This window comes from Bifidobacterium platyrrhinorum, assembly GCF_010667645.1.
Classification (GTDB): Bacteria; Actinomycetota; Actinomycetes; order Actinomycetales; family Bifidobacteriaceae; genus Bifidobacterium; species Bifidobacterium platyrrhinorum.
Genome location: NZ_WHZV01000001.1, coordinates 732,866 through 778,732 on the forward strand (window position 1 = coordinate 732,866; position 45,867 = coordinate 778,732).

Annotated in this window: 34 protein-coding genes and 1 pseudogene; 2 read left to right on the forward strand and 33 right to left on the reverse strand. The window is 62.6% G+C overall.

What is annotated here, in order from left to right; translation table 11 throughout:
* Window positions 1-353: 353 nt before the first annotated feature.
* Window positions 354-722 (forward strand): hypothetical protein, encoded by a 369-nt coding sequence (locus tag GFD21_RS03225; RefSeq protein WP_318643719.1) that lies wholly within the window; start codon window positions 354-356, stop codon window positions 720-722.
* A 107-nt stretch (window positions 723-829) separates the two neighbouring features.
* On the opposite strand, the gene tsaD is transcribed toward GFD21_RS03225, so the two are convergent.
* The 5 genes from tsaD to holA all read right to left on the reverse strand — a co-directional run bounded on the left by tsaD (window position 830) and on the right by holA (window position 4,992).
* Window positions 830-1,873, reverse strand: a complete 1,044-nt coding sequence (tsaD, locus tag GFD21_RS03230) for a tRNA (adenosine(37)-N6)-threonylcarbamoyltransferase complex transferase subunit TsaD (RefSeq protein ID WP_163196460.1) — start codon at window positions 1,871-1,873, stop codon at window positions 830-832.
* Window positions 1,870-2,517, reverse strand: coding sequence for a GNAT family N-acetyltransferase (locus GFD21_RS03235; RefSeq protein WP_163196461.1), 648 nt, complete (start codon window positions 2,515-2,517; stop codon window positions 1,870-1,872). Before GFD21_RS03235 ends, tsaD begins: the two co-directional genes overlap by 4 nt.
* Complete coding sequence (tsaB, locus tag GFD21_RS03240) at window positions 2,517-3,344, reverse strand: tRNA (adenosine(37)-N6)-threonylcarbamoyltransferase complex dimerization subunit type 1 TsaB (RefSeq protein WP_163196462.1); 828 nt, start codon at window positions 3,342-3,344, stop codon at window positions 2,517-2,519. Before tsaB ends, GFD21_RS03235 begins: the two co-directional genes overlap by 1 nt.
* Before the next feature lie 79 nt (window positions 3,345-3,423).
* A complete protein-coding gene (gene tsaE / locus GFD21_RS03245) occupies window positions 3,424-4,020 on the reverse strand; it encodes a tRNA (adenosine(37)-N6)-threonylcarbamoyltransferase complex ATPase subunit type 1 TsaE (protein ID WP_163196463.1) in 597 nt (198 codons plus the stop codon).
* A gap of 3 nt (window positions 4,021-4,023) precedes the next feature.
* The gene (gene holA / locus GFD21_RS03250; RefSeq protein ID WP_163196464.1) at window positions 4,024-4,992 is read right to left on the reverse strand and encodes a DNA polymerase III subunit delta; all 969 of its coding nucleotides are present in this window, start codon (window positions 4,990-4,992) and stop codon (window positions 4,024-4,026) included.
* Between the two features lie 173 nt (window positions 4,993-5,165).
* On the opposite strand from holA, the gene GFD21_RS03255 reads away from it, so the two are divergent.
* Window positions 5,166-6,038 (forward strand): D-hexose-6-phosphate mutarotase, encoded by an 873-nt coding sequence (locus GFD21_RS03255; protein ID WP_163196465.1) that lies wholly within the window; start codon window positions 5,166-5,168, stop codon window positions 6,036-6,038.
* A 165-nt stretch (window positions 6,039-6,203) separates the two neighbouring features.
* Here the strand turns inward: GFD21_RS03255 and GFD21_RS03260 are convergent, their stop codons facing one another.
* The 28 genes and pseudogenes from GFD21_RS03260 to GFD21_RS03395 form a co-directional block, all read right to left on the reverse strand.
* On the reverse strand, window positions 6,204-7,331 hold the full coding sequence (locus GFD21_RS03260; protein WP_163196466.1) for a zinc-dependent alcohol dehydrogenase: 1,128 nt from the start codon (window positions 7,329-7,331) through the stop codon (window positions 6,204-6,206).
* Between the two features lie 251 nt (window positions 7,332-7,582).
* Complete coding sequence (locus GFD21_RS03265) at window positions 7,583-8,377, reverse strand: 3-oxoacyl-ACP reductase (RefSeq protein ID WP_163196467.1); 795 nt, start codon at window positions 8,375-8,377, stop codon at window positions 7,583-7,585.
* A 320-nt stretch (window positions 8,378-8,697) separates the two neighbouring features.
* Window positions 8,698-10,509, reverse strand: a complete 1,812-nt coding sequence (locus GFD21_RS03270) for a ComEC/Rec2 family competence protein (protein WP_163196468.1) — start codon at window positions 10,507-10,509, stop codon at window positions 8,698-8,700.
* Window positions 10,509-11,180: a ComEA family DNA-binding protein gene (locus GFD21_RS03275; RefSeq protein WP_225431556.1), complete on the reverse strand. Its 672-nt coding sequence runs from the start codon at window positions 11,178-11,180 to the stop codon at window positions 10,509-10,511. Before GFD21_RS03275 ends, GFD21_RS03270 begins: the two co-directional genes overlap by 1 nt.
* Before the next feature lie 233 nt (window positions 11,181-11,413).
* Entirely contained in the window at window positions 11,414-14,356 is a 2,943-nt protein-coding gene (leuS, locus tag GFD21_RS03280; protein WP_163196469.1) for a leucine--tRNA ligase, read from the reverse strand.
* 82 nt (window positions 14,357-14,438) lie between these two features.
* On the reverse strand, window positions 14,439-16,637 hold the full coding sequence (brxL, locus tag GFD21_RS03285) for a BREX system Lon protease-like protein BrxL (protein ID WP_163196470.1): 2,199 nt from the start codon (window positions 16,635-16,637) through the stop codon (window positions 14,439-14,441).
* 28 nt (window positions 16,638-16,665) lie between these two features.
* Window positions 16,666-19,302 (reverse strand): BREX-1 system phosphatase PglZ type A, encoded by a 2,637-nt coding sequence (gene pglZ / locus GFD21_RS03290; RefSeq protein ID WP_163196471.1) that lies wholly within the window; start codon window positions 19,300-19,302, stop codon window positions 16,666-16,668.
* On the reverse strand, window positions 19,299-20,834 hold the full coding sequence (locus GFD21_RS03295) for an ATP-binding protein (RefSeq protein WP_163196472.1): 1,536 nt from the start codon (window positions 20,832-20,834) through the stop codon (window positions 19,299-19,301). Before GFD21_RS03295 ends, pglZ begins: the two co-directional genes overlap by 4 nt.
* A gap of 36 nt (window positions 20,835-20,870) precedes the next feature.
* Window positions 20,871-21,533 (reverse strand): hypothetical protein, encoded by a 663-nt coding sequence (locus GFD21_RS03300; RefSeq protein WP_163196473.1) that lies wholly within the window; start codon window positions 21,531-21,533, stop codon window positions 20,871-20,873.
* 82 nt (window positions 21,534-21,615) lie between these two features.
* Window positions 21,616-25,086 carry a BREX-1 system adenine-specific DNA-methyltransferase PglX gene (gene pglX / locus GFD21_RS03305; protein ID WP_163196474.1) on the reverse strand — a complete coding sequence of 1,157 codons (3,471 nt, stop codon included), beginning with the start codon at window positions 25,084-25,086 and terminating at the stop codon, window positions 21,616-21,618.
* Window positions 25,083-28,829, reverse strand: coding sequence for a BREX system P-loop protein BrxC (brxC, locus tag GFD21_RS03310; RefSeq protein WP_163196475.1), 3,747 nt, complete (start codon window positions 28,827-28,829; stop codon window positions 25,083-25,085). Before brxC ends, pglX begins: the two co-directional genes overlap by 4 nt.
* Window positions 28,826-29,530 (reverse strand): DUF1788 domain-containing protein, encoded by a 705-nt coding sequence (locus GFD21_RS03315; RefSeq protein WP_163196476.1) that lies wholly within the window; start codon window positions 29,528-29,530, stop codon window positions 28,826-28,828. The genes brxC and GFD21_RS03315 overlap by 4 nt, the downstream gene beginning before the upstream one ends.
* Before the next feature lie 77 nt (window positions 29,531-29,607).
* A complete protein-coding gene (locus GFD21_RS03320) occupies window positions 29,608-30,282 on the reverse strand; it encodes a DUF1819 family protein (RefSeq protein WP_163196477.1) in 675 nt (224 codons plus the stop codon).
* Between the two features lie 67 nt (window positions 30,283-30,349).
* Window positions 30,350-31,201 carry an ABC transporter ATP-binding protein gene (locus GFD21_RS03325; RefSeq protein ID WP_163196478.1) on the reverse strand — a complete coding sequence of 284 codons (852 nt, stop codon included), beginning with the start codon at window positions 31,199-31,201 and terminating at the stop codon, window positions 30,350-30,352.
* A 159-nt stretch (window positions 31,202-31,360) separates the two neighbouring features.
* On the reverse strand, window positions 31,361-32,608 hold the full coding sequence (gene glgA, locus GFD21_RS03330) for a glycogen synthase (RefSeq protein ID WP_163196479.1): 1,248 nt from the start codon (window positions 32,606-32,608) through the stop codon (window positions 31,361-31,363).
* 169 nt (window positions 32,609-32,777) lie between these two features.
* The gene (locus tag GFD21_RS03335; RefSeq protein ID WP_163196480.1) at window positions 32,778-33,242 is read right to left on the reverse strand and encodes a tripartite tricarboxylate transporter TctB family protein; all 465 of its coding nucleotides are present in this window, start codon (window positions 33,240-33,242) and stop codon (window positions 32,778-32,780) included.
* 79 nt (window positions 33,243-33,321) lie between these two features.
* On the reverse strand, window positions 33,322-33,675 hold the full coding sequence (cas2e, locus tag GFD21_RS03340; RefSeq protein ID WP_163196481.1) for a type I-E CRISPR-associated endoribonuclease Cas2e: 354 nt from the start codon (window positions 33,673-33,675) through the stop codon (window positions 33,322-33,324).
* Window positions 33,676-33,696: 21 nt separating this feature from the next.
* Window positions 33,697-34,677: a type I-E CRISPR-associated endonuclease Cas1e gene (cas1e, locus tag GFD21_RS03345; RefSeq protein ID WP_163196482.1), complete on the reverse strand. Its 981-nt coding sequence runs from the start codon at window positions 34,675-34,677 to the stop codon at window positions 33,697-33,699.
* Window positions 34,674-35,351 (reverse strand): type I-E CRISPR-associated protein Cas6/Cse3/CasE, encoded by a 678-nt coding sequence (gene cas6e, locus GFD21_RS03350; protein WP_404801545.1) that lies wholly within the window; start codon window positions 35,349-35,351, stop codon window positions 34,674-34,676. Before cas6e ends, cas1e begins: the two co-directional genes overlap by 4 nt.
* A 39-nt stretch (window positions 35,352-35,390) precedes the next feature.
* Window positions 35,391-36,152 (reverse strand): type I-E CRISPR-associated protein Cas5/CasD, encoded by a 762-nt coding sequence (gene cas5e / locus GFD21_RS03355; RefSeq protein ID WP_163196484.1) that lies wholly within the window; start codon window positions 36,150-36,152, stop codon window positions 35,391-35,393.
* Window positions 36,153-36,154: 2 nt separating this feature from the next.
* Complete coding sequence (gene cas7e, locus GFD21_RS03360; protein WP_225431557.1) at window positions 36,155-37,309, reverse strand: type I-E CRISPR-associated protein Cas7/Cse4/CasC; 1,155 nt, start codon at window positions 37,307-37,309, stop codon at window positions 36,155-36,157.
* Window positions 37,310-37,386: 77 nt separating this feature from the next.
* Entirely contained in the window at window positions 37,387-38,022 is a 636-nt protein-coding gene (casB, locus tag GFD21_RS03365) for a type I-E CRISPR-associated protein Cse2/CasB (RefSeq protein WP_225431559.1), read from the reverse strand.
* The gene (casA, locus tag GFD21_RS03370; protein WP_225431561.1) at window positions 38,019-39,719 is read right to left on the reverse strand and encodes a type I-E CRISPR-associated protein Cse1/CasA; all 1,701 of its coding nucleotides are present in this window, start codon (window positions 39,717-39,719) and stop codon (window positions 38,019-38,021) included. The genes casB and casA overlap by 4 nt, the downstream gene beginning before the upstream one ends.
* Window positions 39,720-39,934: 215 nt before the next feature.
* Complete coding sequence (locus GFD21_RS03375) at window positions 39,935-43,141, reverse strand: CRISPR-associated endonuclease Cas3'' (protein WP_163196485.1); 3,207 nt, start codon at window positions 43,139-43,141, stop codon at window positions 39,935-39,937.
* On the reverse strand, window positions 43,134-44,492 hold the full coding sequence (locus tag GFD21_RS03380) for an SWIM zinc finger family protein (RefSeq protein ID WP_163196486.1): 1,359 nt from the start codon (window positions 44,490-44,492) through the stop codon (window positions 43,134-43,136). The genes GFD21_RS03375 and GFD21_RS03380 overlap by 8 nt, the downstream gene beginning before the upstream one ends.
* A 101-nt stretch (window positions 44,493-44,593) precedes the next feature.
* The gene (locus tag GFD21_RS03385) at window positions 44,594-44,893 is read right to left on the reverse strand and encodes a hypothetical protein (RefSeq protein ID WP_163196487.1); all 300 of its coding nucleotides are present in this window, start codon (window positions 44,891-44,893) and stop codon (window positions 44,594-44,596) included.
* Between the two features lie 494 nt (window positions 44,894-45,387).
* Window positions 45,388-45,621 (reverse strand): hypothetical protein, encoded by a 234-nt coding sequence (locus GFD21_RS03390; RefSeq protein ID WP_163196488.1) that lies wholly within the window; start codon window positions 45,619-45,621, stop codon window positions 45,388-45,390.
* Between the two features lie 30 nt (window positions 45,622-45,651).
* Window positions 45,652-45,867, reverse strand: a pseudogene (locus tag GFD21_RS03395) (IS256 family transposase); the annotation flags it as partial.

Here is a 45,867-nt window from a genome sequence, read left to right on the forward strand (position 1 = left end):
ATTCAATTATCACCGCCGGTGCACGCCGAGACGTCCATCGAAGTGAAGCCGCAAACCGCGGGTTTGCAACGGTTGGCTACAATACGCGTCATGCCCGTATCTCGCAAACCGGCGTGTCGCGATGGGGCGGGAGCCGTCTTCCGCGACTCGTCCCCGCACGCGCGCGCCGTCCACGCCCGGTCGGAAACTGGGCCCATGGACGGAACAACGTTGTCGAATCGAATGGACGGCCCGGAGCCGCTCGGTCCCCTCGTCCCATCGCATGGGCAGCACCGCAACGGGGATGCGGCCGCGGCGCGCACGGCGAATGGCGGATACCGCGGCATGGGGGACCGATGAAGGGGGCCGTGCGCGTGACGTTCCGGTTCGACGACGGCACCGCCGCACGCGAATGGCTGGCCATGCTGGACAAGATCGGCATGCCGCATCCCGAACCGCTGGTGGAGGACGCCCGCCCGAGCGGCGTGAAGCGCAACGGCCCGGAGCTGGCGGCGTGGCTGGACACGCATCCCGGCTGGCACAAGGTCTCGGATGCGGCGAACCGGTCGGCCGCGATGAAGGCGGCGTACAAGATCAACAAACGGGAACGCCGCGGATTCGAGAACGGCGGCTATGAGGCGAGGGTCGTGCTCAAGGATTCGGGGTGGCTGGTGGAGGCGAGACGCACGCCGGCGCCGAAACGCAAAGGCCTGTCCACGGAGGGCATGAACCCCCTGTGGTGACTGATCCGGCGGGAGGCCGGGTGACCGAGACGGACGTCCAGCGGACGCCCAACGGCCGTCCAACGGCGACGGCCGCAACCACCCGACGGCTTCCCGCCGCGGCAAGGCTACATCGACACCTTGGTCAACGGCATGGCCGAATCGATGGCGAAATCGGGCGCGCTGGGCGCGACGCCCGCCTCGACGAGGTTCACGCCGAGCATGGCGACCATCGCGCCGTTGTCGGTGCACAGTCTGAGTTCCGGAATGCGCACCTCGACGCCGTTGGAGCGCCCGAATTCGAGCAGTTTCGCCCTGAGCTGCGAGTTCGCGGAGAATCCGCCTCCCACGATGAGCGTATCGGAATCATACTGGCGGCAGCCGCGCATCGCTTTCTTCGCGAGCACGGTGGCCACCGAGTCGGCGAGCGAGGCGCACACGTCGTCTACGGGGATCTCGCGTCCCGCGGCCCGCTCCCCCTCCACCCAACGGGCGACGGCGGTCTTCACGCCGGAGAAGCTGAAGTCATACGGATGCTTCGCGCCGGCCTTGCCCTGCGTGAGCCCCTGGGGCACGCGGATCGCATGCGGGTCGCCGTGCTGCGCGTGCCTGTCGATGTGCGGGCCTCCCGGGTAGGGGAAGCCGAGCAGTCGCGCCACCTTGTCGAAGCACTCCCCCGCCGCGTCGTCCAATGTGGTGCCGACCACATCGATGTGACGTGCCACGTCCCCGACGTGCAGCAGCGACGTGTGCCCGCCCGAGACGATGAGCGCGAGCGTGTCCTTGGGGAACGGCCCGAACTGCAGTTGGGTGACGGCGATGTGGCCGATCACATGGTTGATGCCGTACAGCGGCTTGCCGCTCGCCCATGCGAGGGCCTTCGCGCCGGAGACGCCGACGGCGAGGCACCCGGCGAGTCCGGGGCCTGCGGACACGGCTATCGCGTCCACGTCGGACAGTTCGAGGCCGGCGTCGGCCAGCGCCTTGGATACGCACGGCACGAACGCCTCGGCGTGCGCGCGCGAGGCGATCTCGGGGATGACGCCGCCGTAGCGTGCGTGCTCCTCCATCGAGGAGGCGACCACGTTGGATCTCAGCGTGCGCCCCTGGACGACGGCGGCCGCCGTTTCGTCGCAGGTCGATTCGATGCCCAGTACGATCGGTTCGCTCATCGCGTCTCCTCCGTTCCCTCGTGCGCGACGGCCTTCTGCGGGCCGCCCATGCCGACCTCGCCGTTCGCGACGCCCGCGTCATCCGTTCCGTCTTCTTCCCCGGCGGCGGCGAACCCGACGACCCGCGGCTCCAGTTCCAGGGCCATCACGTACGCGTCGATGCCTTCCGGCTGGTAGTACCGTTTGCGCAACCCGATGCGTTCGAACCCGAACCGCCGGTACAACGCGATGGCGGGATCGTTGTCCACGGCGACTTCGAGCAGCATGCGGCGGGCGCCTTGTTCCCGCGCATGGCCGATCAGCCAGGCGAGCATGCGCGCGGCGAGTCCGCGACGCTGATAGCGGCGCGAAACGCCGATGTCCATGATCTCCGCGTCCTCGCCGTCATACCAGTATCCGGCGAATCCGCGCACGATGCCGGGCACGCAGCCGTCCGGCCCCGGCACGTGGCCATCATCTCCGGTTCCATGTCCCCCGTCGCCTTGCTCGCGCTCACAGTCGAACACGTAGACGCGTGCGGGCGCGTCGAGCTCCTGCCTCACGGCGTTTTCGCTCCACGCGTGGTTGCCGAACAGCTCGACCTCCATCGCACGCACGGCGGCGACCGCGGTCTCGCGGCCGAGGTCGTCCAACGAAACGAGCATCAGGCCTTCCTCCCCGCGCCTTCGTGCCCGAGCACGTGCTTGAGCGGCGCCGGCACTTCGGCGTCCGGCCTGCGCAGGTACAACGGTTCGACGGGCGCCTGGGGGTCGCGTTCGTGCGCAAGCGCCGCATCGGCCGCGAAGATGTCGACGCCCTGCCGCCCCTGATCGAGCACGGACGCGTCGGCCACGTCGCTGAGACACTCGATGCCGTGCAGCGCGTCGGCGTATTTCGTCGCGCCATGGCCGATGACGTCGACGACGGTCTCGCCGTCGACCGTCGCCGCGTAGTCATGCACGGCGGCGTTCACGCGGTCGGCGATCGACGAAGGATAGTCGATGTCCATGGCGATGAGCGGTCGGGGAACGGCTTTGGCGTTCCCGTCGTCGCCGGCATCCCCGGCGCCGGCGTCGAGCGGGCTCGCGTACAGCGCGAAGTACAGTTGCTTGCGACGCGCGTCGTTCACGGCGAGCGTGAGGACGTGTCGCGTCTTCGGATCGCCGAGCGTGCCGGCCTTGCCGCGCCGAACGAGGTTCCACCGCACCTGCGGTTCGAGCACGTTGTGTCCGATGAGTTCCGCGCCGGTGGCGAACGCCAGCGCCTTGGCGGCGACGATGCCGGCGCGCAGCCCGGTGAACGGCGCGGGACCGGTGCCCACGATGACGGTGTCGATGTCGCGCGGCGTGCATCCGGCCTCCTTGACGGCACGGGCGATATTCACCTGCAACCGTTCGACGTGGGTGCGCGAATCGGTTTCGACGATCGGCTCATGCCCCGCGACGCCCACGGTGGAACCGTATGACGTGTCGATCACCAATGTGCAGCCCATGCATCCTCCCCGGAATGTCCCTGTCGAAAGGCCCTGTCGAGCCTATGGCCTGTAGAGAGTGTACACCGCGCGCGGCGGCCTACAGCGCGAACCCGTTCCAGCGCGCGCCCACCGGCACGAGCGTGACGACGCGTGTGCCGTCGCCGGTGAGTTCGATGCCGGGGTCGACGGCGGCGTCCGCCGCGTCGATGTCCAGAGGCCGGTCGATGTGGATCTCGAGGCGTTCCGGCGCGAGCGCGGCGACCATCTGCTCGCCCCATTCCATGAGCACGACCGTGTCGTCGCCGGTGTCCTCGAGTTCCTCGTCGAGCCCCAACGATTCGAGCTCGTCCAGCAGCCGGTTCACGGCCGCCTGGCCGGGCGCGTAGTCGGAACCGCCCAACCGGTAGGCGTCCACGTGCACGAGGTGCGCGGGGGACCCGTCCGCGAACCGCCCGTTCAGTTCGCGTGCGATGGTGAACGTGGGCGACACGATCGGCTCCGTGATGCCGAGGCCTTCACCGAATCCCTGCGCCAGCGTGGTCTTGCCCGCCCCCAGCGGCCCGGACAGCAGCAGCACGTCGCCGCCGTGCACACGTGCGGCGATGCGACGCCCCAATTCGCGCATGTCCTCGCCGGTGGGCACCTCGAGCGTCACCGCCCCGTTTCGTCCGTTCCATTCATCGTTCGATGCCATTGCTCATCCCCGTCCCTTCGTCGCTATCGTCTCGATGCTGCGTTCCAGCGCGTACATGGGATCTCCCCCGTTGGTCTTGCATTCCTCATCCGCCCAGGCGAGCGTGCGGATGCACGCCGCCATGCCGGCCGACGTCCAGCCGCCGAGCCGCACGTACTTGCGCGCCCACGGCGACATGCCGAGTTCGGCGGCGCTGATGGTTCCGGCGTTGTAGGCGGACACCTTTGCCACGTTCCGCAGTTTCATGGCCAGCGCGCCGATGAGCGCGATGGGTTCGACGCCCTGTTCCACGGCGGAGCGCATCTTGACGATCGCGTCGGCGGTGTCGCCGGCCATGGCCGTGTCCGCCACGTTGAATCCGGTGACCTGGGCGTTGGCGGTCAGGTACTGGTTGACGCGGTCCAATCCGATGGGATCGTCGTCGAAGTCGAAGCACAACTGCCCGCACATGGCGGTGAGTTCCCCGATGCTGCCGCCGAGCACGTCGACGAGCTGCTGGGCGGCGAGCGGTTCGACCCTGCGCCCTTGTCGTTCGAAGCATTGCAGCACGTAGTTGAGCTTCGCGTCCGGTTTTTTGAGGTCGGAGACCTCCACTTTGCGCGCACCGGCGCGGACCAGCCGGTCGAGCAGACGCTTGCCTTTGTTGCCGCCTTCATGCCGGCAGATCACGATGCTGTTCGAGGCGGGGTCCTTGGACGCCTGCTTGCAGTAGTCGACGATGCTGTCGCCGAGTTTCTCGTCGGCGGATTGCAGATCGTCGACGCGTACGACGGACACGTCGGCGAGCAGGGACGGGCTGACCGCCTCGTCGAACGCGTACCGGTCGGCCGTGGCGGCGTCCAATTCGACGTATTCCGCGTCCGGACGGCGCTGCATCGCCTCGTCGCACAGTTCCCGTGCGGTCCTTTCGTTCAGGTACGGGTCGCCTCCGTATACGACGCGCACCGCCGCGTCCCCTGCCTGTCTTGCCATGCCCTCCATCACCCCACACGCGCTGGACAACGGCTCGCACGCGATATGACGTCGACGCGGCCCCGGATCGGTGGCGACGCGACCGCGGCACGGCCCCGCGGTTCTCACGGCCGGACCGGCATGGGCTGGCATAATGGGAGCGTCCCATCGTCATCTGTCGGTTTGGAGGAATCATGGGTTCATCGGCATCGTTCGCGATCCGCGATCTCGTCAATGGGGACGGTTCGGTATCGGTCAGCGATTACGGCGCGCACGTGCTGCGTTGGGCGCCGCAAGGCCAGCCCGACGTGGTCTGGCGCCCGAAGACGGTTTATCTCAAGGAAGGCAAGGCGATCCGCGGCGGCATCCCGGTCATCTTCCCCTGGTTCAACTCCGGATTCGATCCGGACTCGCCGGCGGCGAAGACCCCGAAGCACGGCTTCGCCCGATCGAGTTTCTGGCATCCCGACGACGGTTCGCTCACGGACCGTCATGCACGCTACACGCTCGACTCGGGCGAAATCGACGACGCGACGCTCGCGCAGTTCGTCGGCAACGACGCGCCACGGTTCCACGCGGCGTACGAGGTCACGGCGGGCCGCGAGCTGACGGTCGAGCTCACCGTGACGAACGACGGGGACAGGCCGTTCTCGTACGAGGCGGCGCTGCACACGTATCTCAAGGTGGGCGACGTGACGCGCGCCCGGGTCGAGGGACTGGACGGTTCGGAGTATCTCGACACCACGCGCGACGGGTTCCCGGTGTGCGTGCAGTCCGGTCCGGTGGCGTTCGACGGCGGCATGGTCGACCGCATCTATCTGGCGAACGGCACGCTCGAACTGCATGACGACATGCTGGGCCGCACGGTCGCCGTCTCCTCCCGGGGCGCCACCGCCACGGTCGTGTGGAATCCCGTCGAAACCGCCGGCAACGCGATCGGCGATCTCGACGAAGGCGAGTGGAGGGGTTTCGTCTGCGTGGAGGCGGCCGCGAACCGCGAACGCATGATCACGCTCGCCCCGGGTGAATCGCATACGCTGGGACAGACGCTGGCCGTGAAGGCGTAACACACGGCAGCGGCGCTTCCGAAACGTGAACGCATGGGATGGGCTGCGGTGCGAATGGCAGTATATCCTCATTCGCACCGCAGCCCATCCCATGCGTATGCCCGATTTGTCACGTCATGCCGTGGACGATAACGGGCCGCACGGCGTCGCCACGGACCCGGCGCATCACAGTTCGGGGACGACCTCGATCTTGAGGCCCTGCATGCTCAACGCGTATTCCATGGCCTCGTTGATCCGGTCGAGCGGGAACACGTTGGTGACCAGATCCATGACGGGCAGACCGCGGTCCTTGGCCTCCTTGAGGAACTCCTGCGCCTCGAGCCAGTCGCCGGCCTGGTAGGTCCACGAGCCGGTGAGCTTGATCTCCTTCTGGCATACGTCCAGATGCGGGTTGTAGGTGGCGTCGCCGGTGTTGGTGAAGAAGCCGACCTCGCAGTAGGAGCCGCCCCGGCGGATGTACTTGAACAGGGCGGCCGCGGCGGCGGGCGATCCGGTGCACTGGAAGCCCATCTCCGCGCCGAGTCCCTCGGTCACATTGCGCACGGCTTCGGCGGCCGCGTCCACGGAATCGTAGTCGGAGAAGTTCACGGTGGCGGTGGCGCCGAGCTTCTTGGCCATCTCAAGTCGGGCCTCCTTGGCGTCCACGGCCACGATGTTGCGGATACCGTAGGTCTTGAGCAGCGCGACCAGCAGCAGGCCGATCGGGCCGCATCCCTGGACGAGCACGTGGGAGCCGTGCTTGAAGTCGTAGATCTTCTTGGCCTCCTCCACGGCGTGCACGATCACGGCGGCCGGTTCGATGAGGATGCGCAGGTCGCGGTCGGGCATGTCGTTGACGTTGAAGATCACCGCGCCCGGATTGCACTTCATGTAGTCGGAGTACCAGCCGTTGAAGAAGTGGTCCTCGCCGGGCATGAGGCCGTGGATCTCGCCGTTCTCGCACAGGTGGATCATGTCGGCGCGGCGCTTGCAGATGGCGCAGTGGCCGCACGGGCGCAGACCGGTGACGATCTTGTCCCCCACCTTGAGCGGTTTGCCGGAGTAATCCGTGGTGACGTTCCCGCCGATCTTCACGACTTCGCCGGTGGCCTCGTGACCGAGCACGATGGGCGCGAACCCGAACGGGTCGGCACGGTATTCGGACTGGTCGGTGCCGCAGATGCCGCATCCTTCGACGCGGACGAGCACCTCGTCATCGTTGATTTCGGGCAATGGCAGGGTGCGCACGTCGATGTGCCTCGGTTCGGTCAGTACGGCGACACGGCCTTCGGCGGGGATGGTTGGTTCGGACATTGTCATGACTCCTTTGTGATGAGGGAATGCCTTCACCGCCCACGATACAACGCCGGTCCCGGGGACACGGCAACGACACCGTCGAGGGGCGCGCAGGGCACCGGCCACGGCGTGGGACTGGGCCGGGACAATCGACAAAACCGATACCCATACGCGTGCGCGGCGGACGCCCGCATGACGCCTATGACGCCCGTATATGCGACGGGGGCCGGTTCGGTTGCGAACCGCCCCCGTGACCGACCTGCCGCGGCTCAGCCCTTGACGTAGCCGCAGTCGACGATGAGGTCCTGACCGGAGACCGCACGGGAGAGCGGGGACAGGAAGAACAGGGCGGCGTCGGCGAGCTCCTGGGGCGTGGTGACGTGGCCCAGCGGCGTGGACTGGGCGATGATGTCGAACACGGCGTCGGGCGTGGCGCTGCTCGCGTCGGTGGTGCGCAGCAGACCGCCGGAGACCATGTTGACGGTCACGTTCTTCGGGCCGAGCTCCTGGGCGAACGTGCGCGTGAGGGCGAGCAGGGCGCCCTTGGCGGCCGTGTAATCGTGGTAGGGCACCACCGGGTTCTGGAACAGGTTGGTGCCGATGTTCAGCACGCGGCCGTAGCCGGCCTCCTCGAAGCCGGGCAGCGCCTGCTGGATGACGGTGACGGAGCCCTTGACCGCGCCGAGGAGCTGATGCTCGAAGTCCTGCCAGGTGATGGTGTCGGCCTTGGGACGGTCGTCGCCGTTGAACGAGAAGCTGACCAGCGCGTTGTTGACCACGCCGGTGATCGGCGTGCCGAGCGCGGCCTTCGCGTCCGCGAACAGGCGCTTGACGTCGTTCTCGTCGGTCACGTCGGCCTGGATGGCGGTGACATGGCCGGGGTATTCCTTTTCCAGCGCCTTGGCGCGCTCTTCGCTGTGCAGGTAGTCGACGACCACGTGGGCGCCGGCCTGCACGGCGGCGCGCGTGATGGCCTCGCCCAGTCCGCGGGCGCCGCCCGTCACGAGGATGGTCTCGCCCTTCAGGAATCCGTCGATTGCGCTGCTGGTGTTCTGGTCGGTCATGATTATCCCCTCCAATGGTCCGGTCTCCGGTCGGATTTCGCCGGATCGTGTTTGTCCGTGTACTCCGGTTTCCGGTTATCCTCGGTTTGTTCGGTTTGACTCCGACTGGAGGAGGATTCTCCCGTGACGGCCCGCGAGCGCCGTTGCGTCGTGTATGGATGTGCTTCCCTACGCGAGCATTGCCTCACAGGTTCGAAGGGTCCCGACGAATCGGTCTCAGCGGATGAATCGCTCCCCCAGCCGTGGTCCAGTCTATCGGAGGAAAGGCCCGAACGGAAGAGTGCGGCGAATGGAAAACCATCCGTCGGAACCAGCGGCCTTCAGTTCGGTCCCGGATCCGTGTCCAATTCGGACAGCATGCGGAGGGTGTCCGTCCACCAGATGCGGATACGGTTGCGTGGGTTGCGGGTGAACGGTCGCCCCGGTAATGCGTGATCGGCCGACGATGGAACAAACCAACGGCGGATCAGCAGGGCCATGGCGATGCCCGCCGCTTCCACTGTGGCGAGCGCCAATGCTCCGGCCGCGCCTCCGGCCCACGGCATCGTGGCGTGTTCCCTGCCACCCAGCCACATGGCCACCCGTTCCATGACCTGTGTGCCCAGCGACGCCGACCATGCGCACCACGAGCCCACGTCCACATTCACCCATGCCACGGCGAGTCCCGCCAATCCGGCCATCGTGGCGAACGCGACGACGGGCGCCACGAGGATGTTCGCAGGAACGGACCAGACCGGCAGTCGCGGTTCCATAAGCACCTGGATCGGCAAGGTGGACAGTTGGGCCGCGACGGTCATGGCGAGCGTGTCGGCGAGCATGTCCGGCAACAGCAACGACATAACGTCGCCCATCGGATGGGACATGAGGATGATGCCGAGCACGGCCGCGCAGGACAGGGCGAAGCCGAAACTCCATGCCATGGAAGGTTTCACCAGCAGGGTACCGATCGCCGTGCAGCATAGCGCGCTCAACGCCTGCGGCCGTCGACCGAGGAACAATGCGGCGGCAGCCATCCAGCTCATCACCAACGCCCTGGTCACGCTGTCTCCCGGCGCCATCATCGCCGCCATCAATGTCATGGTTCCCGCCGTGAGGATCGCCGTCACTTGCCGTGGCAATAGGAGACGCGCGGCGAATCGGCGTATCAGGTCGGCGACAATGACGAAATGACCGCCGGACACCGCCATGAGGTGCATGATGCCGGCGCGCCGGAACCGTTCCTCCAATTGGTCGGCATAGGTTCCGTCGACAGGCCGGGACGTGTCCATATGATCCTGGCCGAGGAGTCCCATGGTCAGTCCGGGTACGAGTACGCGTCCCTGATCGGACAATCCTTCGGTGGCCGTGAAGAACGATTCCTGGATGCGTTCCCGCCACCGTTCGAACCATGGCCGCTCTTGCAAAGCGGTCAGGCTTCCGCTCCTTCCATCATCATCGCCGTCGCCGTCATCCAGGGTCAGCCAGAGCGGCGTCGACCCTATTTCGGCCTCGCCTAACGTGCCGGTCATGCGGTAGACGGCGCCACGGTGCAGTCGCATGCAATCCGCTCCGGAGGCGAATACCCTCACTTGCGCGTTCGAGCGTGCAAACACTTTGCCGTCGCCTACCGCGGCGAGTTCGGCCTCCACCTGACAGTCCGCTTCACGCCGTGATGACGCCATGACGGGTTCGACGAGTCGGGCCGCGACGGTCACGCTTCCGGGCCCGTCCCTCGCCCGCACCGCAGCCGCATCGAACCATTCCCTCGCCTCCGACGCCCATGTGGCGACGGATCCCAGCAGTGCGGCCGCGACACAGACCATGACGACGATTCGTCCGATGCCGCGGCGTTCGCATATCCCCCCGATGCGCCACGCCAACCCGATTACGATCATCATGATCAACATGGCACCGGACAGGATGACGATTCCCGACGGAACGAAAACGTCCCGCCCTTCTGCGGTCACGACGGTGATACGGTTTCCCGTTTCCGCCGTACCCTCACCTGGCACCGGTCGATTCGCCGACGATCGTTCCGCGACGACCCTGCCCGACCACCACACGAAGACGCCGTGTACGGCCAGACACGACATCCACAGCACGATGGCCACGGGCAACAGACGACGATCGCGACTCCCCTGTTCGATGCGCATCAGACCCTCACCTCCGGTCTGATCTTCTCCAGGGTCTTCGCGCCGATGCCGGGAACGTCAAGCAGCTGGTCGACGCTGGTGAACCGTCCTATCGCCGCGCGATGGTCGAGTATCCGTTGCGCGATGACCGGCCCGATGCCTTTGATGGCGTCAAGTTGTTCGAGTGTGGCCGTGTTCAGGTCGAGTCGCGTATCTGCCGGCTGGGCGGGCGCCTCGGATGCATCGGCGCCAACGGTCTGATCACCGGCATCGTTCGCGGTGCCGGCGGCACCGGATGACCTGTTCCCCGATCCGCCACCGTCGACGCCATCGGCGCCGTCGGGTCCGTCACCCGGCGAGACGTCGTCTTCCCCACCTCCGTCCGAACCGGAAACGATGATGCCGGACGTCGTAGCATCCGTAAGCATCGTGTGGTTCATCGACTGCAGCACCAGCAGCGTGAGGCTTGCGCAGGTGACCATCACCATGAGCAGTATCGCCGCCAACGCATGTTTCGCTCCGAACCGCAACCGCGGACGGCCGTGACGGGCCCGTGCCGAGAACCGCTCGTCCATGTCCCTGTCACGTACGCCGGACAGCGCCGCCAAGGTGACCACCGGCGATGAACCGTCCGGCAACGGAACCGGCGACGACGCGGCGCCGCGCCCCTCGGGCATGGGAATGGGAGGCATGTCCTCCATGCCATGCCCGACATACGATTCCGACACGATGGCGGCATCTCTGCCGTCATCGATGATTCTGCGACTTCCACTACGACGAACGCCCATGCATCCCACTGTGCGGGGTGCATGGGCGTAACGTCCAGTCTCACCGGGGTATGTGTACAGAGCTCCTTCCGAAGTCCTTCACAATTCCCGGAGCGGGCGTCCTGTCATCGGGACACCACAGTGCAATGCGTCGCCAATCACTCGGCGGGGACGATCGAGACGATCTTCGGGGCCTTGACGATCACCTTGCGCGGTTCCTTGCCGCCGAGACGGGCGGCGACGGCTTCGAGCGCGAGCTTCTCCAGCTCGGCCGGGTCGATGTCCGGGGAGACCTCGAGCTTGGCGCGCACCTTGCCCTTGATCTGCACGACCGCGGTGACCGTGTCCTGACCGACGTACTTGTCGTCGGCGACCGGCCACGGCGCGGCGGACAGGGACTCGGCGTGGCCGAGACGCTGCCACATTTCCTCGCAGATGTGCGGGGCGATCGGCGCGAGCATGAGGATCAGCGGCTCGACGGCGGCGCGCGGCACGGCCTTGAGGGAGGTCAGGTGGTTGTTGAGCACGATGAGCTTGGCGATGGCCGTGTTCGGACGCATGTTCTCCATCTCCACGGTCACCTCGGCGATCGTGTTGTTGAGGAGCTTCAAGGTCTTCACGTCCGGCGCGTCCTCGCTCACATGCGCCTCGCCGGTGGTCTCGTCGACCACGTTGCGCCACAGGCGCTGCAGGAAGCGCATGCCGCCGACCACGTTGCGCGTGTTCCACGGGCGGGATTCGTCCAGCGGGCCCATGCTCATCTCGTACAGGCGGAACGTGTCCGCGCCGTAGTTCTCGTACATGTAGTCCGGGGTGATGATGTTCTTGAGGCTCTTGCCCATCTTGCCGAACTCGCGGTTCGCGTGCTCGCCGTTCCAGGTGAACGTGGGTTCGCCGTTCTCGTCGGCCGGGCCTTCCACGACCTCGTCGGCCGGCACGTACTGGCCGCGGTCGTCGGTGTAGGCGTACGCCTGGATCATGCCCTGGTTGAACAGCTTGTGGAACGGTTCGGCCGAATCCACGTAGCCGAGGTCGAAGAGGATCTTGTGCCAGAAGCGCGAGTACAGCAGGTGGAGCACCGCATGCTCGACGCCGCCGATGTACAGGTCCACGCCGCCTTCGTCGCCCGAGTACTTGTTGTGGTTCGGTCCCATCCAGTAGTCGAACTCGTCCTTCTCGACCATGTGGGCCGTATCGGTCGGGTCGATGTAGCGCATGTAGTACCAGCAGGAGCCGGCCCAGTTCGGCATCGTGTTCGTGTCACGGTAGTAGGTCTTCACACCATCGCCCAGATCGAGCTCGACCTTCACCCAGTCCTCGTTGCGGCTCAGCGGCGCCTCGGGGTTAGATTCGGCGTCCATCGGGTCGAAGGTGCGCGGCTGGTAGTCGGGCACGTCCGGCAGGTTGATGGGCAGCGCGGAATCGGGCAGCAGGTGCGGGGTGCCGTCCTCGCCGTAGACGATCGGGAACGGCTCGCCCCAATAGCGCTGGCGGGAGAACAGCCAGTCGCGCAGACGGTAGGAGACGGTGCCCTTGCCGACGCCCGCGGATTCCAGCCACGCGTTCACCTTGGCGATGGCGTCGTCGACGCGCAGTCCGTCGAGCGTCAGTGCATCGCCCTTCGCCTTGGTCGCCTCGACGGAAGAGTTGATGACGATGCCGTCGTGGGAGACGAACGGCGCCTTACCCTCGTAGTTCGCGAGGTCGTCGCCGGATTCCGGCAGCGGCTTGACGGTGTAGATGACCGGCAGGCCGAACTTGACGGCGAAATCGTAGTCGCGCTGGTCGCCGCCCGGCACGGCCATGATCGCGCCGGTGCCGTAGTCCATGAGCACATAGTCGGCGGTGAACAGCGGCAGCTTCGCGCCGGTGATCGGGTTGACGGCGTACAGGCCGGTGAACAGGCCGGTCTTCTCGCCGGCCTCGTCGACGCGGTCCTTCGCGGTCTTCGATTCGGCGGCGAGACGGTACGCCTTCACGGCCTCGACCGGGGTGGCGTAGCCGCCCTTCCAATCCTCGGGGGTTTCGGCCGGCCATTCGGCGGGCACGTCCTCGAGCAGGTGGTGCTCCGGGGAGACGACGGCGAACGTGGTGCCGAACAGGGTGTCCGGACGCGTGGTGTAGATCTCCATGTCGCGCGTGCCGTTCGGGGTCTCGACCTGGAAGTGCACGGAGGCGCCGTGGCTTTCGCCGATCCAGTTGCGCTGCATGAGCTTGACCTTCTCCGGCCAGTCGATGCCGTCGAGGTCCTCGATGAGGCGGTGGCCGTACTTGGTGATGCGCATCGACCACTGGCGCAGCTCACGCTGGAAGACCGGGAAGTTGCCGCGCTCGGACTTGCCTTCGGCGGTGACCTCCTCGTTGGCGAGCACGGTGCCCAGGCCCGGGCACCAGTTCACCGGGGACTTGGAGATGTAGGCGAGGCGGAAGTCGTTGAGGATGTCCTGCTGCTCGGCCTCGGTGAGGTCGCCCCACGCCTTGCCGTCCGTCTCGTGGCCCGGGATGGCCTTCTCGCCGTTCTCGAACTTGGCGACGAGCTCGGAAATCGGGCGGGCGGATCCCTTCGTGCCGGACGGGTTGGTGGCGTCCTCGTCGTACCAGGAGTCGTAGATGCGCGAGAAGATCCACTGGGTCCAGCGCACGTAGCCGGGGTCGATGGTCGCGAAGGTGCGGCGGTCGTCGAAGCTCAGGCCCATGCGGTGCAGCTGGCGCGACATGTTCGCGATGTTCTGCTCGGTGGTGATGCGCGGATGCTGACCGGTCTGGACGGCGTACTGCTCGGCGGGCAGGCCGAAGGCGTCGTAGCCCATGGCATGCAGCACGTTCTCGCCCTTCATGCGGTGGTAGCGGGACACCACGTCGGAGGCGAGGTAGCCGAGCGGGTGGCCCACGTGCAGGCCCTTGCCGGACGGGTAGGGGAACATGTCCATCGCGAAGTAGGAGGGGCGTCCCTCGGCGTTGCGGCCCTTGCCGTCCTTCAGGTCGCCGGAGACGTTGGCGGCCCAGAAGGTGCCCTCCTCATCCCACTTCTTCTGCCATTTGTTTTCGATGTCCTGCGCCAGAGCGGCGTTGTAGCGGAACTTCGGTTCGGTCTCACTCATAGAGCACGATGATACACGCGGGGACGCCAATCCTAGGACGTAGGTCGTGTATGGCGGGACAGTACGGCCGCCATACACGCCGCTATTCGCCCACGTGACGATAATCGACGCTGAATTCCTTGATTTGACGAAGGTTCTGCCGTCTCAGCTGCGGATTCAGCCAGTTCTTATCGTCGTACCGCTGGTAGATATCCAATCCTCTGCCGAGGGAGATTCGCCAGCCGGTGTCGGTCACGATGAAACGGTCGTGCGCCGTCGTGCTGAACTCGTAGGTGAGGATGATGCCCATCGGCCCGAACGTGGTCTTCAACTGGTCGAGGTTGTCGATCTGCTGGTCGATAAGCTGGTCGTCGGCTTGTCCGACGATCAGATGCACCTGCACTTCGTCGGCCCGGTTCGTGTAGTCGTACACGGTTTCGAGGAATTCGGCGAGATTACGCGCCTGATATGAGTATCGGATGTACGGGTCCTGGAGCGTGATGCGTTTCGCCCCTGCCACATAGGCTCCGAACAATCTGTTGTAGCTGACTCCGGAACGGCCTTCCGAAAAGTCGAGGTGCCCGGCCTTCGCCGCCGCGGCGGCCCGTTCGATGCGGGACAAGGCCGGTTTCGCGGATTCCATGGGTTTCGCAGGTTCGGAGGGTTTCGTGGGCTGTGATGACCCGGAACCGGAGGAGGACCCCGCCGCCGGAACCGGAGGGGCCGGCTGCTTCACCGCATCGTTTCCGACGCTTCCGGCGGAGACGCTCCTCCCCCGCCAGTACAGGTCCGGGTAGTCGTCCTCTTCCACCGTGTGTACGGCGATGGGGTCGGGAGAACCGGCGCGCGTGTATGAGAAGTCGACTTCGGTCATGGTGGAATCGATGCGGCACAGCTGGTCCTTGACGCGTTTGCGTCCTTCGATGGCGCAGCGCAGCAACGGTTCCATCTCCTCCATCGTCGCTTCGCCGGACGGGTAGATGAGTTTCATGAGCCCGGAGAACGTCTTGCGCACGCCGTCCTTGTCTCGCGTGGAGAGCGTGGGCGAGAGCGCGAAGTATTTCTCGTACTTCGACGCGTAGTCCACGTCGCGCAGATTGTGGAGGATCTCGGCGAGATAGTCGACGACGAACCCGTAGCCGCTGGTGAACATCTCGGAACGGATCTGTTCGAACTCCCAGCCGGGCACGTAGTAATGGATGCGGTCGAGGAACGCGGGATCGTGGTATTGCTTCGGCAGTTCCTCGAACAGGTCGGTGTTCTTGAGCATGTACGGCACGTTGTGGGAGGTGTTGCCGATGAACGCCATGGACGCTTCGGCCTGCATGGTGTTGCGGCCGCGTGAGAACGACTTGTTCGCCATGTAGTTCTTCATGATGTCGACGAGCGCCCGGTCGGCTTTCTTGGTCTTTCCGGCGAATTCGTCGAACGCGACCGTGTCCCAATAGCCAACGAGGCCGATCTGTCCGCTGGAGTTGTTGACGAACAGTTTCGCCGCGGTCACCTCGCCGCCGGAGATGAGCATGCCGTGCGGTGAGAATTCGGAGTAGATGTGCGATTTGCCGGTGCCTTTGGGGCCGAGTTCGATGAGGTTGTAGTTGCGTTCGACGAACGGAATCATGCGTACCAGATGGAGGAGTTTGGCGCGTTCGAAGAACAATGCAGGCTCGAATCCGACCGACTGCATGAGCAGGTCGACCCATTCACCGGCGGTGAACCGCGAGCGCATCGCGAGATAGTTCTCCCGGTCGTCGTGCGACATCTGCACGGGCATGAGCCGGTGCAGCCTCCACGGAACGTCCTTGGGATCTCCTGAATATGCGTAGACCAGCGTGCACATGCACCAGATGCCGGTGACCAGCAGTTTCGGGTTCTTCTTGACCGTGGCGGAGTCCACGACCACCCGGCTGATGCCGAGATTTTCGAACGTGGCTTCGTATTGGTCGAGCTTCTCGTTGAGCGTCACCTGCACTTTGTCGATGACCTGATACCGACCTTTCTCACGGATCTTCGACTGAATGAGGTTGGCTTCCTCACGGTGCACGTAGTTGTCCGCGAGGATGGCCCGCACACGCTCCACCCCGGCCCGTACGCTTTCCCAATCGGTGGTGGTCACGTATTTGCCAAGCAGGTATTCGAGCACGTACGAGGGTACGAGCGCGTTGCCTTTGACTTTGCCGACCAGATCCTTGCGCACCGTGTAGCCGGAGAATTCACCGGTCACTTTGCGATCGAGGTCGTTCATCGCCGGAACGTCGTCCGGTCCGGTCACTGTCGTGTCGGTCTGCTCGTTGTCTGCCATAGTCCCACCTTACGCGTGATGATCCGTTTCAGAAGTCGAATCCGTCGTCGAACGCGAGCCCGCGTTGGAGCCGGTATTCCGCCGTGGCATCGAGCCGGCGCATCTGGCTGGAGCCTTCGATTCGTTCACTGAGCCTCAGCTCGATGACGGTGTTGTTGAAGCGTGCGGCGTCCATGGTCAGCAGGAACGTGGCAGGCACATGCCGGTCGGCCAGATCCTTGGATGTGGAGGCGAAGGCGAGCGGTACCTCGTTGGAGATGAGCGTGGCGTGTCCGTCCGGTTCCACGCCCCATAGTCCGGCGAGTATGTTGCGTTCGGAAATCTTGCCGCCGACGGGCTCGGTCTGCAGGAAGTCGACGGTGATCTGCCCGGTGGTGATGCGGTCGGTGTTCTGCAGAATGCGGAATTCCACCCGGCGCGCGTCGCCCGAAGCGGAGCGTCCCTTGTTGATGTGGACGACCGGCACGACGATTTCAGGCAGCGTCGCGCCGCCGTGCACGTAGCGTACGCCGTAGCCTTGGAGACGCATCCGGTGCAGGCCGTTGGCGATTTGGATGGTCACGCGTTCGTCGTTCGGATCGGACAGGCCGACCTGCGTGGCCGTGAACGTGGTGAACGCGGGTTTGCGGGCGAGGTCGACGCCGATGACGAAGCGGCGTTTCCTCTGCCAGATCGCGTCGCCGGAGGGTTTGTCACTCAGCCATTCGGCGCTGGTCACGTCGTGGTCCTGGTAGAGGAATCCGTGGTCGGCGGTGACAATCATGTTGGTCACGTTCGCGTTGGCGAGTCGTTTGACGATGGAGTCCAGTTCGTTCAATGTGCGTTCGCATGCGTCGAACACGTTAGACTCGTTCGCCGCCTTGTCGCCGGTCGCGTCGATGACGTTGTGGTAGACGTAGAGCACGCTGCAGGATTTCACCAGGTCGCGGTATTCGTCGCGTTTCATATCGAGCAGGTCATCCGCGTCGACGGCTTTGCCGTCCACCGCGGAGAGAATCGCGGCTCGCGCCTCCATGCCCGCGGTGGCTCTTCCGTCCGCCAGCACACAGTAATGGTCGGTCGGGTTCAACGCGAGAATCGCGTTCGGCAATAGCGCGGCCATGCCGAGCTGCGTGTAGGAGGGCAGCACGCCCAGCTGCGCTTCGATGGTTGCGTTCCACCGGCTTTGCGCGACCAGACGCTCACGGAACTCCGCGGCGACCTCGTAACGCAGCGCGTCGGAGATGATGACGGCGATCTTCCTGCCGGCGTCAGTCACTTTCTTCACGTTGCGCGCGTAGAAGTCGGTTTGCGCGGGGAAAGCGTCGATCGTCCAGGCGTTCATCGCGTCGATCTGCTTCTGCCATGCGACGCTCAGATCGTTCTGATATCGGGCGTATTCGCGTTCCAGATCCTCCGCGATCGGTCGGCCGGGAAGCGGCCGGCCGCCTTCCTTCCATGCGGCGATGAAACGGCGGTAGCAGCCATCGACCCGATACAATTCATCGGCGTAGAGGCGGAATCCGTCCTCGGGAGATGCAATGGACTCGATAAGGGGACGTGCCGCACGCAGCTGGGCTCTCAACGCGCTGGCGGCGGCGATGATCGCGTAATCCTTGGCGAAGTCGTCATGCCATAGGCCGTAGCGTCGGGAGGCGATGACGCGCTGCACGTCGCCGTCCGCGATGCTCTCGTTGCCGAGTCCCTCATACAGCAACGCCACGAGGTGGTCGTCGACTTCGCGGAAGATGTCGTGTGACGCCAGTTCCTCGGCTCCCATGGCCGTGACTTCGGATTCGAGGTTGAGTTCGGAGAACGCGTCTTCGGCAAGGGTGCGCATGGTCGTCGCGAATCGCGGGTCGTTGCGCCACATGTCGAAGTCGCGTCGGATGTTCGCGTAGTAGTCGGCGCCGTGGTCGGCGTCGGTGAATCCGTTCCATGCCAGTCGGAACAGCCAGAGGACGAAGTCCTTGACCGTGGGCCGTTCCAGTTCGTGTGCGGCGTCGAACCGGTAGATGGTTCGGGTTCCGGCCCAATGGTAGTTGGCGAGTCCCGTCGCCGTGATGCGTTCGATGCCTGTTGCGTCGCCGTCCGCGTATTGTGCGAGCAGCGCGCGCCAGATCGATTGGAGGCTGCGCTCCCCCGCCGGCAGATTGAGAAGCGTGGCGACCATGTTCGCCTGGAAGTCGAGTTCGTCGTCATCCGCGTGCACGCGTCGGGACAACGCTTCAACGAGCGCGTCGTCGTCGAAGAACGGTTTGGTGCGCCGCATGATGGCGAGCCACGTGTCGCGCGTGGATGAGGAGGCCTCGTGCGGGAACAGTTCGTTGACGATCATCGACAGCCGGTCGGCGGTGAATATCGGGCCGTACGCCAGTTCGAGGTCCAGCAGCCAGTTGTCCTTGTCGGCGGGGAGCGCGCCCGTCATGTAGACGAGGAACTTCGTGGTGGGCTGTTCGATGAGCATGCGGTGCTTCAACGCGAACGGGTTGCGTTCCAGCCGCAGGACCTCCACGTCGCGCAACGCGTCGTCCGCCGCGTCGGGTCCTGCGATGCCGTCAAGTTGGTCCACGAACTCGCCGTGCTCGTCGTGCCAGAACACGATGCGTCCGGCACTGTATACCGTGCCGTCGTATTGCGCGAACCGCGCCGCCAGCATCCGGCCGATCTGCGTGCCACCGCTCATGCGAGTTCCTTCCCTTTATTATCTGTAACCGCATTGGCAAGAACGTACCGGGTGGATCGCGCGGCGCCGATGCGGCGCAGCAATCCGCGGTTCACCAAGCCGGTGAGAATCTTCTGAGCTTGGCGCTTGCCGACGTTCAGCAATGCAGCGATATCGTCGGACTGCGTCCCACTGTGTTCCCGAATATACGCATACGCTTCTTGTTCCTGCTCATTGAGTCCGAAGGTATCGCGAACCAATCGCGAACCAATCGCGAACTTATCGCGAACCGACTGTTCGTTATCCGGCACTGCATAAGCAGCATTGCGCACTCCAAAAGCATTATCCGGCACTCCGGCTGGAGTATCCGGCACTGTGCCGTCGGTTCTCCTGTAGATGTTGATGCGCAGGTCGGTGTCGCCGCCAAGGAATTCCGGTTCGCGCAGTCCCGCTTCACGGACCTCCTCGATGATGCGCGGGATGCCGCTGCCCCAGTGTTCGATGAGGCGCATGTAGGAGAATGCGGCGGCCAACGCCTCGTTGCGGATCTTCGAATAGCCTTCCTTCATGCGCGTGATGGTCTGGCCCATCGGTAGCCGTCCGGGCGAGGTGATTTCGAGACGGTCGTCGTAGATGGCGACTTGGATGCTCGAGTGGTCGATGTAGCTGCGGTGTACAACGGCGTTGACGATGAGTTCGCGGATCGCGTCCGGTGGTATCTCGTACACGTCCTGACGGTAGACGCCTTCGAAGCGCGCGCCCATGTGGATGTTGCGCAGCACGTACTGGTATGCCTGTTCGACGAGTTCCCATGGTGTGCCGGTGAATTCGCGGCGGTCCACGAACACGGCTTTGGTGGAGCCTTTGAATACGCCGCATTGGATGACGGAACGTACAGGCCCATTGGTACCGGTCAGGATCGCATACGCATTCGTGGGTTTCAGTTCGCCGTCACGCTCGACGAGCACACCCCATGACAGCAGTTGTTTGGACGTCACCGGTTTGACCTGATCGGCGTCGTGTTTCGCGTTGGCTTTGGCGACCGCCGTCATCCGCTCACACAGTTCGGCGATACCGTCGTCGGTCGATTCCAATCCGAGGCATGCGGTCTGGTCGAAGCTACGGTTGCTGCCTTCGAACAGCAGCTCCTTGATGGTCGCCGCGTCGGCCTGCCGTGTGGTGCCAGCGACGCGCACGAATGTGCCTTGGTCTCGGCCCATGGACCTGATAAAGTACGGCCGCTGCGCTCCGGGAAGGATTTCGGCGACGATGACGGTCTTGCCGTCGATGTCGCGCATGGAGATGTCCGGGATGATGAGCGGTTCGCAGCTGTCGGCGATGGCGTTGGAGATGGCGTCCATGATGGTGAACACCTGATCGTCCGGCACGCCGACCACATTCAACGTCTGGTCTTCGATACCGAACACGATACGCCCACCCTCGCCGTTGGCGAACGCCACCGCCGTCTTCACATACTTGATGCTCCGATCCGGCAACGCCACCTTATACTCGACGTTCTTGGATTCACCACCAAGAAAAGAGTCAACCGCCATTATGACACCTCGTCAATTCGCTAAACTAAAATTCGATTATCGAATCGTCCGCGGACGCACACCTGCATTGATTTTGTCGACATATTCTCCAAGCGTGTCTACGTTCTTCCCACGCCATCCATGGGCAGCAGCCCACTCCATCATCACGCCGCGAGGCAGCACGACTCCATCATCATGTAAACGCAACAGCCTCGTGACAACGATTTTCTTTTCAAATCCTGCCGCAATCGTGTTGTTGTGATTGATGACAAGAGTTATATTCTTCAACTCTTCTAAAATTTCCGGGTTCAGTTCCGAGTTATCTTCAACAGGGAATTTCCAACCAGCTTCATGCAATACTTCCGCACCTGTTTCCTTGATCCAGGTAGATAAGCTATTTTCCCATCGCACAACACATAACGCAGTCATTCCACTCGTAGCCATGATCGTCCCCAGCTCGCCCACTCGCGGATACATAGCCAGCACGGGACCATACGAAGCAAAATAACCAGAACCTCGAGCAACAACCACATCGACTTGGGGATGTTGCGACAACCGGATAAGGAACTTGTTATTACCCAGAATATTTTTCTGTGCCACCCATAATGTCAAGTGCTGCCCCGACTTTAAATACTTGTTACACCATTCGAGGGCAAGGCGCTCCCCCACGTCATCTTGGTCCACAACAGCACAGGGAAAATTATTTCGATTTTCAAACATGTCATCTCCTCCCTAAGGAACGTTTGTTCGACTATTTTATCGAACAAACGTTCGATTACATTAGAATCGGCTCTTAGCTGAATCAGCTCTCCAGAGAATGGGTGGGCCAGGTCCAGGATTGGACGGTTTTGCGTTTGGCTTCGATGGGTTTGATGATGCGGAGGGCATGGCCCATGCGTAGATAATTCACGAGGACACCGTCATCGAGGTCTATGGGGAGGTTTCTTGTGGCGAGCGGGTAGAGGATGTCGCGCTCGTAGTCGTTGCACTCCTTGACGGAGGCGCGCAGCTTCTCGCCCTTGCGGGTTTCGGCAACCTTGGAGGAGGCGAGCAGCGCCTCGGATTGGGCGGTGAGCTTGCTGGAGAACTCGCGCAGGTACTTCAACACGGTGTTCGTGGTGGCGGGCGTGTACCGGTGCAGGTAGACGAGCGCCTTGAACGCGCCCTTGTTGTCCGTCCGACTGGAGTACATCCAGTAGATCGGCCGGTTTTTGTACATCCTCACGTGGTCGTCGTAAAAGTCCGTGGCGAAGTATTTGCGCAGCGGTTTGCCGAGCACCTGTTCGATGTAGGCGATGTTCTCGCTCAGGTGCTTCTCGCCGCAGGCGACGGCGAGGAAGTCACGGAATCGGGCAGCGATGTCGTCCTCGAACCATTCGTCATCGGTCACGGGGATGACGTTGTCCGCATCCGGCTCGAACGAGGGGTTTGGTACCTGCGCGTGATAGTCGTCGAGCGTCTCGCCTTGGGATGCGAGAATGAGCCCCGGCTTGTCGAGACTGTAGCGGCCGAACAGGCAGCCGACCGCATAGGAGATGATCTCCTTGACGACTATAAGCGAAGAAAGTCGTCGCACCGGAATATCTCTGTCTTCATAAGTTAACGATACCGGGACACTCAACCCATATTCACGGTAATAAATATCATCGATACTCCTCATATTGCGAAGAGCTTTGTCATACTTCTCCTCTTGACTCATTAAATAACGAGCAACAGCACTGGACATAACTTCATCCTTAAAAAGGTTAATCCATTGCACACCTGTGTAATCTAAACTGATTTCAAGATCATTCCAGTCTTTTTTAGCGATTTCAACCTGATCTATCGACAGATTCCTCAAATTGGAATCAGATGGAATCATAATGGGGAGATTCTTAATATCTCTGACCTGAAGATTAATAGAAGGATTGAGAATATGGAAAAAGTACTCTGCCAGTTTACTATTCAGCAACGACAGTAATTCAAACAAATTCTTTTCAACAGTAATACTTGCGCCACCTTTATCAAACACACAGCCTTCAGGCAAATACCTAAAACCCGTCCCTCGGCTGGTGACAGCAGAATAAGTTATTCCTTCCTTATACCAATAGCGCTCCCCCAAAAGATTAGATGTAGGATTCTCTTCATAATAGCGCCGAGCTTGCGGAGTCCAGTTAACCACATTTACTATATTGCCAAAATACCTTCTAAAATCCCCACCTTTGGCATAAGGGACCCATTTCTTAGGAGCAATATCAGAACTATTAATTTCCCAATGAAAACGAACAAAGCAATCATTATTAGCAGTAATGTTTTGCGAACCAGTGAAATCACCATAATCTTCAATCGATTTACTGTGATTCCAAAGAGACAGAATCCTCTCATCTGCTACATATGCAGTAAGAGGTTTACCTGGAATGCAATCAAACAGGTATGGGTGTGTTATAACGCGTTTTTTACCCTCCAAGAACGCTTTCTTTTTTAAGAGGGAATCCTTATATCCATCAAGTTTGATAAAAACAGCAGAATCTAATGATTGTCGATTACAAACAACAAAAGCGCACGTCTGCACAACATCATTACCGATACTCTCAAACGCCTTAATTCCTAGCTGCATCAAACTAGTAATTGACATATTCCTTATAATTCGGGCACGCAATTCTTCAAAACTTTTTTCAAACATCCAGCTTTGCATCGTGATCATGCCGAGCAACGCGTTCGGCCGGATCAGTTGCAGGTTACGCAGGATGAACGCGGCGAACAGGTCTGACTTGCCATCCTTGTAGTGGTCGGTCACGTACTTCTTGAGGTCGGCGCCCATGTTGGAGGAACCCATGTAGGGAGGGTTGGCGACGACCGCGGCGTACTTGCGGGCGAGGTAGGCGGTTTGGGTGAGTACCTGATCGCCGCGTTGGATGAGATGTTCGTCGAACAGCATCGAAGTCTCCGCGTGGGTCACGTTGTCGGAGAGCGTGGCCAGTTCGATGTCCGGCTGGATGAGGGAGCCATACACGTCGGCATGCTGGTAGGTGTTCCACGTGTCGGCGTCGAAGGTCACGTCGTACAACTCGTTGAGCTCTTCGACCTCCGCTTCAGTGAAGTGCTCGGGGGTGATGCGCTGGATGTTGGGCTGGACCTGACGGCCCTTGCGGAAGAAGCGGCGGTAGCGGCCGCGCGCCTTCATCGTCAAGGCGAAAGCGGCGAGGTTCGCCGCACGTTCGTCGATCTCCATGCCATACAGGTTGTGCTTGAGGATCAATCCGGGAATCTCGTTGGCGGAGTATCCACCCTCGTCATAGATGTCGTAGAGCAGGTCGAACGCGTAGGTGAGCATGTGACCAGAGCCGCAGGCGGGGTCACAGACGGTGAGCTCCTCGGGGGAATCGATATGAAGCGTCTCCTCAGCCGCCTCCCCGTCCTGCGGTGCGATGTAGTACTCCCAGTTCCGCCACAGCTGCGATTCGGGGTGGGATTGGGTCCACAGGCGGCCGACCGTGTTCTGGACGAGGTACCGGACGATCCAATCGGGGGTGAACAGCTGGGTGGCGGCGGGGATTTCGGCGGCACCGGCTTTCTTCGACTTCTTGAAGCCGGCCATCACCTCGTCTTTGCGGTCGGCGATGTAGAACTGGTAGAGCCAGCCGATGATCTCCACGTTGCCCCGGTCCTCGTCGCCCACGCAGTCGGCGACGGTCATCGCGGTGACGGCCTTGCGCAGGATGGAGTCGGAGGCGAGCAGATCGGCGGGCATGAGAATGCCGTCTGCCGCACCCGCCTCGTCGAACATGAACGGCAGGAACCGGTGCCAGTAGTCGCAGTACGCGCGCAGCAGCAGGCCGTACGCATCGCCCTGCGGATCGTTGCTGGGCTTCGAACCGTCCAGCAACGCGACGATCGTGGGCACGACTTTCGTCTTCGCGCCCACGCCCGAACCGAACACGTCCTCGTCGAACTCGCCGCGTTTCGCCGCCGAGAGCACCTCCGGCAGCGCGTTCGGATTGTCCGCGTCGTCGCCGGACACCACGTGCGGCGACGTGAACCCGTTCGCGTCCATGTAGCGCAACGCGACAATCCGGTTGAACCAGCGGTAGGCGTGACGTTCCGCCGTCCTCGCACGGCCTTGCTCGCCGCCGCCGTTGCCCCGGATCTCCTCCTGAAGTCTCGCGAACGCGCCCGGATCGTCCACCCGCGCCGCCGAATCCGGTTCCATCGCCGCATCCAGCTTGGCCCGTACCGCCCTGATGAGCTCCACGCGAGCCTCAGCCGCGAACCCCTGCAACCTGTTCGTGTTCATAGCAGAATTCTCTTTCCTTCCTTGATGGAGGCGATGAGCTTGCGACGGTATGTGTCGAGGAACTCATCCACGTCGGCCTCGGTGCACAGCATCGACTTGGAACGCGGCGGCGTGACGCGGATGAAACGGTCGGACGGTTCGGAGTCCGGCCGACGCGAACCTTCATCGGCCGAAGAGGACGATGCGCCCGGTTCGGCCGACCCGGCCGAGACTTCGGATTCGGCCTGTGACGCCGACGCGTGCTTCGGCGCACCGGCGGACGGCGCGACCGCGACCGGTTCCGGCTTCTCCTTCGCCGCATCCAACCGGTTGAACAACTTCAGAGACAGGTCGTCGCGCACATGATCCGCGGTCTGACGGATGTCGGCGACGTACTTCGCATCCCGGATCTTCGCCGTCGCCTCATCCAGCGAGCGCATGGCCTCCCGACGCACACCCTCGCGGGCGGCACGGTAGGAGTCACTGCCGGTAAGGGTCTCGCGCACCCGAGCGACGACATCCGCGGCGCGCCCGCGCTCCTTATCCGCGAAACCGGCGAGATGCTCCTGCAATGCGGTCAACCGGGTCCGGAACACGTTGACCTTATTGTCCTGGAACAGCTTCGGATCGTCCGCGATGGCGCGTACCGCGTCACGCTCCTGCTGCAGTTCCGTGGGGGCGAGCGTGAAGTTGGGATCGTTGGACGCGATCCAATCCAGCCCATCGGACAGCACGTCACGCTGCTTGCCGTTGAGCACCTTGCGGATCGGGTCGACCACATCCTCCTTGTCGTCGAGCAGTCGTTCCGTGCCGTCGTCCTCGTCGTCCGAGGGGAAGGATTCCAGAATCCATTCCTCGGATTTGGCGGCCACGTCCCTGATGCGCTTAAGCGGCCCGTCCAACGAGGCGACGAACCCAAACCGGCCGTTGGCGGCCCGAAGGGTCTCGATCGCATGCGCTTCGGCGAGCAGCCCCTCCTTGATGGCCCGGGCCATATCCTCCGCGTCCGACGGCAGCCTGTCCCCGGCCATGCCGAGATAGTCGGCGGCGAACTCGCGCAACTCCCTCAGTTTGGCGGCGTCGTGGCGTTTCGGAATCTCCACGAGCACGCTTTCCGCCGTCTTCTGGTTGATCAGGCTCTTGACCACGTCGGTGCGGGGCACGCGCCTGCTGTCGATCATCAGACGGATACGATCGGAACCGACCAGATGACACAGGCAGGCGAGCGTGACCGTGAACGGCCAGCCATACGGTTCGTCCTCGTAATGGCGGGTGACGTCGCGCACGGTGGACGCGAGGTTGCGGCGAGCCTGACCGGCCACGTAATCGAACACATCCTGCGCCGGCGAATCCAGACGGTTCCGCACGGTGTCAGCGCCCGCGCCAATCGACAGCTGGGAGGCATCGACCGGCACGGACGCGTCGGCGAGCACGCCGGGCAGGTCCTTTTCGGCGTAGGCGAGGCCCTCCACCATGCCGAGATTGGTATAGAGGCGTCCGATCAGCGTCTGCATCGCCTCCGTGACGATGCCCGCCGCATCCTGACGGATCTTCGTTTCCAGCACGGCACCGTTATAGGCGATGGCAGCGGACCGCAACGCCTGGGCCACCGTCGCCTTCAGCTCCTGGTACATGGCCCCGAGATCGCCGCGCTTGTCGTCGATGATGCGTTTGCGCGCCCCCTGCTCGTTGGCGTGCAGACGCAGATACTTCTCCGTGCGTTCGACCATGGTCAGGTCGCGCATAAGCTTGGAAGCATCCTCGTCGAAAATCACATGCAGCTCACCGCGTTCGCCTGACGAGCGCAGAATCTTGACATCCTGCGGAAGATCGACCATTGGGGTGACGACGTGCAGCATGATCGGGTACGACTTGCCCTGCGCCACGCCGTCGACGATCAGACCGTAGCGGAATTTCGTCCTGTTCCGTCCCGACCCGTATTCCACGACCGGCTGGCCGATCGTCTCCTCGACGATTCTGCCCAACCGTTCGCGGATTCGCCGGTCCTCGATGTCGAGGTTCCTGATTTCGCTTTCGACCTCCTGCTCGTCGTTGGTCAGATATTCGTACAAGTCTCCGGTGCGATGCACGTAGTTCTGACGTTCCAGTAAGTCCAGCGTGTCCTGGATGCGCCGCTCCAGCTCGGGCAGATCCTCGCCGAAACGGCCAAGGATGAGAATGCGCAGGTTGCGCACGGTGGCCTTGAACCCCTTGACGTGCTTGACCAGCAGCAGCGCCTTGAGCAACGGCAACGCCAGTTCGCGGGTCTCGGAACCGAGCTCGCGTTCCACCTCGTTGATGCGATGGTTCACCGAGCTCTGGATGGTGCCGGCGATGCCGTCATACAAGGCGCTGAACGGCATGAGGGCACCGACCATATCGTTCTTGCGTTCCACGAGCGCGCTGCTGACGGTGGACAGCAGCGAACGTTCGCCCACCGAACGATGCTGCCCCTCGAAGAACCCGGCGGCGCTCATGCCGCGCATTGCATCCTGGAACAGCGTGAACTGGTAGTTGACGAACGGGTAGGTGGCGGTGAAATCCTCCTCGGTGCCGAACCGACGGTTGTTGAACTGTCGCGCACCATCACCTTGGAAGGTGAACAGGGCGTCGAGCTCGTCACGGTGTTCCCTCCACAGTTCCCCTACGGCCGTTTCGCCCCGCTCGTTCTTGGTGAGCAGACGCTTCTGGATGACCTCGATGGCATCCGCACTGGAGAGTTTCAGGTTGACGGCGAAGCGTCCTTTGATCTTCGTGAAATCCAATCCCTGGCTGACCGTACGGTCGCCGATCACGGAGTCGATGTCCTCCTGGGAGGTGACGATCACCCACGCGCGGCCCTTCGTGCGGGAAAACAGCTCCTCCGTCACGGTCTGCAGGTTGAGCATGCGGTCGGTATCGGTGCCGACGAACTGACCGACCTCGTCCACAAGGAAGACCAGACGATGATCGTCCGGCTGATGCCGCAGCCAGTCATCCACGTCGTCGGCGAAATCGGCGATGGTCGGATTGTATTGTCGCTGGTAGTCCTTGAGAATGCCGTTGACCTCGTCTCCCGTGACGGCGGCGAACGCCTTGTCGATCTTCGCGCCGGAGAACGCAGCCTGCACGCGGCCCTTCGACCATGGTTTGCCGGCGATGGTCTCGAACTGGCGCGCGAACTCGTCCAGACGACCGTTCGCTTCGAGATCATGCTCCATCTTCGCCACGTACTTGTTGGCGCCGTAGTAGCCGCGAGCCTCATCGAACACGCGGATGAATGCGTCCAGCAGCGCCGTCCTGCTGCCCCGCTGCGCCTTGCTGTCGATGTTGAACAGCAATGACGTGGCGGGGATGCACGCATTCGCATCCAGCAGTCCTTCGAGCTCATGGTTCCCGGCGTCCCCGGCCTTGGATTTCATGATGTCGATGACCTGCGCCCGGCTCAATGGCTCTCCGCCGTCCGGGAGCGGGGCCGAGGCCGCAGCCGCGGGGACGTCGCCAAGGATGTGGGAGAGCATCTTCAACAGGTGCGACTTACCCGAGCCGAAGTAGCCCGAGATCCATACGCCGTTCGTGTAATCGGCGAACGGATCGTTGTATGCGTCGAGGAACCGTTCGAGATTGGTCTGAATCTCATTGGTCAGCACGTATTCGCGCACCTCGTCGACGAGGTTGCTGTCGTCGCCAGCCTTGATGACACCATCGATCTTGTCGTCGATGTTCTTGACGAAGACGTCCCTCAACTGCAATGCGTCGCCGGTGTCCTTGCCCATGTCGCTCATGCGTCGGCTCCTTCCTGAATCGCGGTGTTGAGACTGAACGCCCGGTAGTAGTTGTCCGCTTCGAGACGATCGAACAGGCGCATCACCGACACGGTCGACGCCGTCTTCTCATAGGTCCCCGGGAAGAACAACACCACGGGCGTATGCTCCGGCATGATCTTCTGAAGACTGGCGAGCAGCGCATGCGCGCGGATGTACGGGTACACCCGTCCCACGCCGATCACGAACACGAGATCCGCCTCGTCATGCTCGTTCGCCCGCCGATACCGATCCTTCAACGCGTCCTTCAGACCGTCGCCATCGGGGTCGAGCATGTTGGCAAGCGCTTGATAGAACTCGTCACCGTCGACCCCCTCCTCCTCATCACCATGCATGTCTGGTTCCTGTTCGACGGCGGCGTCGAACACGTCGTCGTCCTTCATAACCTGCATAGCCAGCTCGTACAGGTCGATGACCAGCACGGCCGGAGCGGTGTCATCGGCGTCCACAGGGTCCATGCCCTGCAACCGGCTTACGAGTAGCGGGATGCGGCGTGCGACCTCCAGCTCCTTCTCCGGATGGTAGGCGTAGATGTAGTCCGCCGGCTCGCCACCGGTGTCCTCGCCGTTGCGGAACCGTTTGGACCGCATGTACCTGAACAGGGCGTCGAAGTCCCGCTCGATGCTCTGCGGCCGTCGCCGTGCGGCATCGCCGAATGCCATTACCGTCCGTCTCCTCTCGCCGGATGATCTCATGCCCGGAATCGATGGTTCGTGTCCGATGCCCGCTCGATGTTCGTTCAGTGTTCCCTGATCGGGAAATACGCGAACGATTCCGGCCTGCACTCAAGAATAGCGGTCAGGGGCGCGCCAAGCAGGGAAGGCAGCAGCGTGCCGTCGGTTTTCTCCACCAATCCGGCCTCACCCATCGCCTTGAACACGTTCGAACGGAGCTTGCCCGCAGTGGCGGGGCTGAGCTCCTCCAGTTCCGGATGCCACATGGACTTGGCGAGGATGAACCGGTCGTGGTCGCCGCGGGTAACAGTCGGCATGCCCATGAGATACCGGTCGCGCAGCACCTCGTCGGCGAACTCGCCCACGATGGCGTAGTAGCGGCACATCGCCAACCACATCAGCGCACGGCAATCATCCATCGGTGTCCCGGCGGCGGCCAGATACCGCAGTTCCCTTTCGGTGAGCGCGCTCAGACGCTTGAGCACCTCACGCACCATGCGGACGTTCGCCGCATGCGTGCGGATGGCGAGGACGTCCCCGTCGATGGCTCGCTGGCGGATACACGCGATGCGCTCCCCCAACTCGGCCCCCGGCGCATGGAGATCACCGGAGGAACCGCCGTCGGCCATGAATAGCGAAGCGAGGATACGCCCCTGTGGGGCAAGCAGTCCGCCGACCGTGAACGAGAGGCGGTACCGTTGCCCCTCCCGCATGATCTCGCTACCATACGCTCCCGGCATCAGCCCTCCGTTCTCATTTGACAAGAATATTTGAGACTACACCTCATACGGGATACGCCGGCATGCGTCACACCGCGTAGGCGGCCCAGCGGTTGTGGGAGTGTTCGACTTCGATGGGCATGCCGAACAGGTCGGAGAGGCGTTCGTCGGTCAGTCCCTGCTCGAGCGGGCCGGTGTAGACGATGGTGCCGGCGCCGGGGTTGCCCATCGAGTCGACGCCGTCCTCGGTCGCGTCCTCGGCGGGGATCGGCTTCCTGCCCATGATGGCGATGTGGTCGAATCCGGCGGGAATCTCCTCCAGACGGTGCGTGACGAGCACGACCGCGCGGTCGGAGTTCTCCTCGCCGATGCGGCTCAGCGTGCGCATCACTTGTTCACGGCCGCCCAGGTCGAGACCGGTGGTCGGCTCGTCCATGATGAGCAGCTCCGGGTCTCCCATGAGCGCCCTCGCGATGAGCACGCGCGTGCGTTCGCCCTCCGAAAGCCTCCACATCTCCTTGCCTTCGAGGTAGCTCACCCGGAAGTCGCGCAGCAGGCCGCGGGCGCGCGCATATTCGGCTTCGGTGTACGTGTCGCGCCAACGGCCGGTCACGGCGCTCAGTCCGGTGACGACCGCATCGAGCGGATCCTCGAATTCGGGAAACTGGCGGCCCAGGTCGGCGGAGGCGAGGCCGATGCGCGTGCGCAGCTTGAACACGTCGTATTTACCGAGCTGATGGCCGAGGATGAACACGCGTCCTTCGGACGGGAACGTGCGCGTGGCGAGCATGCCGACGGCCGTGGATTTGCCAATGCCGTTCGGCCCGAACAGGACCCACCGCTCCCCCGCGCGGATCGTCAGGTTCACGTCGGTGATGATGACGCGGCGGTTGCGGCGGAATTCGACGTTTTCGAGTTGGAGTACGACATTGTCGGTCATGCGGATCTCCTCGGTGAATGAAAAATCGGCTCCCTCGAACGGGGAGCCGTCAAGTATGGAAAGCCAAGGGAGAGATGCGGCTCCCGTTGAGCGCCGCATCTCTCCCTCCGTCACGCTTCGCGTGCCGCCTCCCCCATCGGAGGGAGGCCATTGATGGTTTTACTTCTGTTCGGCGAGGACGTCCTCGTAGACCTTGACGGTGGCGTCGGCGATGGACTCCCAGCTGAACACGTCGCGGGCACGCTCGTAGCCGGCCTGTCCCATCTTCTTCGCGAGCTCCGGGTCGGCCATGACCTTGTTGATCGCGTCGGCCATGTCGTGCACGAACTTGTCCGGGTTGGTGGGGGTGCCGGTGCCGTCGCGCAGCTGGTCGATCGGCACGAGGTAGCCGGTCTCGCCGTCGACGACGACCTCGGGGATGCCGCCGGTGGCGGAGGCGACGACCGGAAGGCCGCACGCCATGGCCTCGAGGTTGACGATGCCGAGCGGCTCATAGATGGACGGGCAGATGAACGCGTCGCAACCGTGCTCCAGCGCGGAGAGCTCGTTCTTCGGGAGCATCTCCTCGATCCAGATGATGTTGCCGCGCTTCTCGTCGAGCTCGGCGAAGGAGTTCTTGACCTCCTCCATGATCTCCGGGGTGTCGGGAGCGCCGGCGCACAGCACGACCTGGACGCCCGGATCGACGAAGTGCAGAGCCTTGAGCAGGTACGGCAGACCCTTCTGGCGGGTGATGCGGCCGACGAACAGCAGGGTCGGCTTCGAGCGGTCGATGTGGTAGCGGTCGAACACCTTCCAGCCCGGATCGTCGTCCGCCGGGGTGGCGAACTCGGACATGGTGATGCCGTTGTACACGACGACGACCTTGTCCGGTTCGAGGTTCGGGTAGGCGGTGAGGATGTCCTCGCGCATGCCGCCGGACACGGCGATGACGCGATCGGCGTGCTCATAGGCCTCCTTCTCGGCCCAGGAGCTCAGGTTGTAGCCGCCGCCAAGCTGCTCGCGCTTCCACGGGCGGAACGGTTCGAGCGAATGCGCGGTGATGACCAGAGGCGTGCCGTGCAGCATCTTGGCCGTATAGCCGGCGAGGCAGGCGTACCAGGTGTGCGCGTGGACGATGTCGGCGTCCACGTCGTTGGCGATCTGCAGGTCGACGCCGAAGGTCTTCAGCGCGGGATTCGCGTCCTTCAGTTCGGCAGGAGTATCGTAGCCGACGACTTTGAGGGAGCCCTTCGCCTCGGCGGCGTTCGGGATGGCGGGGATGTCCGCTTCGTCGCGGGGACCATCGAACGCACGCACGGTCACGTCGACGCGCTCGGCGAGCACCTTGGACAGCTCCTCGGCGTGCACGCCGGCGCCGCCGTAGACGTGCGGCGGGTATTCTCGGGTCAGAATGTCAACCTTCATTGGTCTGCTACCTCTCTTTCCATCCGGAAAACTCAAGCACAACCAACTTTACGGCACGACATACGGAAAACGCACGACTTTCGTCGTGCGTTTCGTTCCGTTTCCCGTATCGTCACCGGCCATACCGGCAGGCCGCACCGGGTCTGTCGTGGCGACATGCGGACGTACGTCAGACGGCGGTGCCGTTCTCGTCGAGGTTCGGGTTGTGCTTCGAATCGCCAGCGGTGAAGAACAGGCTCACCACGCCGACGATGAACACGGCGGACACGGTGATGATCAGCCACATGGGGTGGCTCGGCAGCCACATGACCACGAAGAAGGCGATGATGGACAGCGCGATCAGCGTCCAGCTGCCCACACGGAACCACTGGCGCACGGAATGCGGCGCCTTGAACGCACGCGGGTTGCGGTAGTTCGGGTTGGCGGTCAGCGTGGTGTCCGTTTCGGCGATGGCGCCGCCGGACGGCTTCCACGGCCCCAGATCACCGCCCTCCTGCAGCCTGCGGGAACGCTCCTGCAGCTGGTATTCGTCGATCATGCCCGAACGGCCACGGCCGCGCGTGGAATCGTACTGCGACGGGATTCCCCTGCGGTCGGCCTTGGCTCTGGCACGACGTTCCGCTCGATTCGGCATTGTTGTTGCTCCTTAGGTAGCATTCCATTGAATGACGCTGCATGATACTTTACGTCAATCCCGCCCGGAACCGTGACTCTCAACCGAATTTCCGCGCCGCGCGCCATTTGCTGGCATTGCTCCAGCCTTTCCTGCGTGCGCCGGTCCCGGATTGGGCGCTGTCTTTGGGACGTTTGATGAGTTCCAACCCATCGCAGTCCTCGGGTATCCAGTCGGCACGATGCACACGGAAGGCGAAGTGCTGCTCGTTGCGTGCGGAATACACCATGATCGCACGACCGTCGCGAATCATGTCGACGATCCGCTCCCACAGGCGATCGCGCACCTTCGCGCTCACATGGCCGACGAACACACCCGCCGATATCTCCAGCAGCCAGCGGGTCAGGTCCCCGCGCAGCCCCACAGGGCAAGCGGTCAGCACGATCACCACCATCGAATCACCCTCCTCGCGGCATCACCACTCGTCATCGTCCGTGAACTCGTCGGTCCCGTAGGAGACGCCGGCGGCCACTTCACCGTCCTTGCCGTCCCACAATCCCACATGGTCGGATTCATCGCCGCCGCCGGCTCCCAGCTCCTCGTCATCGGGGCAAAGCAGGCCACGGATGTCACGTGCCATGCGTTTCATGATCGACAGGTCGTAAACGGAATCCCGCATGCGTCGACGGGTGGCGGAGCCGATGTCATCGGGCTGCATCGCGGCCGTTTCGAACGCGACCGGGATGGACAGTTCCGCCTTATACAGGTCGGCGATGTCGTAGACGAACGACCGTTCATGGCCGACGTGCACGAAACCGAGTCCCGGCGAACAGCCAAGCGCCACGATCGCGGCGTGAGCCAATGCGTATAGGCACGTGTGGGCGGCGGACAACGCCTTGTTGATTTCGGTACCCGAATCGAAGTCATCGTGGTCGTAGGTCCGTTTGTCCCATTCCACGCCGGTGCGCGCCGAGCATTCACGGTACACGCGACGCACGCGCGCCCCCTCACGTCCGCGTAACTGCTGCATGGTCAATCCGCTGACATCCTCGTCGGGAAACCGCATCTGGTACATCCTACGCGCCACCGCGAGTCTCGATCTCGTGTTCGACACCATTCGCGCCTGTCGTTGCAGAAGCGCGGATGAATGGGTCAGGGGTTTGCCGAACGCGTACATGCGCACGCCGCGTTCCCCCACCCAGATCACGGTGGCGCCGTTTTCCCCGATCACCGTCATCGCCGGATGCGTGACCGAAGCGCCCGGCCCGAGCATCAGCACGCTCAACGCGGCGGCGGGAACGTGCATGGTCCCTGTCTCGTCGGTGACGGTGATGGCGTTGTCCGCACGGTTGATCACGCAGCGTTCGAAGTAGGCGAACGACAACCGGTCCTCGACCCGCACAAGCTCCGCAAGTTCGGGAGGAGACGAGCCGGGGACCGCGCGTTTGGCGCTCATGTCCGCGGCTCCCTGATGGGGGCGACGGTCAGCAGGCCGCACCCGAATCCCTTCGCCCGGCCGAGACCGTGACAGAGCGTGCGGCGGAACAGATCGGCGTCGGTCACCGTCAACCTGCCGTCGTATACCGCGGTGGTCAGGGTCACCGTCCGGCCTTCGCGCGTGAACCGTTCCCGATGCCGCTGACTGACGATCACCGAGGGGTCCCCGTTGTCGTCGGACAGAAGCTCGAAACCATGCGCCTCCGCACGGGAAACTAGCCAGTCACACTGCTGGCTGACGGTGACGTGCCCTTGCAGTTTGCCGACGATGCCTTCACCGTTCGGCTTGGGGTTGCGCCCCTTGTCGACTCGGGCCCGGCGCACCGGATTGGCCCTCAGACGGAACTGCCAGTGCTGTCCGACCGCGATGCGCGACAGCAGCGGCGCGTAGTTCTTGCTTTCCCATTGCACGTGCATCGGCCATCCAGCCTGTTCGATGATATGCGTGAGGTCGGGGGCCTCCGGGCTGACCACGTACAGCCAGACGCCTTGATCGTTCGCCAACGTGTCCAACCGCCATAGGATACGACCCTCTTCCCCGTCGCGGACGGCTCCGGGCGGGAACGCGGCCTCCACCGCGGCATGGGTACGATACGGCGATGCGATCAGCTGTCTCGCGCCTTCTCTGGCCATGTTCAATGGCACACGTGAAATGAACATGATGATTGGCTCCTATGCGAAGTTCATGGGGTCGTCGTCGCCGGTGGCGTCGAAGGTCGGCGGTGCGGAGGTCCCACCCCGGGCCGTCGACCTATGCGCCCCTCCCCCGGTTCCGGGATTGTCGATCCGGTAGCGATGGACCGCCCGTCCCGCGTACCGTCGATCCGTCTGGCTGAACGTCACCGGCAAATCCGCCTGCGTCGCGGACGGTTCGTTCTGGGACGCGTCGCACACGATCTCCAACGTCTGGTCCGGGTACCGGCGTCGGTACCATGCCGAGGCACGCCACGGCTCCCGTTCCAACGCCTGACGGACATCGTCATACTCATCGTGGATGCCCAAGGTGACGGGGAACACGGGCGGGCAGGACCGCCTGCCCAGGTACAGCGGCCATCGGGGCGACCGCAGCGCCTGGTCGAGCGCTTCGAGTACGGACCGCTCCGCCCCCAATGCGACCAGGAACCGCGCATCGGCCAGATAGTACCGGTAGGTCAGCGGCATGGTCTTCTCGTATTCGCGGGAATTGCGTTTCCGGGTCAGGGATTTCTCCGTCTGGAAATCCGTTACGATTCGCCCGCGTTGCTCGACGCGTACAGCGAACGACAGGTTCAGCAGATCCTCGATCGGGTCTTCGCGGACACGTCCCTGTGCGCAGGCAAGCAGTCCGATCACCCCGCTTTTCGTCGGCTCGGTGCGGGTCTCCCTGCGCACGAACCGCGACGAATCACCCCAGGACTGCAATGGCCCCGCGAGCTGCAACAGCAATACGCTCATGGTCACTCCCGGCCGGACAGCGCCTGCGTCAGGGCTTCCTTCAGTTCTGATCGCAGTGCGGGGAACGTCACGTGCGCACTCACCTCGTCCAGTTCGTCGACCGGTTCGTCCGTGGTGACGTTCCACGCCTGCACCGGCTGCTCGCCGTAGGCGTCCTGCACGAGCTTGAGTTTGCGCCCGAGTCGTACGGCGGCCTGACGGGAGACCGACGATCCGGCCTCGCCTCGAACGGGGTCCTCGAATGCGTCCACGACGTTGATCGGCTGGGCGTCCCGCAGCATCACCACGCAGGTTCCCGGCAATGTGCGGTTGGCGAAGGCGTTCTGCTTGCCGGTCGGCATGGAGCGGATGAACGCCTCGACGAACGCCGCGGCGCCTTCGACGGCGGCCGTCACGTCCCGCAGCTGCTCGTACAGCGAGTCGACGTCCAACGTCGCGTACCGGTACAGCGTGGACGAGTTGAACCCGACGGTGTCGATCATGGCGGCGCCGGCGTTGTCGTCCGAGGCGCAATCGTCGACGGCAGTGAAGTAATCGTATTCGGGGGTGATCGTGTCCACGGAGATCGCGTGGGCGACCTGCGCCGAGGCGTCGGTGTTGAGGTCGGGGGCGTCGGCGAGCATACGGCCGAACAGGGCGATGTCGACGGCCTGGGTGCCATGGAACACCGCTCCGACCTCCTTCTTCATCGCGGCGGACGGTTTGCCGGTCACATCGATTCCGGAATCCTGCCATCCGATCGCCACGTCGGCCAGCTGCTCGATCTCACGGTGCGCGATGAAAATCAGGTATCCCGTGGCCAACGTGCCTTTGTCCTTGCCTGCACGGTCCGATTCCCTGACGTCGACGCCGGTCGCGGACAATGCGCATTTCGCCAACATCTCTGCGTCATCGGCGAGATCGGGCCTCTTGGCGATGATCGCGTCGCGGATCAGCGAGACCGCGCCCTTGGTGCGCACGCCGAGGCGGCTGGAATCCAGCAGATCGGGAAACATCTCGCGCATGGCGCGCTTCCAGGCCTGAGAGGATACACGCGAACGCAGCGTGCCGCCGTAATGCGCGGTCTTCGGGCTGCCGGTGTCGTCACGGTTGATGTTGCTCGGTGGCACGTTCTGCAGGTCATACAGGTCGATGAACATGGTGGTCCTTTCCTTCATGGGTTTCAATGATCGTTGTTGCATGGGCTTCGGGTGGCGTATGGCCGTCCCGCCGGCATAGGTCCGACGGTATGGGTTTAGGAACGCCGCGACCGCGTGCCCGCATCGGAGGAATAATCCATGCTCCAGCGCATGAACACCTCGCCGCGGGCTTCCGGGAACTGAATCTGATAGAGATCCTGCGCGAGAGAGCGATAATCAAGCGTGATCGCCCCATCGCCGGCGGTCCGCATCAGCATGATCAGCGACCGCACGTTGCGCACCACACCATTGAAGTCCGGAGCGGCTTCAACGGCCTGCAGACGACGTTTCACGCCGTTTGCATGTTCCGTATCAGGGTTGATGAGCCTGCATGCACGACCGAAGGTCATGCGATTTTTGCCCGCATCCTCCGCCCCCTGCGCGACGCCGCTCCTTCTGGATTGCTGATGGAGTGCGTACAATTCCAACGCGGTTTTCGCAGCACGAAGCGCAGCCGGATCCTCTTCGGCGGAGGGCAGGGTCTGCGGCCAGTCCTCGAACAGATCCGCACCGATCGACATCCACACGGGGGCGCCGCCGTCGAGGTCCCGTCGCAACCGGGCGAGCGCCGCCCGGGACGACGGCGTGCCTCCGTCCCGCCTGGTGTATTCGTTCTGCAGCTTGAAGATCCTGCCGTTGACGAAGTATCCCAGATCCTTCGCCACGTCACGGGAGAAGAACCGCCTCATCATCGTGCTCCTTTCCTGTCAATCTCGATATCGGTGGAGAATCCGCCCAATGTCTTGTTCAGGCCGCCTAGGAACAATCGCCGTGCCCGGGCGGCGGTCATCATGCCCAACCTGCCCGTATCATGTTCGGCGAACGCCGACACGTTGCCGTCCGATAGGTATTCGTCTCCAATGGCAAGCAGCACCCGATGCACATCGTCGAGCCATTCGTCACGATAGGACTCATAATCCTTGTCCGGGGTGAATCCGGCCAATCGGTCGCGGAATAATCCGTCCAGACGTGAGTAGGCGTTCTCTCGGACACGTTCCGAAGCCGCCTGCGAACGTCCGCCGGTCATACGGCTCCCTGCGGAGACCTGCAGATTATGCACGTAGTTCGTCAGCGTGACATCCACGGCCTCACGCGTTTTGTCGATGACGTGCACGGCCGCATTGATCGCCTCGTAATCCTTGCGGGCGAAGGCCAACGGCAACTGCAACACGTCGTCGATTCCGGTCTCGTACACGCTGCTTTGGGTGCCGTAGGTCATGCCTTGCGCATGGACGGAGAACGTCGACAACAGGTGATCCTCGCTCAGACACCCCTCACGTTGCAGCTCCTCGACCCATCGGATGACGCCGGGGCGCAGATCCGACTCGCCCACCGCGACCATAGGAGCCAGACCACGCCAAAGCGCCTTGCCCGCATCATGGGTGACCGGCATGAGCGGCGGGGAAGACAGGCCGAGTTTCTTCTGCTGCGGCACACTGAGTCGCCAGGCCGTCATCTTCTCGCATTCGTCGGTGTTGTATGACGCGATGACGTCACCGTAGCAGTTCACGATGCCGACGATGCGGCTGCCATCCTCATTCGGCACCAACCGCAGCCGCCGGGACTGGAACGTCAACGCATCCACCGGACCGGTGAAGGATGTGCGCACCGTGATATCCGGGCCTGACGACTCCTCGAACTCCCATGGAGGCACGTCATCCTCATTGCCGAACATCCTCACCGAATTGTTCCCGGCGTCATACAGGCACCAGTTCAGCATCAACGTGCGGAACAGGTTGTCGCCCTCAACCATTACCGGCCCCAGGACGCCCAGCCATCCGGTGCCCGCCATGCCTTTGGGCGCGTACACCTTCCCCTTATTGACATGCGTGTTGCCTGCCACCGGCGTCTTGATGCCGGCGGTGTCGTACGACTGCAGGAACACGAGCCAGCGGGCCGCTTGGGCAAGATCGACGGACTCCAATGATTCGGCCGACCGCATGGAGAACAGGAACTTGTCCGGCTTCGGCACGTCCGCAATCATCTCGCTGATGGGGTCATACGCTTTCTTGCCGCTGTACGTCAGACCGGGAACCTGATAGAACGGGCATTTCGGATCGAGCAGATAAAACCGGTCATGGAATTCATCGAAGTATCTCTCAAGGACGTCCGCATCGAACGATGCACGATCCCACATTCTGCGCCACTCATCCCGCATCCGCCCACGACCGGCTTCCGGATCGCAGTACGCACAATACAGAATCGCCAGCAACAGGCGTTCCAACGGTATGGTCTGCTGCGGAAGGTCGCCGGAAATCGAGCGGATGCTCGCGGCTTTGCCCAAGACGTCACGTATGGAGAATTCCTTGACGTCGCCGTCCACGAGCACACATGGCATCCAAGGTTCATCGAGAAGATTGAATCCTCGCATATGGGAATCGTCCGTCATGTCCTTTCGCCGATCCTTCCCGTCGTCTTCGGTGACGACTCCGGTTGACTTGACGTGATTCAGGATAACTTGTCTTCGTAAAAAAGTCAACGTGAGTGGTCAAGATTTTGTATAACCCCTTTCCCCATCACAATGAGGAACACCACATAATCTTGCCCACTCACTGGGTCATCCCTCAGCGGAGGGACGATCCCATTTTCGTCGTCACCACCGACCTATTGATCACCCTCCCGTTCCACGGACAATCCGGCACGGCGGTCGTACCGGACAACGAAACCATTCATCGAAGTCATAAGGCCGCTGTTCCCGTCACCCTCCAGGAAAATGGCGAGTCGCCCGGCAAGCCATGGGGACCCCTTCCACATCTCGGTTTCAGCATCGCACCCATGTTCCAGAGCGCCAATAAGCGCATCGATATCCCCGTCTTCATATCCACTCATCACAATCGGCAGGCGCACGGAGCATTGGGAGATGAGCAAGGCCAAACGATCATTCGGAACCGAATCCGCAGGCACTGTGGCACCGGGTTCAATGCCATGCTGCTTATCCCCCACCCATGGCAGCAAACGGATGGAATCACCGTCCCGGCGCAACAGCATGACCTCGACCGTCTCCTGCGTGTCGCGCACCGCACGCTGCCCTTTGTCGTCATCGACATCATCGATCGCCGTGGTTTTGAACCAGTCGACAAGAGTCTCCTCCTCGCCGATCATGCCCTGCAACGACTTGATGCGATAATGCCGCGCGCGTTCGCGCTTCTTCGTCTGCGTGTCCGTACGCGAAACGACGGCCTTCGCATACGATTCACGCCATGCCTCGGGAATCGTCTCTTCCACGCGTTCGCCGTACGCCAGTCGTACGGTGGACGCGATGTCCTTGGGCAGGGACGCCTCCATCGATGCACCTGGAGCACCCAATCCCAGCACTCCCAGAGTTTCCAATAACGAGGCCTCCTCGTAAACGGTCCGTACGCCGCCATCGAATCGGGGGATGCCCGCATCCCATTCGGTGATGCCACGGATATGGCAGGATGCGGCACGAAGCGGTATGGGCCTATCCTGCTGACCGGCTCCTCGCACGTGGCGGTGCACACGTCCCAGCCGCTGCATAAGCAGGTCGACCGGAGCGATGTCGGTGATCAGCGCGTCGAAGTCGATGTCCAACGATTGTTCAAGCACCTGTGTGCCGACGACGATCAGCCGTTCGGGACGTCGTCCGTTCACCAATGTGCTTCGTGGTCCAAGCAATTCACGTAGCTCACGCTCGTTGTCCATACGGTCCATGTCCATGAATCTGGCATGCGTCAAACGAATATGCTCATCGCCGTATCGTTCGGACAACAACGCCGCCACGTGCTGCGCGCGAGGGACCGTATCGCAGATGATTCCGATGCAACCTCCGTCCCGCAGCAATCCATCAAGCAAGGAAATCAGGGAGTCATCGTCATCCGGCATCATCCGGCACATCACGTGTAGTGTCCGGCCGGACGGTTCGACGGCTTGCATTCGCAACCGGCCACCGGATGAATAGGTGATCAGCGGATACGCCTCCTCGCAGGACGTATCGGAATCAGATGCCACGATAATCGATGAGCTGCCGTCCGACGCGTTGACGTTCGATGCGACGGCACCGGATCGACTACGCGAACGCCGCCTGTACCGGGTCTGACGTTTGGCACCTCCATCCTGTGTCGGGGAAGGAGCATTCGCCCGTCCGCCACTCTCCCTCCCACGCAGATAGGCCTCCGCCATCTCCTTGCGCTGCCGCTCCGGCAGCGTGGCGGACAACAGAATGACCGGCGTACGGAACCCTCCCAGCCATTCGAGGATGCGCTTCAGATACTCCTGCATGTACGCGTCATAGGCGTGGCATTCGTCGATGACGACCACCTTGTTGGCGAGCGCCAGCTGTCTCAACACGACGTGCTTCATCTGCAGGGCGCCCATGAGCACCTGGTCGACGGTGCAGATCAGAAAGTTGGCGAGTACGCCTTTCTTGCGTCCCCACATCCACTCGGACACGACCGTTTCAGGGGATGCCGCGTCACGCCGCGTCTTCTCCTCGCCCATGTCTATGGATGACCAGGCCGACGCCATGTTCCGCGAAGCGGCGATGATGCCGCGGAACTCCTCGTTGAGCTGCGCCTTCCCATGCGCGAGCCATACGGTTTTCTCGCCCGTTCCCGGTTGCGTCGGCAAGGAGTCGATCCATGCGTGCGCCCTGCCGAACATCGCGTCGGTGGTTGCCATGGTGGGCAATGCGACGCATACGCCTCCGCAACCGGTCCGTTGCGCGAGCAGTTCCGCCGCGGCGAGCGCCGCTTCCGTTTTCCCCTCCCCCATCGGCGCTTCGATGATCATCAGTCCGGGATCGTCGGTTCGTGCGGCGATGGTCGCGGCCTCGCGCTGCACCGGTCTCGGGGATGCTCCCTGCGGCAAGGAGAAACGGTTCCTGAACCATTCATCCAACGTGGAGTCGTCCATGTGCAGGTCGTCGGCGACGGGATGCCATGGCGTACACAGATGCAGAGTACGCCACGCCCGATCCGCACGACGACGCAGACCGTCCCAGGAATGCACATCATCGTCCTGGGTCTCGCCGAACCCGCTCAATGTGCCCGGAACAGCGATTAAGGGGAACATGCCTTCATCGCTGTTGCTCGCCATCCAATCGGCCATGATCACCGCGCCCGTCAGCAATGCTTCGGACGATGCTTCCAACCGCCGTGCTCCCAATCGGGCCATGTCGTCGGGAGACAAGCCGACTCGTCGAATCACGAATTCCAACAGCTCACGCTGCACAGGCTCCCATAGATCCTTCGCTTCATCGTCCCATCCCACACGGATCGGTTCCCCACGCCGGGCCTCATCCAGCCGATGCCCGTCGGGCGGAGTGCCATGGTGTCCTCCGACCACGCTGGCGTATGATCTCGCGACACCTAGCGGCCATCCGTATGTCGTGGTCAGATGCCGTTCGAGGATGGCCTGTCCGGCAATCGGGTGGGACGGTTGGCTCGGGTTACTGAAATCACGGATCGGCAGTCCCGCCCGCTCCGGAAGCCAAGCCAGCGATGCAGGCGTCCCGTCAGCCGAGATATCGAACCGTATCGGCTTGGATTGGAACACAGGGGTGGCTTTGCCGATATCATGCGCACCGGCCAACAGCAGATATACCCGATGGGCCAATATCTCATCACCGATGCTCCGCACGAACATGGCCTTGGTGCTGTCCGGAATCCAATGATCCCATAGACGCGCGGCCATGCCGATCGAATCGGCCATATGCACATACAGCGGCAGCCAACGGCTTCCATCGAATCTGTCCGTTTTGCCCCACAGCATGCGTGCACGGCGGGATAACGACACCTCGCCGTCGTTCATCGACGTCCCGATGGTTTTTTCAATAGGATGCGACTCACTCATGTTCCCAATCTCCGACATACGTCCGATGCTGTTCCGATATGGCCTTCGTTCGCAATCGTTCCAACGCGTCGTCATCGCCCCGACGTTGGGCAACGGCGGCCAACAGTTCCATCCAGGTACAAGGCGACGACGGGATCGGCGACGAATCCAGATCCCACTCCGTAGCCATCGCGTGATACCGGTCGATGATCCCCTGAACCCGATCGGGCGAATCCGTCAGCAACGATCTCACCGCCGCAAGCCACGCCATCGTCTCATCATCCGTGTGATCCGATTCGAAACGCTCCGCCCTGTCATGCTCTCCGGACAGCAGCAGATCATCATGCCTGAGCCGACACATATACGAGTACAGACGTGATGAACGTCGGGTTGCGATGTCGCCATCCATGGAACGTTCCAATCCGCTCAACGCCTCGTCTGCGATTCTCCGAGTCGTTCTTCTCCTTGAAAAGGACAACAGCGCCACTCCCAGTCTCTCCCCTAGTTCCTCGGGAACGCCGAGGAGAACATCCACGATTCCGGTGGCCGCAGCCATGCACTCCCCCGCTCCGGAACGCTCATCACCGGCTGCCTTTTCCACCAGCAGCCTCACCTTCCATGACAAGCGTTCCAGCTGATTCACGATGATTTCCCCGCCATCTCCGACATATTCCAATGAATCGCCCACGATGCGCATCACGAGCAACGCATTGGATAACGCCGACCCGTGATCCGCAACCGCCAACGCATTGTCCAGAACAATGTCCGCGCCCTTGAACGCATGACCGACATCATTACGGGCACCGCCCGACTCCAGGAACGACTGTATGAATGACTCCGCCATACGTCCGGCCTGCAATTCGGATAAGACGGGAAACCGCAGCTTGTTCGTGTCCGTATCACCGGCCATTGTCCTCGGACGGTCCTCGACGACCGCCTCATCCCACACCAGCAACGGACCATGTTCGCCATACCATGGAATCAAACGGGAACGAACTTCATCGTAGACGTCCGTGCGTATGGAATGGTCGCCGTCCAACCACATTTCCGATACCTCGTCCGCCCCATTCTGCGGGGACGGAACCATTCCCGAACCGTCATCGACAACGTCACCGATGGCGAGCATCACCGCAGCGGAGTGCTTGCAATGTCTATCTTTCGCCGCAAACGGACAACTGCACGAAATCGTGCACCGCATGGCGACATCATCAATATGAATCACGACATCATAAAGACTTCCGCCCTCGACTTCCCCATGGAACAAGCCGGGAGCGATCAGGGACACGGAACGAACCCGTCCCTCGCGGAGATACGCCTCTCCGCGAGCGAAAACGGTCGGCGTGAACAAAAGAGAGACGACCTCGGCTTTCATGATTACACCCTACCTTGCAATCACCTCCACCGAGGCGGGAACACACCCTGATGACAACCAACGCGTATCTATTCCCCGATAAGCAAATCGGCGTGTCGTGACTAGGCCGCAACACGCCGACAAAAGATAGTCCAGGCGGAAGCGAACTCGCGAATCAACACGTGACGCATGACCATATCCACGGGCACACCACGCTGCTTCGCCGCGGAATCCAGCATCGCCGACATGTCCACACTAAGCGAAAACGTTCGACTCACAGGATCAGCCGGCGAAACATCGAACACAGGGCCGGAAAACACATGGCCCGGCGTCCCGCCGTAATCCCCGTTATCCGCAGCTTCGGCCCACTCGTCCAACATTGCATCAGTGACCACGTGGCCATCCTTGATTGCATAATCCATGATCCACCTCACTACTGTGTTCGGTGGGGTCGATTCTACCAAGTGTGTAACCAAGGGAGATAGCCCAGCCGAACCGGGCTAGGCATGCTAGCCCACGTTCAGTGTCAACATTCGCACACCATCCACGTAGACTTCCAGTCGAGCAGGCTCGACTAGAACCAGGAGCACATGGCCGGACCCGTCAGGATGCGACCATGCGAAACCATAGTCATTCATGGTAGTATCTCTCTTGGTTGATGTTGGCGCACATCTTATGACGTACGCCCACCCCGCAAGGGACAGGGGCCGCAAGTATCGTAAGTGCTTGCGGCCCTTGCTTTATCCCTCACGAGACAACTAGCGACGCACTCCCAATGGATGCCGTCTTAGTACCCCGACCCGTAAAGATCGAATCACCCCCACGTAGGCGGGGAGCACGACGGCAGGCTGTGCCCTTTGTGCGGTCTGCCGGGATCATCCCCGCGTAGGGGCCTATAGGAACTAAACGTGGTGTTTTAGAGTTCCCGGGCGTGATGCGGATGCTGTCGCAGGATTTTCCGTTGCCTCCTTTCCTTTTGCATCCAGACCGAAGCCCGATGGACGATTCCCGTGACGCCGATGATGGCGCAGGCCAGGTCGAAGCCGGCGCGGGTGATGTTCATGGTGCTGCCATTCGCGGAAGGAGCGAGGATCGCGATCATGTCGATCAGGCTTTGCGCTACTTGCATGGCGTATTCAATGATTTCCATGCATGACGGCTATGCGCGTCGGCCTGCGGGTCAACGGACGTGGCCCTTGCGGATATAGAAGCCGGGTTCGTTGGCGGGGTCGTCATGGTTATTGGCCTGGATGCCGTCGTCATAGGGCTTCGACGAATCGTCGCCGCCTTTGTCCCGGGCGTGGACGCTGACCGGGGGCTTCCAGTGTTCGGGCCTGATCAGCGATGCGGGGTCCGGGGATCCGCTTTTCATGTAGCACACCCATTCGCAGGCGCG

Coding starts and splice junctions, on each gene's coding strand:
- tsaD (WP_163196460.1), bottom strand. CDS start 1,873: ATGAGCGAACCGATCGTACTGGGCATCGAATCGACCTGCGACGAAACG.
- GFD21_RS03235 (WP_163196461.1), bottom strand. CDS start 2,517: ATGCTCGTTTCGTTGGACGACCTCGGCCGCGAGACCGCGGTCGCCGCC.
- tsaB (WP_163196462.1), bottom strand. CDS start 3,344: ATGGGCTGCACATTGGTGATCGACACGTCATACGGTTCCACCGTGGGC.
- tsaE (WP_163196463.1), bottom strand. CDS start 4,020: ATGGCATCGAACGATGAATGGAACGGACGAAACGGGGCGGTGACGCTC.
- holA (WP_163196464.1), bottom strand. CDS start 4,992: ATGGCAAGACAGGCAGGGGACGCGGCGGTGCGCGTCGTATACGGAGGC.
- GFD21_RS03255 (WP_163196465.1), top strand. CDS start 5,166: ATGGGTTCATCGGCATCGTTCGCGATCCGCGATCTCGTCAATGGGGAC.
- GFD21_RS03260 (WP_163196466.1), bottom strand. CDS start 7,331: ATGTCCGAACCAACCATCCCCGCCGAAGGCCGTGTCGCCGTACTGACC.
- GFD21_RS03265 (WP_163196467.1), bottom strand. CDS start 8,377: ATGACCGACCAGAACACCAGCAGCGCAATCGACGGATTCCTGAAGGGC.
- GFD21_RS03270 (WP_163196468.1), bottom strand. CDS start 10,509: ATGCGCATCGAACAGGGGAGTCGCGATCGTCGTCTGTTGCCCGTGGCC.
- GFD21_RS03275 (WP_225431556.1), bottom strand. CDS start 11,180: ATGCCTCCCATTCCCATGCCCGAGGGGCGCGGCGCCGCGTCGTCGCCG.
- leuS (WP_163196469.1), bottom strand. CDS start 14,356: ATGAGTGAGACCGAACCGAAGTTCCGCTACAACGCCGCTCTGGCGCAG.
- brxL (WP_163196470.1), bottom strand. CDS start 16,637: ATGGCAGACAACGAGCAGACCGACACGACAGTGACCGGACCGGACGAC.
- pglZ (WP_163196471.1), bottom strand. CDS start 19,302: ATGAGCGGTGGCACGCAGATCGGCCGGATGCTGGCGGCGCGGTTCGCG.
- GFD21_RS03295 (WP_163196472.1), bottom strand. CDS start 20,834: ATGGCGGTTGACTCTTTTCTTGGTGGTGAATCCAAGAACGTCGAGTAT.
- GFD21_RS03300 (WP_163196473.1), bottom strand. CDS start 21,533: ATGTTTGAAAATCGAAATAATTTTCCCTGTGCTGTTGTGGACCAAGAT.
- pglX (WP_163196474.1), bottom strand. CDS start 25,086: ATGAACACGAACAGGTTGCAGGGGTTCGCGGCTGAGGCTCGCGTGGAG.
- brxC (WP_163196475.1), bottom strand. CDS start 28,829: ATGAGCGACATGGGCAAGGACACCGGCGACGCATTGCAGTTGAGGGAC.
- GFD21_RS03315 (WP_163196476.1), bottom strand. CDS start 29,530: ATGGCATTCGGCGATGCCGCACGGCGACGGCCGCAGAGCATCGAGCGG.
- GFD21_RS03320 (WP_163196477.1), bottom strand. CDS start 30,282: ATGCCGGGAGCGTATGGTAGCGAGATCATGCGGGAGGGGCAACGGTAC.
- GFD21_RS03325 (WP_163196478.1), bottom strand. CDS start 31,201: ATGACCGACAATGTCGTACTCCAACTCGAAAACGTCGAATTCCGCCGC.
- glgA (WP_163196479.1), bottom strand. CDS start 32,608: ATGAAGGTTGACATTCTGACCCGAGAATACCCGCCGCACGTCTACGGC.
- GFD21_RS03335 (WP_163196480.1), bottom strand. CDS start 33,242: ATGCCGAATCGAGCGGAACGTCGTGCCAGAGCCAAGGCCGACCGCAGG.
- cas2e (WP_163196481.1), bottom strand. CDS start 33,675: ATGGTGGTGATCGTGCTGACCGCTTGCCCTGTGGGGCTGCGCGGGGAC.
- cas1e (WP_163196482.1), bottom strand. CDS start 34,677: ATGAGCGCCAAACGCGCGGTCCCCGGCTCGTCTCCTCCCGAACTTGCG.
- cas6e (WP_404801545.1), bottom strand. CDS start 35,351: ATGGCCAGAGAAGGCGCGAGACAGCTGATCGCATCGCCGTATCGTACC.
- cas5e (WP_163196484.1), bottom strand. CDS start 36,152: ATGAGCGTATTGCTGTTGCAGCTCGCGGGGCCATTGCAGTCCTGGGGT.
- cas7e (WP_225431557.1), bottom strand. CDS start 37,309: ATGAAGGAAAGGACCACCATGTTCATCGACCTGTATGACCTGCAGAAC.
- casB (WP_225431559.1), bottom strand. CDS start 38,022: ATGATGAGGCGGTTCTTCTCCCGTGACGTGGCGAAGGATCTGGGATAC.
- casA (WP_225431561.1), bottom strand. CDS start 39,719: ATGACGGACGATTCCCATATGCGAGGATTCAATCTTCTCGATGAACCT.
- GFD21_RS03375 (WP_163196485.1), bottom strand. CDS start 43,141: ATGAGTGAGTCGCATCCTATTGAAAAAACCATCGGGACGTCGATGAAC.
- GFD21_RS03380 (WP_163196486.1), bottom strand. CDS start 44,492: ATGAAAGCCGAGGTCGTCTCTCTTTTGTTCACGCCGACCGTTTTCGCT.
- GFD21_RS03385 (WP_163196487.1), bottom strand. CDS start 44,893: ATGGATTATGCAATCAAGGATGGCCACGTGGTCACTGATGCAATGTTG.
- GFD21_RS03390 (WP_163196488.1), bottom strand. CDS start 45,621: ATGGAAATCATTGAATACGCCATGCAAGTAGCGCAAAGCCTGATCGAC.